The sequence below is a fragment of the Pseudomonas sp. Xaverov 259 genome (assembly GCF_019352915.1).
Classification (GTDB): domain Bacteria; phylum Pseudomonadota; class Gammaproteobacteria; order Pseudomonadales; family Pseudomonadaceae; genus Aquipseudomonas.
The window spans coordinates 41,988-98,361 of sequence record NZ_JAAAFV010000051.1 but is presented as its reverse complement, the minus strand read 5'-3'; the positions used below and the strand labels follow the sequence as shown (position 1 = coordinate 98,361).

51 protein-coding genes and 1 riboswitch (1 of these 52 running past the window's edge) are annotated in these 56,374 nt (G+C 59.6%); of the genes, 31 read left to right on the top strand and 20 right to left on the bottom strand.

Translation table 11 applies throughout. The features are described from left to right. From aqpZ to K0H48_RS22010, 5 genes are all read right to left on the bottom strand, one after another. A protein-coding gene (gene aqpZ, locus K0H48_RS22030; RefSeq protein ID WP_017134844.1) for an aquaporin Z crosses the window boundary here: on the bottom strand, positions 1 to 636 show its 5' portion. The gene continues 66 nt to the left of window position 1, outside the view; only the first 636 of its 702 coding nucleotides appear in the window; it begins with the start codon at positions 634 to 636; its stop codon lies beyond the left edge, outside the window. Positions 637 to 928: 292 nt separating this feature from the next. Further along, a complete protein-coding gene (locus tag K0H48_RS22025) occupies positions 929 to 2,761 on the bottom strand; it encodes an ABC transporter ATP-binding protein (protein WP_219269133.1) in 1,833 nt (610 codons plus the stop codon). Between the two features lie 82 nt (positions 2,762 to 2,843). Continuing rightward, the gene (locus K0H48_RS22020; protein WP_016979352.1) at positions 2,844 to 3,407 is read right to left on the bottom strand and encodes a peptidylprolyl isomerase A; all 564 of its coding nucleotides are present in this window, start codon (positions 3,405 to 3,407) and stop codon (positions 2,844 to 2,846) included. 3 nt (positions 3,408 to 3,410) lie between these two features. Further along, positions 3,411 to 4,214, bottom strand: a complete 804-nt coding sequence (locus K0H48_RS22015; RefSeq protein WP_219269132.1) for an alpha/beta fold hydrolase — start codon at positions 4,212 to 4,214, stop codon at positions 3,411 to 3,413. Between the two features lie 14 nt (positions 4,215 to 4,228). After that, the gene (locus K0H48_RS22010; RefSeq protein WP_065929812.1) at positions 4,229 to 5,152 is read right to left on the bottom strand and encodes a LysR family transcriptional regulator; all 924 of its coding nucleotides are present in this window, start codon (positions 5,150 to 5,152) and stop codon (positions 4,229 to 4,231) included. A 49-nt stretch (positions 5,153 to 5,201) separates the two neighbouring features. Here K0H48_RS22010 and K0H48_RS22005 point away from each other — a divergent pair, with 49 nt between their 5' ends. From K0H48_RS22005 to K0H48_RS21985, 5 genes are all read left to right on the top strand, one after another. Next, positions 5,202 to 5,516, top strand: a complete 315-nt coding sequence (locus K0H48_RS22005) for a 3-phosphoglycerate kinase (RefSeq protein ID WP_219269130.1) — start codon at positions 5,202 to 5,204, stop codon at positions 5,514 to 5,516. A gap of 151 nt (positions 5,517 to 5,667) precedes the next feature. Beyond that, complete coding sequence (locus tag K0H48_RS22000; RefSeq protein ID WP_017134849.1) at positions 5,668 to 6,267, top strand: FMN-dependent NADH-azoreductase; 600 nt, start codon at positions 5,668 to 5,670, stop codon at positions 6,265 to 6,267. Between the two features lie 203 nt (positions 6,268 to 6,470). Further along, positions 6,471 to 7,334 (top strand): carboxylate/amino acid/amine transporter, encoded by an 864-nt coding sequence (locus tag K0H48_RS21995; protein WP_219269129.1) that lies wholly within the window; start codon positions 6,471 to 6,473, stop codon positions 7,332 to 7,334. A gap of 255 nt (positions 7,335 to 7,589) precedes the next feature. After that, the gene (locus tag K0H48_RS21990) at positions 7,590 to 8,855 is read left to right on the top strand and encodes a hypothetical protein (protein WP_219269128.1); all 1,266 of its coding nucleotides are present in this window, start codon (positions 7,590 to 7,592) and stop codon (positions 8,853 to 8,855) included. Continuing rightward, positions 8,806 to 10,098, top strand: a complete 1,293-nt coding sequence (locus K0H48_RS21985; protein WP_219269127.1) for a hypothetical protein — start codon at positions 8,806 to 8,808, stop codon at positions 10,096 to 10,098. Before K0H48_RS21990 ends, K0H48_RS21985 begins: the two co-directional genes overlap by 50 nt. A 67-nt stretch (positions 10,099 to 10,165) precedes the next feature. On the opposite strand, the gene K0H48_RS21980 is transcribed toward K0H48_RS21985, so the two are convergent. Further along, positions 10,166 to 11,464: a mechanosensitive ion channel family protein gene (locus K0H48_RS21980; protein WP_219269126.1), complete on the bottom strand. Its 1,299-nt coding sequence runs from the start codon at positions 11,462 to 11,464 to the stop codon at positions 10,166 to 10,168. Between the two features lie 193 nt (positions 11,465 to 11,657). Here K0H48_RS21980 and K0H48_RS21975 point away from each other — a divergent pair, with 193 nt between their 5' ends. Continuing rightward, positions 11,658 to 13,004 carry a DEAD/DEAH box helicase gene (locus K0H48_RS21975; protein WP_219269125.1) on the top strand — a complete coding sequence of 449 codons (1,347 nt, stop codon included), beginning with the start codon at positions 11,658 to 11,660 and terminating at the stop codon, positions 13,002 to 13,004. 114 nt (positions 13,005 to 13,118) lie between these two features. On the opposite strand, the gene K0H48_RS21970 is transcribed toward K0H48_RS21975, so the two are convergent. Further along, positions 13,119 to 13,394 (bottom strand): hypothetical protein, encoded by a 276-nt coding sequence (locus K0H48_RS21970; protein ID WP_219269124.1) that lies wholly within the window; start codon positions 13,392 to 13,394, stop codon positions 13,119 to 13,121. A gap of 155 nt (positions 13,395 to 13,549) precedes the next feature. Between K0H48_RS21970 and K0H48_RS21965 the strand changes: the two genes are divergently transcribed. After that, positions 13,550 to 13,939, top strand: coding sequence for a hypothetical protein (locus K0H48_RS21965; RefSeq protein ID WP_017134854.1), 390 nt, complete (start codon positions 13,550 to 13,552; stop codon positions 13,937 to 13,939). Positions 13,940 to 14,053: 114 nt separating this feature from the next. On the opposite strand, the gene K0H48_RS21960 is transcribed toward K0H48_RS21965, so the two are convergent. The 3 genes from K0H48_RS21960 to K0H48_RS21950 all read right to left on the bottom strand — a co-directional run bounded on the left by K0H48_RS21960 (position 14,054) and on the right by K0H48_RS21950 (position 16,096). Then, entirely contained in the window at positions 14,054 to 14,920 is an 867-nt protein-coding gene (locus K0H48_RS21960; protein ID WP_219269123.1) for a DUF6279 family lipoprotein, read from the bottom strand. A gap of 66 nt (positions 14,921 to 14,986) precedes the next feature. Continuing rightward, complete coding sequence (locus K0H48_RS21955) at positions 14,987 to 15,709, bottom strand: TorF family putative porin (RefSeq protein ID WP_219269122.1); 723 nt, start codon at positions 15,707 to 15,709, stop codon at positions 14,987 to 14,989. A 207-nt stretch (positions 15,710 to 15,916) separates the two neighbouring features. Next, on the bottom strand, positions 15,917 to 16,096 hold the full coding sequence (locus K0H48_RS21950; protein ID WP_003193095.1) for a hypothetical protein: 180 nt from the start codon (positions 16,094 to 16,096) through the stop codon (positions 15,917 to 15,919). 324 nt (positions 16,097 to 16,420) lie between these two features. Between K0H48_RS21950 and K0H48_RS21945 the strand changes: the two genes are divergently transcribed. From K0H48_RS21945 to K0H48_RS21935, 3 genes are all read left to right on the top strand, one after another. Then, a complete protein-coding gene (locus K0H48_RS21945; RefSeq protein WP_017845295.1) occupies positions 16,421 to 17,257 on the top strand; it encodes a S1 RNA-binding domain-containing protein in 837 nt (278 codons plus the stop codon). A 52-nt stretch (positions 17,258 to 17,309) separates the two neighbouring features. Further along, positions 17,310 to 17,708: a DUF2177 family protein gene (locus K0H48_RS21940; protein WP_219269121.1), complete on the top strand. Its 399-nt coding sequence runs from the start codon at positions 17,310 to 17,312 to the stop codon at positions 17,706 to 17,708. Between the two features lie 198 nt (positions 17,709 to 17,906). Beyond that, a complete protein-coding gene (locus K0H48_RS21935) occupies positions 17,907 to 19,349 on the top strand; it encodes an NCS1 family nucleobase:cation symporter-1 (RefSeq protein WP_219269120.1) in 1,443 nt (480 codons plus the stop codon). Here the strand turns inward: K0H48_RS21935 and K0H48_RS21930 are convergent. Beyond that, positions 19,261 to 20,460 (bottom strand): MFS transporter, encoded by a 1,200-nt coding sequence (locus K0H48_RS21930; protein WP_219269119.1) that lies wholly within the window; start codon positions 20,458 to 20,460, stop codon positions 19,261 to 19,263. The genes K0H48_RS21935 and K0H48_RS21930 overlap by 89 nt on opposite strands. A 104-nt stretch (positions 20,461 to 20,564) precedes the next feature. Here K0H48_RS21930 and K0H48_RS21925 point away from each other — a divergent pair, with 104 nt between their 5' ends. Together K0H48_RS21925 and K0H48_RS30865 are read left to right on the top strand one after the other, a co-directional pair. Beyond that, positions 20,565 to 21,458, top strand: a complete 894-nt coding sequence (locus tag K0H48_RS21925; RefSeq protein ID WP_138814438.1) for a LysR family transcriptional regulator — start codon at positions 20,565 to 20,567, stop codon at positions 21,456 to 21,458. A 142-nt stretch (positions 21,459 to 21,600) separates the two neighbouring features. Then, a complete protein-coding gene (locus K0H48_RS30865) occupies positions 21,601 to 21,723 on the top strand; it encodes a PA1414 family protein (RefSeq protein WP_017134862.1) in 123 nt (40 codons plus the stop codon). 196 nt (positions 21,724 to 21,919) lie between these two features. On the opposite strand, the gene K0H48_RS21920 is transcribed toward K0H48_RS30865, so the two are convergent. The 4 genes from K0H48_RS21920 to speB are packed head-to-tail and all read right to left on the bottom strand — an operon-like array spanning position 21,920 to position 26,240. After that, positions 21,920 to 23,302: a sodium:solute symporter gene (locus K0H48_RS21920; protein ID WP_219269118.1), complete on the bottom strand. Its 1,383-nt coding sequence runs from the start codon at positions 23,300 to 23,302 to the stop codon at positions 21,920 to 21,922. Between the two features lie 35 nt (positions 23,303 to 23,337). After that, positions 23,338 to 24,849: a cytosine permease gene (locus K0H48_RS21915; protein WP_219269117.1), complete on the bottom strand. Its 1,512-nt coding sequence runs from the start codon at positions 24,847 to 24,849 to the stop codon at positions 23,338 to 23,340. Positions 24,850 to 24,870: 21 nt separating this feature from the next. After that, a complete protein-coding gene (locus K0H48_RS21910) occupies positions 24,871 to 25,290 on the bottom strand; it encodes a nuclear transport factor 2 family protein (protein WP_219269116.1) in 420 nt (139 codons plus the stop codon). Next, positions 25,290 to 26,240, bottom strand: coding sequence for an agmatinase (gene speB / locus K0H48_RS21905; protein ID WP_056861477.1), 951 nt, complete (start codon positions 26,238 to 26,240; stop codon positions 25,290 to 25,292). Before speB ends, K0H48_RS21910 begins: the two co-directional genes overlap by 1 nt. Before the next feature lie 280 nt (positions 26,241 to 26,520). On the opposite strand from speB, the gene K0H48_RS21900 reads away from it, so the two are divergent. From K0H48_RS21900 to K0H48_RS21865, 8 genes are all read left to right on the top strand, one after another. Continuing rightward, positions 26,521 to 27,414 (top strand): LysR family transcriptional regulator, encoded by an 894-nt coding sequence (locus K0H48_RS21900; protein WP_017134867.1) that lies wholly within the window; start codon positions 26,521 to 26,523, stop codon positions 27,412 to 27,414. A 6-nt stretch (positions 27,415 to 27,420) separates the two neighbouring features. Continuing rightward, positions 27,421 to 28,020: a tRNA-uridine aminocarboxypropyltransferase gene (locus K0H48_RS21895; protein ID WP_219269115.1), complete on the top strand. Its 600-nt coding sequence runs from the start codon at positions 27,421 to 27,423 to the stop codon at positions 28,018 to 28,020. A 164-nt stretch (positions 28,021 to 28,184) separates the two neighbouring features. Then, on the top strand, positions 28,185 to 34,025 hold the full coding sequence (locus tag K0H48_RS21890) for an NEL-type E3 ubiquitin ligase domain-containing protein (RefSeq protein ID WP_257627086.1): 5,841 nt from the start codon (positions 28,185 to 28,187) through the stop codon (positions 34,023 to 34,025). A gap of 105 nt (positions 34,026 to 34,130) precedes the next feature. Further along, positions 34,131 to 35,033: a cysteine synthase CysM gene (gene cysM / locus K0H48_RS21885; protein WP_017134870.1), complete on the top strand. Its 903-nt coding sequence runs from the start codon at positions 34,131 to 34,133 to the stop codon at positions 35,031 to 35,033. Further along, a complete protein-coding gene (rlmD, locus tag K0H48_RS21880) occupies positions 35,033 to 36,385 on the top strand; it encodes a 23S rRNA (uracil(1939)-C(5))-methyltransferase RlmD (RefSeq protein ID WP_219269113.1) in 1,353 nt (450 codons plus the stop codon). The genes cysM and rlmD overlap by 1 nt, the downstream gene beginning before the upstream one ends. A 152-nt stretch (positions 36,386 to 36,537) precedes the next feature. After that, positions 36,538 to 38,781 carry a GTP diphosphokinase gene (gene relA / locus K0H48_RS21875; RefSeq protein WP_017134872.1) on the top strand — a complete coding sequence of 748 codons (2,244 nt, stop codon included), beginning with the start codon at positions 36,538 to 36,540 and terminating at the stop codon, positions 38,779 to 38,781. Continuing rightward, the gene (gene mazG / locus K0H48_RS21870; RefSeq protein WP_138815367.1) at positions 38,781 to 39,614 is read left to right on the top strand and encodes a nucleoside triphosphate pyrophosphohydrolase; all 834 of its coding nucleotides are present in this window, start codon (positions 38,781 to 38,783) and stop codon (positions 39,612 to 39,614) included. Before relA ends, mazG begins: the two co-directional genes overlap by 1 nt. Positions 39,615 to 39,639: 25 nt before the next feature. Then, positions 39,640 to 40,185 carry a DUF2058 domain-containing protein gene (locus K0H48_RS21865; protein WP_017134874.1) on the top strand — a complete coding sequence of 182 codons (546 nt, stop codon included), beginning with the start codon at positions 39,640 to 39,642 and terminating at the stop codon, positions 40,183 to 40,185. A gap of 169 nt (positions 40,186 to 40,354) precedes the next feature. Here the strand turns inward: K0H48_RS21865 and K0H48_RS21860 are convergent, their stop codons facing one another. The 4 genes from K0H48_RS21860 to purM all read right to left on the bottom strand — a co-directional run bounded on the left by K0H48_RS21860 (position 40,355) and on the right by purM (position 43,350). Further along, entirely contained in the window at positions 40,355 to 40,543 is a 189-nt protein-coding gene (locus K0H48_RS21860; RefSeq protein WP_219269112.1) for a hypothetical protein, read from the bottom strand. 376 nt (positions 40,544 to 40,919) lie between these two features. After that, positions 40,920 to 41,633, bottom strand: a complete 714-nt coding sequence (locus tag K0H48_RS21855) for a DUF3108 domain-containing protein (protein ID WP_065929791.1) — start codon at positions 41,631 to 41,633, stop codon at positions 40,920 to 40,922. Between the two features lie 8 nt (positions 41,634 to 41,641). Continuing rightward, positions 41,642 to 42,292, bottom strand: a complete 651-nt coding sequence (purN, locus tag K0H48_RS21850) for a phosphoribosylglycinamide formyltransferase (RefSeq protein ID WP_219269111.1) — start codon at positions 42,290 to 42,292, stop codon at positions 41,642 to 41,644. Then, complete coding sequence (purM, locus tag K0H48_RS21845) at positions 42,292 to 43,350, bottom strand: phosphoribosylformylglycinamidine cyclo-ligase (protein ID WP_017134881.1); 1,059 nt, start codon at positions 43,348 to 43,350, stop codon at positions 42,292 to 42,294. Before purM ends, purN begins: the two co-directional genes overlap by 1 nt. A gap of 355 nt (positions 43,351 to 43,705) precedes the next feature. Between purM and K0H48_RS21840 the strand changes: the two genes are divergently transcribed. From K0H48_RS21840 to K0H48_RS21820, 5 genes are all read left to right on the top strand, one after another. Further along, on the top strand, positions 43,706 to 44,746 hold the full coding sequence (locus K0H48_RS21840; RefSeq protein WP_219269110.1) for a DUF2066 domain-containing protein: 1,041 nt from the start codon (positions 43,706 to 43,708) through the stop codon (positions 44,744 to 44,746). Positions 44,747 to 44,799: 53 nt separating this feature from the next. Next, positions 44,800 to 45,873 carry an AI-2E family transporter gene (locus tag K0H48_RS21835; protein WP_056861686.1) on the top strand — a complete coding sequence of 358 codons (1,074 nt, stop codon included), beginning with the start codon at positions 44,800 to 44,802 and terminating at the stop codon, positions 45,871 to 45,873. Between the two features lie 204 nt (positions 45,874 to 46,077). Next, a complete protein-coding gene (gene hda / locus K0H48_RS21830) occupies positions 46,078 to 46,782 on the top strand; it encodes a DnaA regulatory inactivator Hda (protein WP_017134884.1) in 705 nt (234 codons plus the stop codon). 213 nt (positions 46,783 to 46,995) lie between these two features. After that, positions 46,996 to 47,640 (top strand): C40 family peptidase, encoded by a 645-nt coding sequence (locus K0H48_RS21825; RefSeq protein ID WP_219269109.1) that lies wholly within the window; start codon positions 46,996 to 46,998, stop codon positions 47,638 to 47,640. A gap of 144 nt (positions 47,641 to 47,784) precedes the next feature. Further along, positions 47,785 to 48,324, top strand: coding sequence for a C40 family peptidase (locus K0H48_RS21820; RefSeq protein ID WP_056861462.1), 540 nt, complete (start codon positions 47,785 to 47,787; stop codon positions 48,322 to 48,324). Positions 48,325 to 48,461: 137 nt separating this feature from the next. On the opposite strand, the gene K0H48_RS21815 is transcribed toward K0H48_RS21820, so the two are convergent. Further along, on the bottom strand, positions 48,462 to 49,775 hold the full coding sequence (locus K0H48_RS21815) for a sorbosone dehydrogenase family protein (RefSeq protein ID WP_219269108.1): 1,314 nt from the start codon (positions 49,773 to 49,775) through the stop codon (positions 48,462 to 48,464). A 99-nt stretch (positions 49,776 to 49,874) separates the two neighbouring features. After that, positions 49,875 to 50,124: riboswitch (cobalamin riboswitch) on the top strand. A 78-nt stretch (positions 50,125 to 50,202) separates the two neighbouring features. Here K0H48_RS21815 and cobO point away from each other — a divergent pair. From cobO to K0H48_RS21785, 6 genes are read left to right on the top strand one after another with little or no spacing between them, the layout of a single operon-like run. Continuing rightward, entirely contained in the window at positions 50,203 to 50,814 is a 612-nt protein-coding gene (cobO, locus tag K0H48_RS21810) for a cob(I)yrinic acid a,c-diamide adenosyltransferase (protein ID WP_010208674.1), read from the top strand. Further along, the gene (locus K0H48_RS21805; RefSeq protein ID WP_219269107.1) at positions 50,811 to 52,193 is read left to right on the top strand and encodes a cobyrinate a,c-diamide synthase; all 1,383 of its coding nucleotides are present in this window, start codon (positions 50,811 to 50,813) and stop codon (positions 52,191 to 52,193) included. Before cobO ends, K0H48_RS21805 begins: the two co-directional genes overlap by 4 nt. Continuing rightward, positions 52,190 to 52,840, top strand: coding sequence for a 5,6-dimethylbenzimidazole synthase (gene bluB, locus K0H48_RS21800; protein ID WP_219269106.1), 651 nt, complete (start codon positions 52,190 to 52,192; stop codon positions 52,838 to 52,840). The genes K0H48_RS21805 and bluB overlap by 4 nt, the downstream gene beginning before the upstream one ends. Next, positions 52,837 to 53,745 carry an adenosylcobinamide-phosphate synthase CbiB gene (gene cbiB / locus K0H48_RS21795; protein WP_219269105.1) on the top strand — a complete coding sequence of 303 codons (909 nt, stop codon included), beginning with the start codon at positions 52,837 to 52,839 and terminating at the stop codon, positions 53,743 to 53,745. Before bluB ends, cbiB begins: the two co-directional genes overlap by 4 nt. Further along, complete coding sequence (cobD, locus tag K0H48_RS21790; RefSeq protein ID WP_219269104.1) at positions 53,738 to 54,727, top strand: threonine-phosphate decarboxylase CobD; 990 nt, start codon at positions 53,738 to 53,740, stop codon at positions 54,725 to 54,727. Before cbiB ends, cobD begins: the two co-directional genes overlap by 8 nt. Then, positions 54,724 to 56,175 carry a cobyric acid synthase gene (locus K0H48_RS21785; protein ID WP_219269103.1) on the top strand — a complete coding sequence of 484 codons (1,452 nt, stop codon included), beginning with the start codon at positions 54,724 to 54,726 and terminating at the stop codon, positions 56,173 to 56,175. The genes cobD and K0H48_RS21785 overlap by 4 nt, the downstream gene beginning before the upstream one ends. Positions 56,176 to 56,374 lie beyond the last annotated feature (199 nt).

The following is a 56,374-nucleotide window of genomic DNA, read 5'->3' as shown; positions in this document are numbered from 1 at the left end:
CGCCAGCCAGAACATCCACAACTGCTGGATCGCCCATCCGCCGACGATCAGTGCCGGGCCGGTACTGCGGGCCGGGTTGACCGAGGTGTTCGTTACAGGAATGGAGATCAAGTGGATCAAGGTCAAGGCCAGACCGATGGCGATGGGTGCAAGACCGGGCGGGGCACGACGGTCGGTAGCTCCGAGTATGATCAGCACGAACATCGCCGTCATCACCAGCTCACAGACAAACCCCGCAGCCATCGAGTAGCCACCCGGCGAATGCTCGCCGTAGCCGTTGGAGGCCAGGCCCGAAGCCAGTTCGAACCCCGGCTTGCCACTGGCAATGAAGTACAACAGCGCAGCGGCGACAGTAGCGCCGATAACCTGCGCGACGATGTAAGCCGGTAACTCCCTGGCCGGAAACCGCCCGCCCACGACCAGCCCCACTGACACTGCCGGGTTGAGGTGGCACCCGCTGATATGCCCGATGGCAAACGCCATGGTCAGCACCGTCAGCCCGAAGGCCAGGGCCACACCGAGGAACCCGATCCCGACGGCGGGAAATGCTGCGGCCAACACCGCACTCCCGCAACCGCCCAACACCAGCCAAAAAGTACCTAACCCCTCTGTGATTGAACGTTTGAACAAAGACATGCGACACGTCCTTGATAGATAGCTCTACCGAATCAGTAAATCAGTGATGCTCCCTGCAGATTTACTTCAGCGCCCTTCTGGGCACTGCACTGATTACAGCACGCTTTTGATACAAATCCAGGCCATAAAAAAGCGCCAGGGTCCCGTGGGTTGGGATGCCTAGCGCTGATCGAGTGTGGGAGCGGGCTTGCTCGCGAAGGCGGAGTGTCAGTCACCAGATAGGTTGGCTGATACACCGCGTTCGCGAGCAAGCCCGCTCCCACATTTTGATGTGTGTTTGTCCCGGCTATGGTCAGTCGATACCGACAAATCCTCCAGTCTGGTGCTGCCACAATCTGGCATACAAGCCACCATGGGCGAGCAATTCGGCATGGCTTCCGGTTTCGGCAATCTGGCCTTTCTCCAGCACCACCAGGCGGTCCATGCGCGCAATGGTCGACAAACGGTGCGCAATCGCGATCACGGTCTTGCCTTGCATCAGGGTTTCCAGGCTTTCCTGAATCGCCGCTTCCACTTCCGAATCCAGCGCCGACGTCGCTTCATCCATGATCAGGACAGGCGCGTCCTTGAGCAGTACTCGTGCAATGGCAATGCGCTGGCGTTGGCCGCCCGAGAGTTTCACCCCGCGCTCGCCCACGTGCGCATCCAGCCCTGTGCGCCCTTCGGCATCCGACAGCAGCGGGATGAACTCATCGGCGCGGGCTTTGTGGATGGCGGCGTTAAGCTCCTCATCGGTTGCATCCGGCTTGCCGTACAGCAAGTTGTCGCGGATCGAGCGGTGCAGCAGCGAGGTGTCCTGGGTGATCATGCCGATCTGTGCCCGCAAGGACTCCTGGGCCACTTCGGCGATGTTCTGGCCGTCGATCAGGATGTGCCCGCCTTGCAGGTCGTACAGGCGCAGCAGCAGGTTGACCAGGGTTGATTTGCCCGCGCCGGACGGGCCGATCAGGCCGATTTTCTCACCGGCCTTGATCTGAAGGTTCAAGCCGCCAATGATCCCGCTCTTTTTGCCATAGTGGAAATCCACCTGCTCGAAACGGACTTCGCCGTGGGGCACTTGCAGGCGCGGCGCGTTTTCGCGGTCGGTCACCGCCAGCGGCGCAGCGATGGTTTTCAGGCCGTCCTGCACCATGCCGATGTTTTCGAAAATACCGTTGACCACCCACATGATCCAACCGGACATGTTGACGATACGGATCACCAGGCCAGTGGCGAGGGCGATGGCGCCCACGGAAATCAGTGACTGCGTCCACAGCCACAAGGCCAGGCCGGTGGTGGTGACGATCAACAACCCGTTCAGGATCGCGATGGTCACGTCCATGCTGGTCAACACGCGCGCGGCCAACTGGGTTTTTTCGGTCTGCTCAATGATCGCTTCCTTGGCGTATTCCTGCTCATTTTGCGTATGGGCGAACAGCTTCAAGGTGGTGATGTTGGTGTAGCCGTCGACAATCCGGCCCATCAATTTGGAGCGTGCCTCGGAGGAAATCACCGAGCGTTCTTTTACACGGGGCACGAAGTAACGCAACGCCAGGCTGTAAAGAACGATCCAGGTAATCAGTGGGATCATCAGGCGCCAGTCCGCCTCGGCAAACAACACAAGGGCGCTGATGGCGTAGATCGACACGTGCCAGATGGCTTCCGCCGTCGCCACCGCCGAGTCGCGCAAGGAATTGCCGGTTTGCATGATGCGCTGGGCGATGCGCCCGGCGAAATCGTTCTGGAAAAAATTCAGGCTCTGCTTGAGTACGTAGCTGTGGTTCTGCCAGCGGATCAGGCTGGTCATGCCGGGGTTGATGGTCTGGTGCACCAGCAAGTCATGCAGGCCGTTGAATATCGGGCGCAGCAGCAGGGCCACCACGGCCATCCAGATCAGCTCGGCGCTGTGAATCTGGAAAAAGTTGGCGGGCGGCGTGCCTTGGGCCAAATCGATAATGCGGCTCAGGTAGCTGAACAACGCCACTTCGATCAGCGCGCCGATCAGGCCGACCACCAGCAAGGCGGCAAAGCTTGGCCACACCTGGCGCAGGTAGTAGAGGTAGAAGGGCAGGACTTTATCAGGAGGGGCGGCGCTGGGAGCGTCGCGGAAGATGTCGATCAGTTGTTCAAAGCGACGATAGAGCATTCAGTCTGACGCCCGCGCTGCGGGCTCTCCTTTCAAATGCGCACGCGGCGTTGTGGGCCACGTGCGGAGCTTGCTGCGGACCTCAGTCGATGCGTTTGGCCGACTTGATCACAACAGGGTCGATTGGCACGTTTTGCATGCCTTGCTTGGTAGTGGTTTGCGAGTTGACGATGACGTCGACGACGTCCATGCCCTTGACCACTTTGGCGAACACGGCATAACCCGCATCGCGGCCAGGGTCGAGGAAGGCATTGTCAGCCACGTTGATGAAGAATTGGCTGGTGGCCGAATTGGGATCGTTGGTGCGTGCCATCGACAAGGTGCCGCGCACGTTATGCAGGCCGTTGCTGGCTTCGTTCTTGATCGGTGCTTCGGTCGGCTTCTGCGACATCTGTGCGGTGAAACCGCCGCCCTGGACCATGAAGCCCGGGATCACGCGGTGGAAAATCGTGTTGGTGTAGAAGCCTTTGTCGACATAGGCCAGGAAGTTCTTGGTACTGATCGGCGCCTTGACCGGGTCCAGTTCGATTTCGATGTCGCCATTGGTGGTGGTGATCAGGACGTGAGGGGCCTTGGCAGGCTCAGCAGCCATCAGGTTGGCTGCGAACAATACGGAGCCGGCAAAGAAGGCGATTTTTTTCAGCATGGGTCAGTGATCCTGGGTAGTGGTTTCGACTGTCTTTAGAAAATCGAGCAAGGTAGCGTTAAAGACTTCGGGTTGATCCAAGGGCGTGGCATGGCGGGAATCTTTGATCACCACCAGCCGCGCATCGGGCAGCAGTTTTACATAGTTTTCTTTCTGCGCCACGGGGGTGTAGTCGTGGTCGGCGCTGATGACCAGCGTAGGACAGGTGATTCTGGAAAGTTGTTCCTGCACGCCCCAGCCGACAATCGCATCGAAGCTGGCGAGATAAGCACGTTTGTCGTTTTTTGCCCAGCGTTCGGCCATTTTGCGCCGCAGGTCGGCTTGCTCCGGTTTGGGGAACAGCCGATCGCCCAGCGCCTTGCCGATGGTGGCCAGGCTGAGCACGCGCGCCAGGCTCCAACGCTTGGCCCATTGCCAGTAATCATCGGCGCTGCGTACCTTGACCTCGGGCGCGCTGTTGACGATGCACAGGCTCTTGACCTGCGCGGGGTCGTCCACCGCCAGTTGGAACGCGATCATGCCGCCCATGGACAAACCCACCACATGGGCGGGCGGCAGGTTCAGGTGTTCGATCAACGCCATTAGATCGAAGGTAAAGCCCTGGATGCTGTAGCGCTCGCGGGGTTTGTCGGAGCGACCGTGACCGCGCACATCCACCACGATCAGGCGGTAATGCCGGGCCAGCACCGGAATCTGCAGCTCCCAATCCTGGCTGCTGGAGCCCAGGCCATGGATCAGGATCAGCGGGGCGCCGTGACCGTATTCCTCATAATGCAGGCTGCAGCCTTCGTGGTCGAACCAGGCCATGGGTGAACTCCGTTTCAGGCTTGCTGGGGGGCGGCGAAAGGGGCGTCCAGGGGAGCGGTGTCAAAGGTGCGCAACAAGTCGATAAGAATCTGCGTGGCCGGCCCAAGGGGTTTGTCTTTGTTCGAGTACAGGTAGAACGTCGGGTTGCGGCTGCCACCCTTTTCCAGTGGCAACTGCTTGAGCAGGCCATCCTTGAGTTCACGTTCGATCAGGTGCCGTGGCAGCCAGGCAAAGCCCAGGCCGCTGCTGACGAAGGTAGCGGCGGTGGGCAAGCTGCCGACGGTCCAGCGTTGCTCGGCACCGAGCCAGCCGACGTCGCGCGGCTGTTGGCGACCGGAGTCACGAATCACCACTTGCATCTGGCTTTCCAGGTCCTGGAAACTCAGCTCGCGGTTGAGGCGATGCAGTGAGTGGTCGGGGTGGGCCACGGCGATAAATTCCACGTCGCTCATTTCCGTGCCCAGGTAGCCCGGAATGATGAAACTGCTGATGGCCAGGTCAGCCATGCCATCTATCAACAGCTCTTCAACCCCCGACAGCACTTCTTCACGCAGGCGCACGCGGCAGCCACGGCTTTGCGGCATAAAGGCGGTGAGCGCACGCACCAGACGCGCATTCGGGTAGGCGGCATCCACCACCAGGCGTACTTCGGCTTCCCAGCCCTGTTCCATATGGTGGGCGAGGTCTTCCAGTTGGCTGGCGTTTTTGACCAGTTGCCGCGAGCGGCGCAATAGCACTTCACCGGCCTCGGTGAGCACTGCCTTGCGCCCGTCGATGCGCAGCAATGGCACGCCGAGCTGGTCTTGCATGCGGGCCACGGTGTAGCTCACCGAGGACTGCGAACGGTGCAGCGCTTCAGCCGCCTGGGCGAAGCCACCATGGTCGACCACGGCCTGCAGCGTGCGCCATTGATCAAGGGTAACGCGGGGCGCTTTCAAGATGAGCTCCTCTTGTCCTAAGCTGGCGGTCCTTATTGGAGACTGCCGAATGAGAAAATTCTGTTGTGTATTGCTGGCGCTGCTGCCGATGAGCGCGTTTGCCTATTCCACCGACGTCACTAAAAAGATCGAGGGCGTGAGCATTGACTACACGGCGTCCGACGTCGACAACGACATCAGTTCGATACAGCTCAATAACTACGGCACCAATGACGCGGTGTGCTCGGTAACCTTCACCAACGGCCCGGAATCGCCACGTCGACGAACGGTTAAGGTACCGGCAGGTAAAAGCACCAACACTACGGTCAAATTCACCCGCTCGATTATCAAGATGCGTATCGCCCTGGCGTGCGCCCCAAAATAAACCGGCAGCGGAGCATGCCCATAGCAATACTCCGCTTATAAACAAATTTATAGATGGGTTATAGCAGTTTTTTACGCTTTTTTATCGAATTGGCTCTGTTTAATCTCCACTCCATCGCCTTACAGCATTTACAGATGGAGCCTACATAGCCATGTCCAATGTTCTGATCATCGAAAGCAGCGCCCGCCAGCAGGATTCGATCTCCCGCCAGCTGACTCAACAGTTCATCAGCCAATGGCAGGCCGCCCACCCGGCGGATCAGATCACCGTGCGTGACGTGGCCCTCAACCCGGTCCCGCACCTGGACGCCAACCTGCTCGGCGGCTGGATGAAACCCGCCGACCAGCGCAGCCGCGTCGAACAGGCGTCCCTGGACCGCTCCAACGAATTGACCGACGAATTGCTCGCCGCCGATGTGCTGGTGATGGCCGCGCCGATGTACAACTTCGCCATTCCCAGCACCCTTAAAGCCTGGCTGGACCACGTGCTGCGCGCCGGTGTGACCTTCAAGTACACCGCCACCGGCCCGCAGGGTTTGCTCACCGGCAAGCGCGCCATTGTGTTGACCGCTCGCGGTGGTATCCACACCGGCGCCAGCTCCGATCACCAGGAACCGTACCTGCGCCAGGTCATGGCCTTTATCGGGATTCACGACGTTACGTTCATTCATGCCGAAGGCGTGAACCTGAGCGGTGACTTCCAGGAGAAGGGCATCAACCACGCCAAAGCGCTGCTGGCACAGGTCGCGTAACGTTTTAATCGTCACATAATCGCGTGGTGTTTATATCGCTCCACGCAAACCCTTCAAGTACGCGTATCGAACCTCCCTTTGCACTTGTTGCTCCTGAGTGCTCCTACCCGACTGCCGCTATAGCGAGGTCGGGTTTTTTTTGCCTTCAGTTTCAGTAAACGCCGAAAACCTTTAATGTCCCGCCCATTCAAAACGAGGCGCGCATGGGCTACTTACTGGTTGTTACCCTGATTCAGGCATTTTCCTTCAGCTTGATCGGCGAATACCTCGCCGGTCACGTCGACAGCTACTTCGCCGTGCTGGTGCGTGTGGTATTGGCCGGGCTGATCTTCATCCCGCTGACCCGCTGGCGTTCAGTGGCGCCACCCTTCATGCGCGGCATGTTGCTGATCGGTGCGCTGCAGTTCGGCGTGACGTATGTGTGCCTGTACTTGAGCTTTCGTGTGCTCACGGTGCCGGAAGTGCTGCTGTTCACCATCCTCACACCGTTGCACGTGACCCTGATTGAAGACGCACTTAACCGCCGCTTCAACCCGTGGGCATTGGTCGCCGCCTTGGTGGCCGTGGGCGGCGCAGCGGTGATTCGCTTTGACCAGATCACGCCGAACTTCCTGATGGGCTTTTTGCTGCTGCAACTGGCCAACTTCACCTACGCGGCCGGGCAGGTGATGTACAAGCACCTGGTGGCGCGTTATCCGAGTGATTTGCCGCACTACCGGCGCTTCGGCTACTTCTACCTGGGCGCCTTGATCGTGGTGCTGCCGGCATTCCTGCTGTTCGGCAAAACCAACTTTTTGCCCGAAGCGCCGCTGCAGTGGGGTGTGCTGGTATTCCTTGGGCTGGTCAGCACGGCGCTGGGCATGTACTGGTGGAACAAAGGCGCCTGCCTGGTCAACGGCGGTACATTGGCGGTGATGAACAACCTGCATGTGCCGGTGGGGTTGTTGCTCAACTTGTTGATCTGGAACCAGCATGAACCGCTGGGGCGCTTGGCGCTGGGAGGTTTGGTGATTTTGGGGGCGGTGTGGATCAGCCGGTTGGGGGCGAGGCGTCTTTCCTCTACATAGTCAACGCGCATCGTTGAGGTTTGGATAAGAGCGATCGTCGCTATACAAAGGACCCGCGATGATAGTGCGGGTCCTGCTAGATTGTTTCTGAAGTTTGACTACGCTCATGGAGTGTAGGGAAACCAATGGATCATGACTGTGAATTAGACATTAGAGTTGATGAGCTAGCTAAGTTTGTTGACCCATTAATGTTTTGCTTTTTCTCTGTGAGTCAGACCCTGAGGCCTTGTTCTTCTTGAATGCAGGGTGGTCATCATGGCTGAGAAAAAAATTCCACGCGGTCTGAGTTTTTTAATCGCAATAAAAATTAAAAATATGCTTTATGTCGCAGGTTGCGTGATGGCGGCCTTGCTGGCAAACGTAACGAAAGCGGACAGCTTTACTGATTTTTGCGCGCCGCCTCCTGACGAAAAAATAAGCAAAAAGTGGGCAGGCAAAGGCGGTTTTGAAGACGATAATAGGGTTAAAGAACTTGGCAGCCTGATGAGATATCGGGATGCCGGAAATACCTTGGCTTTACAGAGCAATAGTTATAATTTCAAAGGTGAGGATAACACTCAGGTGCTTATTCCGGATCCTGAAAGCAGCATTGTCTTGAACGGAAAGGCTGTGCCGTTTGTGATTCAGGAAAATAAGGTGGAAAGTTGTTCGCAAGCCATCTTGAAATTACAAACATTTCAACCGATAGCCAATGACAGGACTTACGCTTGTGCGTTATTGGGTTTTGATCGAAGTTGCCTTACGGCCTCCGCAAGCCAGCCCAATATTAGTGATTCACGCATACCCAAGCGTTCGTTGGTTGTCATGTCATTTTTTGGCAAAGCCTTTTGCACGGGGCTATTGCTCGATGAAAAAACGCTGCTCACCTCTCGGCATTGTTTTATTCGGCAGTCTAACGGCAACCTGCTGACAGCGTTTAATGCGAGTGAATGGTCGGGCCTGAATATTCAGACCTTGGACTTGATGCGCACGGTCACCTTGTCAAAAGAAACCATAGTAAACCTTAAATTGGCAACCGGCTTTGACATAGATAAAGACCCCGTGAAAATTTCTGTTGAAACCGCCAAGGCACCCTCGGCGCAGGGCTTGCCAAAAGTGCTTTTCAAGCCGGCGCAGGCCAAACAGTTGCTCTGGATAGCCGGGCCGTTCGCCCTGCTGGATCAAGCGGTCGCGATGCAAAAGGCTTATACCGAAACTGGCATTTCTGCGCCGCGAGTAACCTGGCAAGACTCAATCAGGTGGAGTAATTCAAATGCGGCTCAATGCACGGTCGCGGCGGTCAGCCAGTCGTGCATTTACCATACCTGTCAAACATCTGAAGGTTACAGCGGCAGTCCCATGATCTCCGCGGCGTATTCAACGCCTTCGGGAGGTAATGACGTCATTGAGGTGGTGGGCGTTCATTCTGGAACCCCTGGCGCGGCACAAAACGGAGGGTGGCCAGCGTGTGCGCTCTCTAGTGCCAATTTTGATGCATCTGATTATTCCGCTTACAACGTCGGTAAAAGTGGAGGTCTTTAAAATGATCAAACATATAATGGTTATCGTGCTGGGCGGACTGCTCGCAAGCTGTGGTTATTTTGATGTTAAGCCGCGCGAGTCTGAAGACGGGCCTGTTATTGCGCGGGCGTTTTTCAGCAATCAAGACTGCGTTGGTGCAAAGGGTGTAAGCGAGTCTCTACTGGGTGCTGCCGCAGTGACGTGGGGTATAACAAAAGCCAGCGAAATGGTGGTGGGTTATGTCACCGACGCCGTGGCGCAGGCGGCGAAGGCCGATAAGGAGACGGTGACGGTCACCGGGCAAAACACGGACTACTTGTTTAGCGTCCAAGGTGAAACGGTCAAAATGAGGGGCTGTCTCTATGTGGTTGTCGCGCCACGCGTAGCCAATGGAAAATTCTGCTCGCCCGCCGAAGGCGCGAAAGGTAACTGGTACAACTCAGCCTCTTGTACCAAAGCCTCGTCGGAGCTTGTGAGTAAATGGCAGGAGTGGAGCCTGGGAACGCCCACTTTTTATGCTGAAATATCTTTTCGCCAGCCAGAGGGTGGACCTGTTGTAGCGGTGATTCCTGAAGTCAGGAAGATTTATTACCCACAACCTATTTCCACCATGAAAGAAGACAAAGTCAAAGGCCTTTCAATTCTGGTGACTGCGTCCAAACCCACCAAATCCACACGAGCCAGCGGGGATACGGTTCTTGAAGTGTTTCTCGGCGGAGATGGTGTGACACCACGCACCGTGAGGACCAAACAGTCATTGCAAACCAGCGGTTTATGGGTGGTTGTTCCCACGGTTGAGGGTGGCGCGGGCAAAAGTTTCGCCGGGCCGGTCAATTTGACCGTGACTGTTGCGGAAACGCCGCATCCAACCGCCTGGCTGCAATCGGTCGCCAGTTATGTCGCGGCGAACAAGCAGAAGGCCATTGATCTGGCTGTTGCCAAGCTTGACCCGGCGGCTGTTGCGAAAGCTGAAACTGAAGAACTGGCAAACGCTTCCAAATACCGAAGCAACGCCGCCGACGTCTGCACGGCGTTATCCACGCAAATGGAAAAGTTGCAGCAAGCGCAGGTTCACTTCAAAACGGACCAGCACGCCTCTGCGGAAGCACGCCTACGAGCGGGTTATACGGTGGCATCCGAGTGTGAAAGCACCAGTAATGCCGCCAATGCGGCGGCCAGTGCATGGTCACTCGCAGAACGGGGTGGGCCAGTATGCGATAGAAGTAAGGCCCCGACTGAAGAGATAGCCGGGCTGTGCCGATAACATGAAATAGCTGAGGCGCGCGCCTCCAGGATGGGTGACAGCCATCCTGGATGACACGCAGATAGGGTCACATCGAGTGTTTTTCCAACGCTGGCAAATGACTGGCCCCCAACACTGCCGGCAACACGCCCGCACGTAGATCATTGCCACTCGGCTGCTGATACAGGCTCAAGCCGAACTCCGGCAGCACCGCCAGCAAATAATCGAAGATATCGCCCTGGATCCGCTCGTAATCCGCCCACGCCGTAGTGCGGGTGAAGCAGTAGATTTCCAGCGGCACGCCTTGGGCGGTGGTTTGCATCTGGCGCACCATGCAGGTCATGTTTGGCTGAATATCCGGGTGGCTTTTCAGGTACGCCAGGGCATAGGCGCGGAAGGTGCCGAGGTTGGTCATGCGGCGGCGGTTGGCTGACAGTTGCGCGCTATGGCCCTGGGCTTCGTTCCAGGCCTTGAGTTCGGCCTGCTTGCGGCTGATGTAGTCGGTGAGCAGGTGTACTTGGGTCATGCGCACTTCTTCGTCGTCGCGCAAAAAACGCACACCGCTGGCGTCGATATACAGGCTGCGTTTGATGCGGCGCCCGCCGGAGGCCTGCATGCCGCGCCAGTTCTTGAACGACTCCGACATCAGGCGCCAGGTCGGGATCGAGACGATGGTTTTGTCGAAGTTCTGCACCTTGACCGTGTGCAGGGTGATATCCACCACGTCACCATCGGCGCCGACCTGGGGCATCTCGATCCAGTCGCCGACCCGCAGCATGTCGTTACTGGTCAGCTGCACGCTGGCCACAAACGACAGCAGCGTGTCCTTGTACACCAACAAAATCACTGCCGACATGGCACCCAGGCCGGAGAGCAGCAACAGCGGCGAACGATCGATCAAGGTGGCGACGATGATGATCGCGGCGAACACGAACAGCACCATCTTCGCCAACTGCACATAGCCCTTGATCGAGCGCGTGCGCGCATGTTCGGTGCGTGCGTAGATATCCAGCAAGGCGTTGAGCAGGGCACTCACGGCCAGCGTCATGAACAGGATGGTGAACGCCAGCGCCACATTGCCGATAAACAGGGTGGCGGTCTTGCTCAGGTCGGGCACCAGGTACAGGCCGAACTGGATCACCAGAGAGGGCGTCATCTGCGCCAGGCGGTGGAAGACTTTGTTATGCCGCAGGTCATTGAGCCAGTGCAGCGCCGGTTGCCGGCCGAGCAGTTTGACGGCGTGGAGGATGAGGTAGCGCGCTACCCGTCCGACCAATAGGGCGACGACCAGCAATATCAGCAAACCCAGGCTGGAATGCAGCAGTGGGTGTTCATCGAGGGCGCCCCAAAGGTCTTGGACGTTGAGCCAGAGCTGTTTGATATCCATGGGTAAAACCGATTCTTCTGTAAGACAACACGGGCCGATTAGAGCATTTATGTGCAACAAAGTTGGTTTTGCGGACAAATCTGCTGACAAAAAAGCAGCTGATTAGCGCCGTTCGCGTAAAGAAACTCGGTTTGAGCGCCCGAAACCGTTACCCTATGCAGCTGATATTTTGTATTTCTTCGAGGTAGCACCCGTGTTTTCCCAATTCGCCCTGCACGAACGCCTGCTCAAAGCCGTGGCCGAGCTTAAATTTGTCGAGCCTACGCCTGTGCAAGCAGCGGCCATCCCGCTCGCGCTCCAAGGGCGTGACCTGCGGGTGACGGCGCAAACCGGCAGCGGTAAAACCGCCGCTTTCGTCCTGCCAGTGCTGAACCGCCTGATCGGCCCGGCCAAAGTCCGCGTGAGCATCAAGACCCTGATCCTGCTGCCGACCCGCGAACTGGCGCAGCAAACCTTGAAAGAAGTGGAGCGCTTTTCGCAGTTCACCTTCATCAAGTCCGGCATTATCACTGGCGGCGAAGACTTCAAGGTCCAGGCCGCCATGCTGCGCAAGGTGCCTGACATCCTGATCGGCACCCCAGGCCGGATGATCGAGCAACTCAACGCCGGCAACCTCGACCTCAAGGAAGTCGAAGTGCTGGTGCTCGACGAAGCCGACCGCATGCTCGACATGGGCTTTGCCGACGATGTGCAGCGTCTTGTGGCCGAGTGCGTCAACCGCCAGCAGACCATGCTGTTCTCCGCCACCACCGGCGGTTCGACCTTGCGTGAAATGGTCGCCAAGGTGCTGAACAACCCCGAGCACCTGCAGGTCAACAATGTCAGCGACCTGAACGCCACCACGCGTCAGCAGATCGTGATGGCCGACCACAACGTGCATAAAGAACAGATCTTGAACTGGCTGTTGGCCAACGAGACCTATCAGAAGGCCATCGTCTTCACCAACACCCGTGCCGCAGCCGACCGCATTTACGGTCGTCTGGTGGCGCAGGAATACAAGGCGTTCGTGCTGCACGGCGAGAAAGACCAGAAGGACCGCAAACTGGCGATCGACCGCCTCAAGGCTGGCGGCGTGAAGATCCTGGTCGCCACCGACGTTGCCGCGCGCGGCCTGGACGTGGATGGCCTGGATATGGTCATCAACTTCGACATGCCGCGCAGCGGCGACGAATACGTACACCGTATTGGCCGTACCGGGCGTGCTGGTAACGATGGCCTGGCGATCTCGCTGATCTGCCACGGTGACTGGAACCTGATGTCGAGTATCGAACGCTACCTCAAGCAGTCGTTCGAGCGCCGCACCATCAAGGAAGTCAAAGGCACCTACACCGGGCCGAAGAAGGTCAAGGCGTCGGGCAAGGCCGTTGGCGTGAAGAAGAAAAAGACCGACGCCAAGGGCGACAAGAAGAAAACTGGCGCCAAGTCGCCGACCAAGCGCAAAATCGCCAACCGGCCGAAGACCGACAACCTGTCGCTCGTCAGCAAGGACGGCATGGCGCCGCTCAAGCGCCGCAAGCCAGAAGCGCCAGCTGCCGAATAAGGCCGCTGATACAAAAAAACCGGACGCTGTCCGGTTTTTTTATGCCCTTAGTTGATCGTTCCTACGCTCTGCGTGGGAATGCCGCCAGGGGCGCTCCGCGTCCCGTTGTGGTGGTTAATTTTTCGCTTTGTCGGCCGCCTCTTCCAGCTCCTTGAGGCGCTGGTCGATCAGTTGGCACTTGTCCGGCAGATCCGCGCTGGCGGTCTCCAGGTTCATGTGTTGCAACTCATCGTTGATTTCCTTGGCCTTGGCCGGGTTTTGCTGGGTCAGCTTGGTCACTTCCTTGGCCAGCTGTTCGCGTTTGGCCGTGGCCTCTTCCGGCGTGCAGGCCCAGGCGGGCAGGGCGCTCAGCAGGGCGGCGGCGATGGTCAGGTTCATCAGGGTTTTCATGGTCGGACCTCCTTGGCAGTGATGTTCAGTTGAGGGGGCGAACGTCTGGAAAGTTCAGAGAAATGACGCTCGTCTATTCGGGTGAACGGCCAGAGCACGGTCGTGTCATTACCTCTAACGGGCCACTTTTTAATCTGCCCGCAGGAGGAATCAGGATGACGACTTACAACTGGGATCTGATCGAACGTCTGCTGCATGAAGTGCAGAATGGCGAAGGCAGCTTTGCGCCGCGCAAGTATGCCGAGCAGGAAGCGGCCGAGAAGGCCACGGCGGGCGAATCCACCGGTAACCTGGACGCGTTGAAAAAGACCGCTGCCGATTACGAAGCGCTATTGTTCAAACGCGGTTTCATTGAATCGCGCCCGGAAGAAGAGGGCGGCAATGGTGAGAACTTCATCCTCACGGCGCTGGGCGCGCAGTTGCTGGCCCTGATCGATAGCTCAATTCCGGGCAACGATCACCCGCGCCAAGTGCTGGACGAGCAGGCAGACGCGCTGGACCCTGCGACGTTTGCCGAGGTGGCTTCCAAGGCGCAGATTGCGTAATAAGGCACACCCCAGACCAAAATGTGGGAGCGGGCTTGCTCGCGAATGCAGTGTGTCAGTCAATAGATTCATCGACTGATTCACCGCATTCGCGAGCAAGCCCGCTCCCACATTTTATATCGAGGCGGCCTTGAGGCATTTGAGCGCTTTGAAGTCGCTGCGTACGCCATTGATCTTCTGAATCAGTTTCAGCCGCTGCTGTTGGGTGCTTTCGGCCATCAGGTCGATGATCAGGCCGCGTGCAGCGGCTTCGGTCTGTGCGTAGGCGGTGCGGTATTGCGGAGTCCACAGGCTTTCTCGATCCACCAGCAATTGCTGGATTTTCTGCGGGAAGTCAGCGCTGTGACGCTGCTGCAAGGCGTCGATAAATTGCGCCTGCCAATGCGCGCGATTACCGATCCATTCCTGATTCTGTTCGCCCAGCGCGATTGACCACGCCGTCACCCGGTTCTGCTGGCTGGCACTCAACGGCCCCATCCACGCATCCAGGCGTTTGCTCATGCGCTCGGCGCGCTCTTTGATCTGCTGAGCCAGTGGCGGTTTGAGGTATTCGTCCTGGCGCTTGCGCAGGTCTTTGGCCAGTGCATCATTCATGTCTTTGACTTGTTGATCATCCAGGCCCTGCAGCAACTGGATGGCTGACGGCGTGATCTCCCGCGCCACCTCGGCGATAGCCTGCTTGGCTTCGACAGTGCGCGCTTGTAGCGCCGCGTCGGTGATCTGGTTGTTGTCGACCATCTGTTGCAGGCGATCAAGCCAGTCCAGGTAACCCGGCAACTGAGTGGTGCAGTGCCAGGCCAGATGCTCCTTGAGGGTGTCGTTGAACCAGCTCTTCTGCCCGGCGTTCATGTCCAGATAGTCGTTGAGGGTCCAGGGGATGATCACATCAAGGTTGCGGTAGGCCAGGCCCACGCGATTGCAGCCGGCGAGCACCAGGCTCAAGGTCAGTACTACCGCTAGTAATTTGAGCCGACGCAGCATGGGCGTGTCCTTGCGCAGAGAGGGTTCATATATGTGAACCTGCGCGGGGCGCGACAGTTCAGCCCATCAATAAAACGACCGAGCGGCCTTCAAGGTCAACAGGCCGTCGCATTGCGAATTGTGTCCGGAATAGGCCGTGCAGTCGCCACCGCTGAGGCTGGAACCGCTGTAGATCAGGTCCAGGTCCACGCCTTTCCACGCTCGCGAGAACTGCACCGACCAGTCGCTGAAGCTGCTGATGGTGCCGCCGTCTACCGCCGCTGGCGTGCCGAGTTGGTGAGTGGTGTACTTCATGCTGACGCCGATGCCGAAAGGCTGCGTACCGCCGAGGTCGGCAAACAGCGTGCTGTCCTGGCGATCCGGGTCGTTGCTGAAGGACACGCCGAAGCGATTGCCCAGCAGGTTCAGGCCGCCGTAAAACTCCTGGCTGTCGAGAGGGCTGAGCTTGGGGTAGCTGTAGTGGATCATGCCCACTTCATAGCCCAGGGTCTGGTCGAAGGGGCGCTTGAAGCCCATGTAGGAGTCGACTTCGAGATTGTTGGCCGAAGACAGGCCCATATTGGGCGAAAATTGGCCGAAATACAGGCCGCTGTCGTGGCTCAGGTCCAAGCCGCCGTGGAAGGAATCGCTGCCCGGCGAGGTCGGCTTGACCAGACCCTGGGCCATGCTGCGGCTGGGTGTGGTGCCTAATTTGAGGTCGAAGTCACCCAGTTCACGCTGAAAAATCTGCGCGTGTGCGAGAGGGCTTGCCGTAAGGGCAGCGATGAGAAACAAGCAGGGCTTGAGCATGCTTCACTCCATGAAAAGCGAGGAGCAGTAACGAAAAAATCGGACAGATGCCCGTGCTAGACGGGTGCAAGCATACCGGCGAATGCCGGGCGGTGAGCCCCGTTCGTCGATTAGCGCATCAGGAGATGTAGCGGGAGGGTGTTTCAGACTCTAGTCCTGGCGCCTTGGAAGGCAAGACGCTTAGGAGCTAGATGCGATGCGCGGGGGTTACTTTTTGCCCAGGCTGATCTGCTTGGACGGGCCGAAAGTCTGGCCGCTCACGCCCTTGGCAATTTGCTGAATTTCGCCGCCGGACTTGAGGAAAGCAGCAATCTGGCTGTTGATCGATTCGCTGGTTTCAACGGCGGGAGCTGGCTTTGCTTTGCTGTTGGATGCTTTTACGCGCATGGCGGCCACTAACCTGTAGAAAATTAACTTGGCCAGGCATCGTACAGGAAATACTTGACAATTGCTCGGCAAATATCCTCTGAGAATAACCCTGGCCGCTGTAATTGGCCAAAGTCTGACCTTGAAATAAGCCGTTAACTTACTGTTTTAACTCGAAACCACAGGGTTTATGCGGCTGCTGGCCAGCGGCAAAACTCGATCGATTGATCAGACGAGCGGGGCGGTGCCATTACCAGGCCACGCCAGGCCGCGATTTTTCAGGCGCACGCGCGTGGCGGGCGCAACTCGGGTAGAATGCCGCCCACGTAACGAAGGTATCTGGAAATGGCTTTAGTCGGGCGCTACAACAGCTTGCAAGTGGTTAAACACACTAACTTTGGTTTGTACCTGGATGGTGCGCAAGATGGCGAAATCCTCTTGCCTAATCGGTATATCCCCAAAGATATTCCCAGTGAAGATGAAGACTGGCTTAACGTTTTCATTTATCTGGACAGCGATGACAAACTTATCGCGACGACTGAAAAGCCGAAAGTTCAAGTCGGCGAATTCGCCAGTTTGAAAGTCGTCGAAGTCAACAGCATCGGCGTCTTCCTCGACTGGGGTTTGCCAAAAGATCTGTTGCTGCCGTATTCGGAAGAAAAACGCCAGATGACCGCCGGTGAATACTGCGTGGTGCACGTCTACCTCGACAAGCACACCAAGCGCATCACCGCCACCGCGCGACTTGACCGGTACCTGGACAAGACGCCTGCCAACTACCAGGTGGGCCAGGAAGTCGACCTGCTGGTCGCCGAAGCCACCGACATGGGTTTCAAGGCGATCATCAACAACAAGCACTGGGGCCTGATCCACAAGAACGAAGTGTTCAAGTTCCTGCGCCCGGGCAAGGAAGAGAAAGGCTTTATCAAAGAGATCCGCGCCGATGGCAACATCAGCCTGAGCCTGCAGCCGGTCGGCCAGGAAGCGGCCTCCAGCCTGAACTCGAAGATCCTCGCCAAGTTGCGTGAAAACAACGGCAGCTTGCCGGTCAGCGACAAGAGCGACCCGGCGGTGATCAGCAATTTGTTCGGTGTCAGCAAAGGCAACTTCAAGAAGGCCATTGGTGCGCTCTACAAGCAGGGCCAGATTGTAATTCACGCCGATCGCATTGAACTAAGCTGATCGCGTTTTGCTCTTCTGTAGGTGCCGCTCGGCGCCTACAGAGGCTGCAACCATGACCCGCAAAACTCTCTTCGCCTACCTCGGCACCTTGCTCGCGTTTCTGGTGCTTGACGGCCTCTGGCTCGGCGTCCTCATGGGCCCCACCTACAAAGCCCTGCTCGGCTCGCTGATGCTTGATCAGCCGCGCCTGTTGCCCGCCGTGCTGTTTTATCTGCTGTATGCCATTGGTTGCCTGGTGTTCGTGGTCTTGCCCAGCGGCAGTTGGCAACGTGCGGCGCGCCTTGGCGCTTTGCTCGGCCTGGTGGCCTACGGCACCTATGACCTGAGCAACTGGGCCACGCTGAACGGCTGGTCAGCCGGGCTGGCGCTGATGGACATGGCCTGGGGCACCGTCCTGACGGCCATCTGTTGCAGTGTCGGTTATCTGTGTGCACATCGGGTGCAGCATTGATTGTGTACAGGATTGACGTGCACCGTTGCTGAGCATAACCCCGGCCAATAAACCCTCATAAATCTCTTTGGAACACCGTTTCAAAGGGATTGTGTGCCATTGGCACACATTCTGCTGAATGCCTCGTATACAAACCAGGTCGCCTCCCGTATGCACACCGTTACGGCAGCGCAGGCCGGTATTTCGAGGAGCCAAGCGATGTCCGAACAATTGCCCAAGGGCTACAGCCCGCGCCTGTACAACCAGGACCTCGGGCCGCTGCCGCAGAAATGGACCTGGTACAACATTTTCGCCTTCTGGATGAGCGACGTGCACAGCGTTGGCGGCTATGTATTCGCCGCCAGCCTGTTCGCCCTTGGGCTGGCCAGTTGGCAGGTGTTGATCGCCTTGCTCGCCGGCATTTGCATCGTGCAGTTGATCGCCAACTTGGTGGCCAAGCCGAGCCAGCAAGCGGCAGTGCCATACCCGGTCATCTGCCGGCTGGCATTTGGCGTGTTTGGGGCGAATATTCCGGCGGTGATTCGCGGTTTGATCGCCGTGGCCTGGTACGGCATTCAGACGTACTTGGCGTCGAGTGCCTTGATTATCGTGGTGCTGCGCTTTTTCCCACAGATGGCGGTGTATGCAGAGCCGCACTTTGCAGGCCTGTCCTACTTGGGCTGGTTTGGCTTCCTGAGCTTATGGACATTGCAGGCAGCCGTATTCTGGGCGGGCATGGAGTCCATCCGCCGCTTTATTGATTGGGCGGGGCCGGTGGTCTATGCGGTGATGTTTGCTCTGGCTGGCTGGATCGTGTGGAAGGCGGGTTGGGCGAATATCAGTTTCACACTGGCGGAAAAATCCTTGTCAGGCTGGCAGGCGTTTGGCCAAGTGATTGTGGCGACGGCGCTGGTAGTGTCGTACTTCTCCGGGCCTACGCTCAATTTCGGTGATTTCAGCCGCTACTGCCGCAGCATGCACGACGTGCGACGCGGCAATTTCTGGGGGTTGCCGGTTAACTTCCTGGCGTTCTCGCTGGTGACTGTCGTCATCGTGTCGGGCACCCTGCCGGTGTTTGGCGAAATGTTGCATGACCCGATCGCCACCGTTTCGCGCATCGACAACAGCATGGCCGTACTGCTCGGCGCCTTTGCCTTCGTGACCGCCACAATCGGCATCAACATTGTCGCCAACTTCGTGTCACCGGCGTTTGATTTCGCCAACGTCGCGCCGAGCAAAATCAGTTGGCGCGCCGGTGGCATGATCGCGGCCGTGGCCTCGATCTTTATCACGCCGTGGAACCTGTTCAACAACCCGTTGATGATCCACTACACCCTGGATATCCTCGCCGCGTTTATCGGGCCGTTGTTCGGGATTTTGATTGTGGATTTCTACCTGATCAAAAAACAGAAAATCGACGTGGATGCGCTGTTCGACGACAGCCCGAGCGGGCGTTATTACTACGACGGCGGCGTGAACTGGACGGCGGTCAAAGCCTTGGTGCCGGCGACGCTGGTGGGCGTCGCGATCACCTTCACGCCCGCCTTGCAGGGCATGGCCAACTTCGCCTGGTTTACCGGGTGCTTCCTGGGAGGGCTGTTTTTCCTGGTGCTGGCGCGGCGCGAACAGGTTCGTGCGCCAACGTCGCTGGTTGCCGGTTGACCAACACCGCGCCCGCCAACACCAAACCGCAGCCGGCGATCACCAACGCCGGTTGCAGGCCGCCGCTCAAGTGGCTGCTCACCGACGCCAGCAATGGGCCGCACAATTGGCCAATAGCAAAGCTGGCAGTGAGCAGCCCGGTGCTGCGCTGGTAGCCGTGGGGCGCCACCTCGCGCAAACGCGCCATCACCAGTTGCATGCACGCCAGAAACGGCGCACCACACAGCAACACCCCCAGCGCCAGGCCCCAACCATTGCCCAGCAGGCAGGCGAATACCCCGGCCGCTTGCAGCCATAACGTCGTCATCAACCAACGGCGGGTGGTGTTCGGGTCCTTGCGACGCAGGCTCGCCACCACCACGCCCAGCGCCGCCGCCAGGCCAAAGCACGGCCAGAACAGGTCGGCTTGCCACGCGCCTTTGAATTGCGCGCTGGCCATCTGCGACAAGAAGGTCGCAGGGATGATGTAGCCCAGGCCGTACAAGAAGTAGATCCAGCACAGGTGGGCAATACTGCCGTTACTGCCTGCGCTGGTGGCATGGGCCACCGTCACGGTCGGTTTCGGTAAAAAGGGCAGGATGGCCAGCAACATCACCAATGCCACCACGCCATAGACCAGCCACAAGGTCGCAGAGTCTTCGCCCAACAGATTGGAACCCAGTGCCAGCAACCCGGTCAGCAGAATTCCCAGGCCCGGCCCGGCAAATACCAATGCCCCCAAGCGTGGCCGCCCGGCGGCAATTGCCAGTGGTTGGCTCAAACTGGTGATCATCACCAGCGCCCAGGCGCTCGCCACGCCGGTGCCAAAGCGCAGCAGCAAATGCGGCCAGAACCCATGCGCCCAATATGACCCCAGGGTCAGCAGCACGCACAGCCACAGCCCTCCATATAAACGCGCTTTTATGTGGTGATGGCTGCGGGCAAAGATCGAATCCACCGCGCCGACGAAATAGCCCAGGTAGTTGGCGGCGGCAATCAGGCCGGCGCCGGTCAGGTCAATCTGCCCCTCGCTGAGCAAATGCGGCATCTGCGGGGTGAGGGCGAAGCGGCCAATGCCCATGGCCATCATCAGGGCAATAAAGCTGGCGGTTAAACGAATCAGCGGTGACATGTTCAGGTTTCCTACGGGGAAGCGAATGACCTCTAGGCTAAAGCCGATTGACTTTCTGTAAAAATGAATAATAGTGAGTAACTTGTTCAGTTTTGGAGAAAGGTATGGAGTTCAGTCAATTGCGGATTTTCCAGGCCGTGGCGGAAGAGGGCTCCATCACCCGCGCGGCTGAGCGCCTGCATCGAGTGCCATCGAACCTTTCGACACGGCTCAAGCAGATGGAGGAGCAACTTGGCGTCGAGTTGTTTGTGCGCGAACGCCAGCGCTTGCAGCTTTCTCCTGCGGGCAAAGTGCTGCTGGACTACAGCACCCGTCTGCTGGCGCTGCATGATGAAGCTCACGGTGCGGTGCAGGGTGGGCAACCGGCGGGCGATTTCGTGCTGGGCAGCATGTACAGCACGGCCGCCGTGCATTTGCCCAAACTGTTGGCGCGCTATCACAAGGCCTATCCGATGGTGAACCTCCAGGTGCAATCGGCGCCCAGCGGCGAGTTGTTGGAAGGCTTAATCACCGGGCGTCTGGATGCGGCCTTGGTGGATGGCCCTATCACCATCGCGTCGCTGGACGGCGTGCCGCTGTGCGAAGAGCGCCTGGTGATTATTTGCGAAGCGGATCACCCGCCCGTGCGTGGCCCCCAGGATGTCGCCGGCCGCTCGGTATTTACCTTCCGACGCAGCTGCGCCTACCGCGCGCGGCTGGAAACCTGGTTTTCCCACGAGCGCGTGGCCATGGGGCGCGCCATTGAGATTGAGTCTTACCAAGGCATGCTCGCCTGCGTGATCGCCGGTTCCGGCGTGGCGTTGATGTCCGAATCGATGCTCGACAGCCTGCCTGGCAAGGACAGCGTGTCCGTTCATCCGTTGACCGGGCCTTTTGCCACTGCCACCACCTGGTTGATGTGGCGCAAGGGCATGCTCGGCGCTAACCTCAATGCATGGATCGATCTGCAACAAGAGGGCAAGGCCGATTTCCTGCAAGACACGCGCGCGATTGCTTGAACGATCCGTCAGGATTCGGATCAATCCTGTAATAGTTCGTTGTGGTTTCGTTCAAGCATTACCTAGGACTTAGGGCTACTATCACTGTAGGAAAAGGCGACAGAACTCCCGCCTAGCCGCATTACCCTCAAAGGGGGCAACCATGAAAGAGAAAATTCAAAACTGGCTCCACGACCTCGGCGTTGCGCTGGGCCTGATTGAACCACCGCTGCAGCCTATTCCGATTCGCACAGATGACGAGCAGCGTCGTCCGCGTCGCCGCTAAGCTCTGGTCGCAGCAGGTTTTATAATGTGGGAGCGGGCTTGCCCGCGATTGCGGTGTATCAGTCTATAAAAAGTTGACTGACACACTGCTATCGCGGGCAAGCCCGCTCCCACAGTTGTTTTGTGCAAGGTAAAAAAACGGGCGCGACATCCGACGTCGCGCCCGCTGAAGAAACCGCTTTAAATCCCGTTACCTGTCAAATGGCCCTGGCCACCGATGCCTCTGGTCGGCGCGACAACAAGCTCACCACTACAAAACTCACCAGCCCGACCGCCAGGCTGTAGTAGATCGGTGTGTTTGCGTCCAAGCCGTCCTTGAACATGAACACCAGCGCCGTCACAAAGCCCAGCGTCATGGAGGCAATGGCGCCGGAGGTGGTGGCGCGCTTCCAGAAAATCGCGCCCATCAGCGGGATCAGCATGCCGCCCACCAGCAGGTTGTAGGCCAGGGTCAGGGCGCTGATCACGTCGTTGACCACCAGCGCGATACCCAGCACGGCGATACCGGTGAGCATCGTAAACAGACGGTTGATGTTCAGGCTCGATTGTTTGCCGCCGCGCAGGCGTGGCAACAGGTCTTCAGTTAAAACAGTGGAAGCGGCGAGCAAGCCGGCGCTGGCGGTGGACATCATCGCGGCCAGTGCGGCGGCGATCACCAGGCCGCGAATACCATCGGGCAGCGAGGCTTTGACGATGGCGGCGAAGGCGTTGTTGACGTTGTCCAGGTTCGGCAGCAGCACATGCGCGGCCATGCCGATCAGGGCACAGGCCAGGCCGTAGAGGATGCAGTAGAAACCGGCGAACGTGCCTGCGTACTGGGCGACCTTTTCGTCGCGGGCGGTGAACACGCGTTGCCAGATGTCCTGGCCAATCAGGATGCCGAAGAAGTAGATCATGAAGTAGGTGATGATCGTGTCCCAGCCGATTTCGGTGAAGCTGAAATTCGACGCCGGCAGCTTGGCCACCAGTTGATCCCAGCCGCCGACGCGGTACAGGCAGATCGGCAGCAGGATAAACATCAGGCCGACGGTCTTGATCACGAATTGCACGATGTCGGTAAGGGTCAGCGACCACATGCCACCAATGGTCGAATACACCACCACCACGCCACCGCCGAGCAGCACCGACACCCAGAACGGCAGGCCGAACAGCACTTGTAGCACGGTGCCGATAGCCAGGATCGAGGTCACGCCGATCATCAGCGCGTAGGCCAGCATGATCACCGCACTCGCTTGGCGGGCCATGGGGTTGTAGCGTTTTTCCAGCACCTGGGTGACGGTGAAAATCTTCAGTTTGAGCAGCGGCTTGGCCAGGAACAGGTTCAGCGCGATGATCCCCGCGCCCAGCGCGGCGCACAGCCAAAAGCCGGAAATGCCGTGCACATAACCCAGGCGCACGGTGCCGACGGTGGATGCACCGCCCAATACCGTAGCGGCCATGGTGCCCATGTACAGCGACGGGCCCAGGTTACGACCGGCCACCAAATAGTCTTCGTGGGTCTTGGCGCGGCGCATGCCGTAATAGCCGAGCACGAGCATGCCGGCGGCGTAGATGAGTACGACGAATAAATCCAAAGCCATGACGGCGGTTCTCCGTTTTTCTTTTTTGTGGGCGATCAGGCGGCTTGTTGCAGCGCCGGGTTAGCGTGCGAATCCGTGCGCCGGCTGCGAGGGTCGGCCGGCCCATAGACAGTGGCCGGTTCCGGGAACATGCGAAGCAAGGTCAGGTACACCACCGACGCCAGCCCCAGCGTCACCGGCAGGCTGATATCGATGCCATCGGCGAGGTTGCCCAGCGGCCCGACAAACTGCCCCGGCAGGTTGACGAAGCACAGGCCCACCAGCGCGCTCGGGATCCAGGCGCCCAGGCCGCGCCAGTTCCAGCCGTGGCTGAACCAGTAGCGCCCGCCGGTCTCGCCACGGGTGAACACCTGCAAGTCATCCGGGCAGTAGAAGCCGCGGCGCACGATCAGGCCGATGATCATCATCACCATCCATGGCGTGGTGCAGGTGATGATCAGCACGGCGAAGGTCGACACGCTTTGCACCAGGTTGGCGGCGAAACGTCCGATAAAGATGAAGGCAATCGACATCACCCCGATCAGCAACGTGGCCTTGACTCGTGACAGCAAGCGCGGGAACACGCTGGACATGTCCAGCCCGGTGCCATACAGCGAGGTGGTGCCGGTGGACATGCCGCCGATCACCGCGATCAGGCACACCGGCAGGAAGAACCAGCTCGGTGATACGGCCAGCAAACCGCCGACATAGTTGTTGGCCGCGATGTAGTCCGGCGCCTTGATCGCCACGATGGTCGCGGTGGCGAGGCCGAACAGGAACGGGATCAAGGTGGCGATCTGCGCCAGCACCACCGCCAGCATGATGCGCATTTTCGGCGTTTCGCGCGGGATGTAGCGCGACCAGTCACCCAGGAACGCGCCGAAGGAAATCGGGTTGCTCATGGCCACCAGTGCCGAGCCGATGAAGGCAGCCCAGAAGCCAGCCTGGCCCATGGCGACGGTGCCGGCGAAGTGGCTGTCGAACGCTGGCGCGAATGCGAAGATGCCCAGCAGAAACAGCAGGCTCGCCGCCCACACCGCAATGCGGTTGACCCACAGCATGAAGCGAAAGCCGTAGATGCACACGGTCAGCACCAGCAGGGCAAACAAGCCATAGGCCAAGCCCAGGGTCAGGTCGGTTTCCGGCAGGCCAATCAGACGTTTCGCACCACCGACCAGCGCATCACCCGAACTCCACACCGACAGTGAGAAGAAGGCAATCGCCGTCAGCAGCGACAGAAACGAACCGACAATCCGCCCATGCACACCAAAGTGCGCACCCGAAGACACGGCGTTGTTGGTGCCATTGATCGGCCCGAACAGGCCCATCGGCGCCAGGATCAGCGCACCCACCAGCACGCCCAGCACAATCGCCCAGACACCGGCCTGGAAGGACAAGCCGAACAGCACCGGAAACGAGCCCAGCACGGCGGTGGCAAAGGTATTGGCACCGCCGAAGATCAGGCGAAACAGATCCTTGGGCCTGGCGCTACGTTCGTGGTCCGGGATCTGTTCGACCCCGTTGGTTTCTATTTTGCGAATACTGTTTTGGTTGTTTTTATTATTCATGATCAGCTCCGATCACATTGGCTAAGGGGGCGGCAGCCCTTCCGGCATAGCGGACAAATGTTCGTGACAGGCCAGCCACAGGCCTTGTTGTTCTAGGTGAGACGCTTGCCGTTTGAAGACAATGGTCTCGCGCTCCTGGCTAAAAAATTGCTCCCCGTTCATGCGCAGCTCGGTGGCCACGTCATGAATAAATATCGCCACGTCACCTTGCAGGCTGACAAAGGCATTGCTTGAGGTGCAGGACAGCACCTCAAACCCCTCGTCCGCACGCCAGCTGTCCCACAACGCCTGGTAGGCATCGCGGCTCAGCAGCGGCTGGGGGAGGGTGTAGAACACGAAGCTGGCATCGGCGGTGAATGCGCCAAAGTAAGCCTCGCGGTCATTCGCGGCGAAGGCCGCCACCAGCTCGGCGGCGGCTTTCAATACCTGCTGCGCGCTCATCAGCGATGCGCCACGCCGGGGAGTACGCAGAGCATCTCGTACAGCAGGTTGGCGCCGAGCAGCGAAGTGTTGCCGGTGGTGTCGTAAGGCGGCGAAACTTCTACCAGATCACAACCAACCAGGTCGAGGCCCTGGCAGCCACGGATGATCTCGATCGCCTGGATGGTGGTCAGCCCGCCGATTTCCGGGGTGCCGGTGCCAGGTGCCCAGGCCGGGTCGATGCCGTCGATATCAAAGCTCAGATACACCGGGCCGCCGCCGACTTTTTCGCGCACTTCGGCCATCAACGGCGCGAGGGAGTGGTGCCAGCATTCTTCGGCCTGGACCACACGGAAGCCTTGTTTGCGGCTCCAGTTGAAGTCTTCGGCGGTGTAGCCCTGGGCGCGCAGGCCAATCTGTACGACGCGGTCGCAATCGAGCAGGCCTTCTTCCACGGCGCGGCGGAAGGTGGTGCCGTGGGCGATTTTCTCGCCGAACATATGGTCGTTGACGTCAGCGTGGGCATCGATGTGCACCAGCCCGACCTTGCCGTGCTTTTTGTGGATAGCGCGCAGGATCGGCAGGGTGATGGTGTGGTCGCCGCCCAATGTCATCGGGATCACATCATGCTCAAGGATCTCGTCGTAGGCTTCTTCGATGATGCGCACGGCGTCGAGCAGGTTGAATGTGTTGATCGCCACGTCGCCGATGTCGGCAACCGACAGCGAGTCGAACGGTGCGGCGCCGGTGGCCATGTTGTATGGGCGGATCATCACCGATTCGGCGCGAATTTCACGCGGCCCGAAGCGGGTGCCGGCGCGCAGCGAGGTGCCGATATCCAGTGGCACGCCGACAAAAGCGGCGTCCAGGCCTTTGGCCGTTTGCAAGTGGGGAAGTCGCATCATGGTGGCGATGCCGGCGAAGCGCGGCATTTCGTTGCCGCCCAGTGGTTGGTGGAAAATCTTGTCCACGGGAGTGCCTCATCGTTGTTTTGTTTATTAGGGGCCGATTCTGCGAAAAGCCCGTGGCGGGAAGAATCGGCAGAGGCAAATACTTAGTTCAGATTTTTCTAAACTAATGGCTGAGGTAAACTCTGTGGCCCAGCAGGTCTTTCCTGCCGAACGCGGTTCAAAAATGTGGGAGCGGGCTTGCTCGCGAATGCGGTGGTTCAGTTAATACATCTGAGACTGATAAAGCGCATTCGCGAGCAAGCCCGCTCCCACAGGTTTTTGTGTGTCCTCTGGAGACCCTATGGCCAACGCCTTGCCCGACCTGAAACTCCTGCGCATCTTCGTCAGCGTCGTGCGCCACCAGGGGTTCGCCAATGCCCAGCACGAACTCAACCTGTCGACGTCGGCCATCAGCACCTACATGAGCCAACTCGAATCGGCCCTGGGTCTGGTGCTGTGCCATCGCGGCCGGGGCGGGTTCAGCCTCACCAGTAAAGGCGAACTGTTCCATCAGGAAACCTTGCGTCTTTTAGGTGAGCTGGAGGGTTTTGAGCAATATGCCGCTGCCCTGAAGGGCGAACTGCGCGGCACGCTTAAGCTTGGCGTGCTGGACTCCACCGTCAGCGACAAGGCTTTACCGTTCGCCGAAGTCATTGGTGCCTACAGCCTTGAACACCCGGCCGTGCACCTGCATCTGTCGGTGATGAGCCCTTACGAGCTGCAACTGGGCGTGCAGGACAATCGCCTGGACCTGGCCATCGGCGCCTTTTCCAACCGCATGAGCGGGCTGATCTACATGCCGCTCTACCGCGAACAGCACTGGTTGTATTGCAGCACCCGCCACCCGTTGTTCAACGAACGGCGTATCCCCGAACAAGTGATCACCCAGCAACGCATGGTCGGCCGAGGCTATTGGAGCCAGGCCGAACTGGCGCGCCATGGTTTCAAACACAGTGCGGCCACCGTGGAAAGTATGGAAGCCCAGTTGATCCTGGTGCTGTCCGGCGCCTATATCGGCTACCTGCCCGAGCACTACGCCCAGGCCTGGGCCGACAAGGGCGACTTGCGCGTTTTGTTGCCGGCAACCTTCGGCTACCAGGCGCCGTTTTCGATGATCATGCGCCGTGGTCGCAGCCGCGAACCGCTGATCCAGACTTTCCGCGATCTGCTTAAAGCGCAGCTCAACCAGGCCTGATAAACCATGTCCAGACCCCAATGCTCCCGCTGCCTCAGGCCCATTACTCACTGCCTATGCGCGCTGATCCCCAGCCTCGACAGCCGCACCCGCATCTTGCTGTTGCAGCACCCCAGTGAGGTCAACCACGCGCTCAATACCGCGCGGTTGGCGGCGTTGGGTTTGAACAATGCGCAGTTGGTGGTGGGCGAGGTGTTTGACGACCTGGCCACACTGTTGAGCCCGCCGGGTTATCAGGCGCGCCTGTTGTTTCCGGCGGACGACGCGCAGCCATTGCACGCCTATACGCCTGACGATCACGCCTTGTTGCTGGTGGTGCCCGACGGCACTTGGCGCAAGGCCCGCAAGTTGCTGCACCTCAACCCGCTGTTGGCCGCCTTGCCGCGCGTCACCCTGGCGGGCGATGGCGTGTCGCGTTATCGGTTGCGCAAGGCACCTGGTCCGGGCGCTTTGTCGACGGTTGAAGCCATCGTGCAAGCGTTGCAGGTACTCGAAGCCCCGGCTTCGTTCGACGCGTTGCTCAGGCCCTTCGACGCCTTGATCGAAGGTCAGATTGCGGCGATGGGGGAGGCGGTCTACCAGCGTAATCACGTAGATGCTACATAGCTACCGCTCAGCGTAAGTGCCGTTGGATAGGCTCGTCATTTATCACACCCCCTGAGTGAAAAATGACAGAGCCTGAAGTGACACCCCCCGCCCCAGATACGTTATCTGCGTATATCGAGGAGCAACAAGCTCTAGGGCCGTTGATGTCTGGCGCCGAGTGGTCCATGACGCGCGTGCTGATGCCTTTGCGCAAAACCCTCGAGCGCTTTTACGGCTGCCTCGATGTGCAACAGCAACAAGAATACGTCCGTTTGCAAAGGGCCTACGTCCAAGCGCAAACCATTTTCGAAGCCGCTATTGATCAACTCGGTGCCGACCTTGAAGCCACCTCGTTGTCGACGCTGACTGCAGCACTGAAAAAACTCGCTGGTAAAGAGGTCGATCCCAAGGTCGCCCGTATCCATACCCGTTACTTGAAACCGGCTGATACATCGACGCCAAACGACCCCGCCCTGAGGATTCCCCGCGCCGTGGATGACCGCGTAGACAGCACGGGGCTGTCCAGTGTCACGCTGTGGGAGGCTGCGTGCATGAACTACAGCGGTTTGTCGGGATGGGGTTTTCCGGGGCATGTCAGCCTTACGGAGGCCAGCTACCTGGATTCGAATGTCGGGATCAGCGCGGGGGATTTTATTGGCTTGGTGCGCGACCTCAATCTTGGCGCCGAATTACGCAAGCGCCTCGATAGCGCGCTGCAGGGCTCCACGCTATTGGGCGCGCAGGTAATGGCGCTGGCAACCGCAGAGCTTGAATTCGCGCTGATAGAGGCCTTGAGGACTACTGAAACAAGCCGTGTTGACCGCGAAAAGTACCAGGCGGTGGTGAGTGCGTTGTCAGGCGAGTCGCCTTGGGAGGTCACTCAGGAAGTGAAAATGTTCATTCCCCATGGCCCGGACAATACCAATGGGACCGAACGGTATGGCCTGCTTGGCGTCTACACGGACCTGCCAAAAGGCGACTACCTGAGCATTCCCTATGTGATTTTTTCCGTCAAAGGCTGCAAAGGTGCATTCAGCTATTTTCCCAACCGGCCTGGTGGTGCCTTCAGGCACTACGACAAATTTTCGGAGGCGGCCGAAGAGTTTTACGTCGGCTTCAAGGCGTTCCATGCGCGAAAGGAAATGAGGTGGTTGTATCAGTCCATGTCGTTGACAGACTACGCGCGCTTGAGCGCCAGGCCAGCGAAAGAGACCAAGCCGGAGGAGCTCAATGCATTTGCGCAGCTCTTATACCGGTTGTTCGGGCGTGCACGCGAGCTTACCCAGGTCAACAACATCGGCTACAAGCGCCAGAGCGTTAACGACGCACCTACCGTCAGCCTCTATCGTTTTTACATCGAGCGTTGCCGAGCCAACCTCAAGGTATTGGCGCATGAAACGCCGGGCACCATGGCCACCTTGCTTGAGTTTTTCCAGACGCTGTTCGGTGAAATCATCAGCCTGTTGTTGATCCCGGTGCCAGGGCCTTTGAAAGGTCTGGGGCGGTTAAGAGCGTTCGCCATGTTCGCTTCAATGGGGCAAACAGTTTTTCAGGGGCTGCAGAAGGATGAACGTGGAGACTTGGTGCAAACGGCGATGGATGTCGCTGACTTGCTCAGTAGCAGGTTCTTGCACACACGGTTGGCCCCGACGGTCAGGCGCCGACACCAGGCGCTGTACGACCGGCTGGCCCAGCAAAGCAAACCGCTGACGGCCGATGAGCGCAAGAGCCAGACTGACGGCCAACTGGTGGAAAAAATGATGGGCGCCACAGACGTACCCACGCAAACGTTGGCGCGGATCGTCAACCTCAGCAAGAGCTCGCGGGCCGACCTGGAGCAGGTCTGGGATGGAGCACCACCCTCGGCCTCGCTGGTCGAGGCGGTGCATCGGTTTAACGTTGACAAGCTGATCGACTGGGCAGCCGAGGGGGCCGACGCTAACCTCCCTGAGGCGGTCGGTGCCGTTGATATTCTCGCACCATTACTCACCCGGCATAAGGATTGGCCGAAGAACACATCCTTGAGCCTTCTAAACCCGCAAGGCGTGGAAGTGCGGCGCTATAGCAAACGTGCGGACCACAAGACCACGGATGTGGTCACGGTCGCCGTGTTGGAAAACGGCTTGTTCGCTTATTCAATGCCACGCCGGATCAGTGTTCATTTGCCTCAGGCTATCGTCGATTTGCTACCCGATGTTTTTTTATCGGGCAGGTCGACGTTGGTCGAGCAACTCGCTGACAGAGCCGCGACGTTGCGTATTGATCTGTTTGAGGCGCTTACGGCGTACGCCAATACCAGTCGCTCCATGGCCACGGGCGCACCTGCGTCAGTGCTTCGATTACTGCCTGATAGCGTTGCCAGCGATACCCCGCCGCACGCCGTGATTGAGCAGTTACACACATTGCACCCCAGATTGAGCCGGGCACGGTTGTTGGAAGTACTACGCCGACATCCGTTGTCGGAACATGAGCAGACACAGCTCCTGCAATCGCAACTGCAACAACCCAAAGCGCTGGACACCGCGCTGCGTTCTGCCCGTCAGATGGCGCGCGCAGATGTCATGGTAGACGGCATACTCCATCCTCGGCGCTTCAGTCAGAAAACTCAGAATTGGGCCACTGAGTTTGCCGCCAGTGCACTGCGCGACCTGACCGGCCAGGTACTGATCATCAGCCCTGAAGCGCAAGCGGTACCTTATGTTTCGCGAGGACCGCTGGACAAAACCATTGTCGTGACCGACCACGGGCGCGGACAGTTCTCACTGTTTGACACTCAAAGCCTCACAAGGTCGACCGAACCCCAAGACTTATACCAAACGGTCGTGAGTCAGATCTCTGAAGACGACCTGCTACGGTTGGGGTGGGACGCGCAGGACGCCGCCTCTCAGTTCCGTCACACGGTCGCCAGAACCCTGCTCTACAACCGTACGCCCGATGGCAGGTTTTATCCGTCACGCCGTGAGATCGGGCGATACGCCAGCGTTGTCGAGACGTCAAATATTGTGCCCGAGCCTGACGCGCTCGGCCTCTACAGCCAGGGTACCGATCGCTACCTGTTTATCGAGGGAGAGTATTACAAGGTCGTCCAGGAGCAAGAGCTTGAGCCCTGGCGTATTCAACACCCGTCCCTGGAGCAGGCCTATGCACCCGTGTTGACCCACAATGGTGCCGGCGCCTGGCGCCACGAATGGGAAAACCCGCTGAGCTGGGACGGGCAGAAACCGTTTCAGCGTCTCGGGCCTTGGGTGCGTAAATTAACGCCGGATGCCATTGTGCAGATCCAGCAGATCAGCGGGGTGACGCCGGCTATCCTGCGCCGGGTGCATGTACGTAACGAGCGCCCCCCTGCGATCCTGCGGGAGACGGTTGAGCGTTTCACGATTCATCAGCGGGTCAAATCCGGCGTGGAAATCGGGCGGGACTTTTACGATGAACTGCTCGGTGAGATCGGGCCTGAGGCTGCCGACGCATTGGTCGGCACGACGGGGGCGTCTCGTACCGATCAAATCACGGTGCTCGAGACAAAGTTGAGCATCGACAAACCACAGATGGAGCGGCTGTTTTTCAAGGCCCTGTGTCATAAGAGCGAGCCATCGTCCGACCCTTTGGCTCGGGTGCTGCAGCGTGATTTTCCCAGCCTGACCGCAGCCATCGCCGAGGACCTGGTGAGCCAGGCTACACCTGCCGAACGCAGCAGCCTGGAGTCTGCCCGTGTGCCTTTGACGCTGACACCGATGGTACGTTGGTGGTTGCATTATTTGCGCAAAGTGAGGGCTTTGGAGGGCGTGCATCTGCCCGCTGCGGGCAATCAAGACAGCGCGAAATTAATCTTGCATACCGTGTCGGGCATCGAGGGATGGCCGAAGAATCTACGCGTGCAGGTGTCGGAAAGAGGGCGCCTGATTGACAGCATTGGCCCCGCTGACGCGCCACTCAAGCGCGTGCTGGAGGTGATGGACGGTCAATATCAGGCGTACGTCCCTCAAAGTAATGGCGAGCGTCAACCGATCGGCAGCGTCGGTGGGTTTCTGTCGGTTCTGCTCGGTGCACTGCCGGTTACTGAACGCCAGGCGTTAGGCTATACCCATGCATCCGGCGTTGAAGAGCTGACGCAAAATATTGCGCTGCGTCTGGACATCACGCAGTTGGGTATTGAAAAACTACTTGGCATAGAGCCGCTCCCCTGGTTCAACCCGCCACGACGATTGAGTGACGGACGCATTGGGTATCCGCTGAGCGGCGACGGTGGGGCAGGTGATGTAAACCCCGGACAATTGGCGTTGTTACGGAAATTGTATCCGACCAAAACCGACGCGCAGGCCAGTGAGATTCTGCGCAACGGAGGCGACCGCTTCGAGGATCGGCAGGACTTGATCAATGGCCTTTTCAGCGAGCGAGATACCTTGAATGCCAGGCTTGATCGGTGGTGCTTGCTGGCGAACCCTGTGAAGCTCAAGACACGCCTTGAAGCCTCCGAGCGAATTCGACGATGTTGGAGTAAGCAGGACTCTAATCGTGGAGTGCCCAGTGAGCTCAACCTTGACGACCTGGCGCTGGATGATCTCCCTCAGCTTGAAGCGAGCTTCTTTCATGTCGAGTTGCTGAGCTTCAGGAACAATCAATTACAAGCGCTACCCTCAGATTTCCTGTGGCGTTTTCCGTTGGTTCGCGTTCTTTCTGCTGAAAACAATCTTTTGGTTCATTTCCCGGAAGGGTTGACAGAGTTTAAACACCTGAGGCGGCTGAATTTGTCGAACAATCGCATTCGGCCGAATTTGCAGGATGAATTGCTGTTGACATCCTTGAAGCGCCTGACCAGCCTGGATCTCTCCTTTAATCCTCTCGGGCAAGGCAGACAGCTGGACTTAGATAAACTGAAGGGGCTGAAAGAGCTCAGGCTCAGAAGCACACGTATCAAGCTGTTGCCCAAGGGGGCGGTGACCCTGCGGGCGCTTCGAGTGTTTGATTTGCGCGATAATTTAATCAATACACTGACCGAAACACAGCTGGGCACGGGGCTCAACGTGCATATTGCGATGGATTTGCAGGGTAACGAGCTTTCTGGGGCCACATTGGACCTACTGCGCGAATACCTCCAAAGGCCGGGTTTCCAGAATGTTCATAGCGGCGTGCTGGATGGCAGTCTTTCGCTTTTAGTTTCCGTTGACCCTTGGTTGGCGTTGATTGCGGCAGACCAACGTGTAAGCCAACGGGCGCTTTGGGATCTGCTGGCCGCACAGCAAACCGCAGAGAACTTTTTCGGATTGTTGGGGCTGTTGGCTTCTTATCCGCCGTTGTTCTCTGCAACGTATCGGGGGGTGCGCGAGGACATTACCGGTAGAGTCTGGCGATTGATTGACAGCGCAACCCATGACACACAGATCCAACGGGTCTTGTGTGAAGATCCATTCAGGTACCTGCGAGGGCAATCGGATGGTTGGTTGTTGTGTCTTAATGATCTGGAACTTTCAGTGTTGCCATTGCAAATGCTGGCGCCTGGCAGTCAAGCCTCGGCTGCGGACTTTTTGAACTGCTACCGAGCACGTCGCCGGATCGAGTCTATTGAATATTGGGTTCGGCTTGATTATCCATTGCACTCAAGTGCCGAACAAAGTACCTACCTGCTCAAATGCCGGATTGCCTTGGCGAAGGCGTTGGATCTGCCTGCGCCGCTCACGACGAGCCTGTCTCCATCCTCCCTGAACATCGACCCCCAGTCGTTAAATACATATCGCAATCGCATTATCAAAGAGGATACCGAAATCAACTGGCCTGAGCGGCTCAAGGAAGAGGAGCATTGGGTGGCGTTTTTGAGGCGCGAATACCCCTCGGAGTTCGACTCGGCTCTCAGTCAATTCAGCCAGGACCTCGAGCAGGCGCTTGATCGCTCCCAGCGTGGCGAAATGAGCGAAAACGCATTCATCATCGAGAGTGCCAGGATTGGTGAGGCAATGCTCACGGCACGGGCGAACCTCGTTCTCCAATTGACTGAGCAGGCGTGGACGGGCTTTGCCGGTAGCACGTAATGGCGTTTATATCTTAGTAGAATAAGAACCACACTTTGCGTGATATGGCCCGCCGGCCTTTCCCGGTATGATGTTCGCCCCCGCAGTCTGGATTGCGAATACGCCATGACCTTGCAGTACCCTACAATCGCCGATTGCGTCGGCAACACGCCCCTGGTCCGCTTGCAACGCATGGCGGGTGAAACCAGCAATACCCTGTTGCTCAAGCTCGAAGGCAACAACCCGGCCGGTTCCGTCAAGGACCGCCCGGCGTTGTCGATGATCACCCGCGCCGAGTTGCGCGGGCAGATCAAGCCAGGCGACACCCTGATCGAAGCCACCTCGGGTAACACCGGCATCGCCCTGGCCATGGCCGCGGCGATCAAGGGTTACAAGATGGTGTTGATCATGCCTGACAACGGCAGTGCCGAGCGCAAGGCGGCGATGACCGCTTATGGCGCCCAGCTCATTCTGGTCACCCAGGAAGAAGGCATGGAAGGCGCGCGTGACCTTGCCGAGCGCATGGCCGCCGAAGGCCGTGGCGTGGTGCTCGACCAGTTCGCCAATGGTGATAACCCTGAGGCGCACTACACCAGCACCGGCCCGGAAATCTGGCGCCAGACCCAGGGCAGCATCACCCATTTCGTCAGCTCCATGGGCACCACCGGCACCATCATGGGTAACTCGCGCTACCTCAAGGAGCAGAACCCGGCGATCCAGATCGTCGGCCTGCAACCGATGGAGGGCGCGGCCATTCCGGGTATCCGTCGTTGGCCTGAAGAGTACCTGCCCAAGATCTACAACGCGACGCGCGTGGACCGCATCATCGATATGGCCCAGCGCGAAGCCGAAGACACCACCCGCCGTCTGGCGCGTGAAGAAGGCATCTTCTGTGGCGTGTCCTCCGGTGGCGCCGTGGCCGGTATGTTGCGTCTGTCCAAAGAAGTTGAAAACGCGGTGATCGTCGCGATCATCTGTGACCGAGGCGACCGTTACCTGTCGACCGGCATCTTCGACGAACCCAACTGATGGCCAAGCACGAGAGAGGTCTGCGCTTCCAACCGACGGGCGGCAGTCGCGCCCCGCAGATTCCAGTGGGCAAGAAACAACGCCTGACCATCGAGCGCCTGGCCAACGATGGCCGGGGCATTGTGTTTTTTGAAGGCCGCACCTGGTTCGTCAATGGCGCGCTGGCCGGCGAAGAAGTCGAAGCACGGGTGCTGGGCGCCCACGGCAAAATCGTCGAGGCGCGTACCGAGCGTGTGTTCAAGGCCAGCGAACTGCGTCGCCCGGCACCGTGCGCGCACTTCGGCCGCTGCGGCGGTTGCAGCGTGCAGCACCTGCCCCATGACGAACAACTTGCCCTGAAACAGCGCATGCTCGCCGAGCAACTGTCCCGCGTGGCCGGTGTCGAACCGCAAGAGTGGGCTGCACCGTTGAGTGGGCCGGAATTCGGCTACCGCCGCCGCGCCCGTGTGGCGGTGCGCTGGGATGCCAAGGCCAAACAGCTTGACGTGGGTTTTCGCGCCGTGGCCAGCCAGGACATCGTCGCCATTGATGATTGCCCGGTGCTGGTACAGGCCTTGCAACCGATCATGCAGCGCTTGCCGAACATGCTGCGCCGCCTGAGCAAGCCACAGGCGTTGGGGCATGTGGAGTTGTTCAGTGGTTCGTCAATTGCCGTGTTGCTGCGGCATATGGCACCGCTGTCCGAAGCGGACCTGCAGGTATTGAAAGAATTTTGCACCTTCCATGACGCCCAATTGTGGCTGCATGGTGAGGGCCAGCCGGAGTCGGTAGAGCCGGGTCAGGCGCTTGGTTTTAGACTGGCGGCGTGGGATCTGGAACTGGCTTACCGTCCGGGAGATTTTGTCCAGGTCAACGCCGGCGTCAACGATGCGATGGTCGCCCAGGCCCTGGAGTGGCTGGCGCCAGAGCCCGAAGCACGGGTGTTGGATCTGTTTTGCGGGCTGGGCAACTTTGCTCTGCCACTGGCCAAGCAGGTGCGCGAAGTGGTGGCGGTAGAGGGTGTGCAGACCATGGTCGAGCGCGCGGCGCAGAACGCCGTCAGCAACGATTTGCATAATGTGCAGTTTTTTCAGGCCGATCTGTCCCAGCCTTTGACCGACGCAGAATGGGCCAAACAGGGCTTTTCTGCGGTACTCTTGGACCCACCCCGTGACGGTGCCCTGGAGGTTGTGCGCAAGCTCGCCACCCTGGGGGCCAAGCGTCTGGTGTATGTGTCCTGCAACCCGGCCACGCTGGCGCGGGACACGGTTGAGTTGGTCAAGCAAGGCTACCGGCTAAAACGTGCCGGGATCCTCGACATGTTTCCGCAGACAGCGCATGTCGAGGCCATGGCGTTATTTGAAGCGGGCTAGGATGCCCGTTTAATCCGACTGGCCTGTCGTCTCCTGGGCCGTGACCTGTCAGGGAGTGGTACCTAGCCTAATGGTTGCACCGCTAGGGTTACGCAGCAGGTCAGCGATGATTTTTGGCGCATCCAAGGTGCGTCGTAGGGAAGGTAAGCAAGATGGTACAGGTGAGAGCACACCAGCCGATCAACACCGACGGCAGTATCAATCTCGAGGCATGGCTGGATCATGCCGTCAGTGTCGACCCGGCACTGGACCGTGAAGCCTTGAAAGCAGCCTGCGAGTTCGCTCGTGAGTCTGAACAGCAAGACAATGCGGCCAAGAACCTGTGGGCCGAAGGCACTTCAAGCTTTCGCACCGGGTTGGAAATCGCCGAGATCCTCGCCGATCTCAAGCTGGACCAGGATTCGCTGATCGCCGCCGTGCTTTATCGTGGCGTGCGTGAAGGGCATATTCCGTTGCCGACGGTCAGCCAGCGTTTCGGCGCCGTGGTGGCTAAGCTGATCGACGGCGTGCTGCGCATGGCCGCCATCAGCGCCAGCCTCAGCCCGCGCCAGTCGATGGTGCTGGGCACCCAGGGCCAGGTCGAAAACCTGCGCAAAATGCTCGTGGCCATGGTCGATGACGTACGCGTCGCGCTGATCAAACTGGCCGAGCGCACCTGCGCGATCCGCGCGGTCAAGACCGCCGACGACGAAAAGCGCAACCGCGTGGCCCGCGAGGTGTTTGACATCTACGCGCCGCTGGCGCACCGCCTGGGCATCGGCCATATCAAGTGGGAGCTGGAGGATTTGTCCTTCCGCTACCTCGAGCCCGACCAATACAAACAGATTGCCACGCTGCTGCACGAGCGGCGGCTCGACCGTGAGCGCTTTATCACCGACGTGATGGGTCAGTTGCGTTCCGAGTTGCAGGCCACCGGCGTTGACGCCGACATCAGCGGCCGCGCCAAACACATCTATTCCATCTGGCGCAAAATGCAGCGCAAGGGCCTGGCCTTCAGCCAGATCTACGACGTGCGCGCCGTGCGCGTGCTGGTGCCGGAAATGCGCGACTGCTACACCGCGCTGGGCATTGTGCACACCTTGTGGCGGCACATTCCCAAGGAGTTCGACGACTACATCGCCAACCCCAAGGAAAACGGCTATCGCTCGCTGCACACCGCGGTGATCGGCCCCGAGGGCAAGGTGCTGGAAGTGCAGATCCGCACCCACGCCATGCACGAAGAAGCCGAGCTTGGGGTGTGTGCGCACTGGCGTTACAAGGGCACCGACGTCAAGGCCGGGTCCAATCAGTACGAAGAGAAAATCTCCTGGCTGCGCCAAGTGCTGGAATGGCATGAAGAGCTGGGCGATATCGGCGGCCTGGCCGAACAGCTGCGGGTGGATATCGAGCCCGACCGGGTCTATATCTTCACCCCCGACGGCCACGCCATCGACTTGCCCAAGGGCGCCACGCCTTTGGACTTCGCCTACCGCGTACACACCGAAATCGGCCACAACTGCCGGGGCGCCAAGATCAACGGGCGCATCGTGCCGCTCAACTACAGCCTGCAAACCGGTGAACAGGTCGAGATCATCACCAGCAAGCACGGCACGCCGAGCCGCGACTGGCTGAACCCGAACCTGGGCTACATCACCACGTCGCGGGCACGGGCGAAGATCGTCCACTGGTTCAAGTTGCAGGCGCGCGACCAGAACGTCGCCGCCGGCAAGACCTTGCTTGAGCGCGAATTGGCGCGCCTGGGCCTGCCGCAGGTGGACTTCGACAAGTTGGCCGAAAAAGCCAACATGAAGATCGCCGAAGACATGTTTGCCGCCCTCGGTGCCGGCGACCTGCGCCTGGCGCAATTGGTCAACTTGGCCCAGCAACTGGTCGAGCCGGAGCGCGGCAGCGAGCAGTTGGAACTGATCCCACGCAAAGCCACCGGCTACAAGCCTGGCAAGCGCGGCGATATCCAGATCCAGGGCGTGGGCAACCTGATGACGCAAATGGCCGGCTGCTGCCAGCCATTGCCGGGCGATGCCATCGTCGGCTACATCACCCAGGGGCGTGGCGTGAGCATTCACCGCCAGGATTGCGCCTCGGTGCTGCAACTGGGCGGGCGCGAGCCCGAGCGCATCATCCAGGTCAGCTGGGGCCCGGTGCCGGTGCTCACCTATCCGGTGGACATCATCATCCGCGCCTACGACCGTTCCGGTTTGCTGCGTGACGTGTCGCAAGTGCTGCTCAACGAGCGCATCAACGTGCTCGCGGTCAACACCCGCTCGAACAAAGAAGACAACACCGCGTTGATGTCGCTGACCATCGAGATCCCGGGGTTGGACGCGCTGGGGCGGTTGCTGGGGCGTATATCCCAGTTGCCGAACATCATCGAGACCCGGCGTAATCGCACGCCATGATGTATTCACTTGAAGACCTGCTGCACCTGATGAATCGCCTGCGTGACCCGCAATACGGGTGCCCGTGGGACATCAAGCAAACCTACGCGAGCATCGTGCCGCACACCCTCGAAGAAGCCTACGAAGTCGCCGACGCCATCGAGCGCGGTGACTTCGATCATCTGCAAGGCGAGCTGGGCGACCTGTTGTTTCAGGTGGTGTATTACAGCCAGCTTGCGCGGGAAGAAGGGCGCTTCGAGTTTGCTGGCGTGATCGACAGCATCACGCGCAAGCTGATTCGTCGCCATCCCCACGTGTTCCCCACTGGCGACCTGTATGCACCGCTGGATATTCCCCAGTTGAGCGAAGAACAGGTCAAGGAGCGCTGGGAGCAGATCAAGGCCGAGGAGCGTGCAGAAAAGTCCGACGCACCGGAGCAACTGTCCCTGCTTGATGATGTGCCCACGGCCTTGCCCGCATTATCCCGCGCCGCCAAATTGCAAAAGCGCGCCAGCCAGGTCGGCTTCGACTGGCCGTCTGCCTTGCCGGTGGTCGACAACGTGCGTGAAGAGCTCGATGAAGTGCTTGAAGCCATGGCCGATAACGATTCGGTGGCCATTGCCGATGAGGTCGGTGACCTGCTGTTTGCGGCGGTCAACCTGGCACGCCACCTCAAGGTCGACCCGGAAACCGCGCTGCGTGGCGCCAGCGCCAAGTTCGAACGACGTTTCCGATTTATCGAACAGGCATTGCGCGATACGCACAAACCCATAGAAGATTGCACCCTCGAAGAGTTGGACGCCCTGTGGGGCGAAGCCAAACGCCAGGAAAAGAATGTGTCCAGCTGCGGTTGAGCAGTTGCCTAAGTGAGTAAGCACCATGAGCCTTTCCCTTCGCGACCAGTTGCTCAAAGCAGGTCTGGTCAACCAAAAGCAGGCCAAGCAGGTCGGCAAAGACAAACAGAAGCAGCAGCGCCTGGTCCATAAAGGCCAGATCGAGGCCGATGACACCCAGGCGCGCCTGGCCGCCGAAGCGCACGCCGAGAAGGTCAAGCGCGACCAGGAGCTGAACCGCCAGCAACAGGAAAAAGCCGAGGCCAAGGCTCGCACGGCCCAGGTCAAGCAACTGATCGAGACCTCGCGCCTGCCCAAGCTGACCACCGAGGACTACTACAACTTCGTGGATGACAAGAAGGTCAAGCGCCTGTCGGTCAACACGTTGATGCGTAACAAGCTGAGCAACGGCTCCCTGGCGATTGTGCACCACGGCGGCGGCTACGAGGTGATCCCGCGCGAAGCGGCGCTGAAGATCCAGGAGCGCGCACCAGAGCGTATCGTGCAGCTCAATATCCTCACCGAAAGCCAGGTGCCGGATGAGGATGATCCATACGCCGCTTACCAGATCCCGGATGATCTGATGTGGTAAGGCCGTAAAACGAACTATGGTGAGCGGCTTGCCCTGTGGCGAGCGGGCTTGCCCCGCGTTGGGGTGCGAAGCGCCCCCCAAAAAACACAAACCCCGCTCAAAAGGCGGGGTTTGTGTTTATAGGCTCACCAACTGCGTGGGGCTGTTGAGCCTATTGGATTTCAGAGTTTCAGGAGCCTTCGACCTGACGTTTCATCTCAAGAGATTCGAGCTCGTTTTTATAATTGTGGGCTTCGTTCTCGTTGTGGAACATGCCGACCAGTTGGTCTTGTTGATGTACATCCCAGATGTGAATCCCATGGCCCAGTGCTTCGTGGGACATGTGTGCATCGTCGCGTTCAGTTACTTTTACAGTCATCTGCTTGCTCCAATCTCTGGTTGATCTGCGGCAAGTCGTCGCAGGCCTCTTTTATATGTTTTGTTAGCTTGCTAAGTAAACCGATTTTGCACGCAACTATTTATTGCAGGAAACGCAACAGTGCTGCAGGCCGCGTAAACCGTGACATTGCGTCGCAGGGTGCTGAGTTTTATGACAAAAGTTTCATGTTCGCGACCGGCTGGAGCCTTGTGTTGATCATTGAGCCGCCATCGCAGGCAAGCCAGCTCCCACATTTGAAATGCATTCACCTGTGGGAGCTGGCTTGCCTGCGATAGCGGTATTGGCTTCAACACAAAACCTCCAGGCGAAAAAAAGCCCCGCATTCAGCGAGGCTCTTTTTAATCACATCACGGTATCAGCTACCTTTGATAGCCTGACCATCAACAGTACCGTCCAACAGCATGATGTTGTATTCCTTGCCGTCGGTTTCCACCTGGCGCAAGGCTACCAAAATGCCGCCCAGGTCCTTGGCAAACCACATCTGGGTGATGCGCTTGCTTTGCGTCGGGTCACGTACACGTTCAACCTTGATCGCATCGATGGAGCCGACCTTGGTCTGGACCTTTTCCGGGCCGATCACGCGGAAGTCGTAGGTGTCGGTGTCGGTACCTTCAACGACGATGTAGCTCATGCTCTTCTTGCCGGCCGCCACGTCACGTTGCAGTGCCAACTGATAGGTCGACTTGTCGAGCATGCCGCTTTGCAGAGGGACATTGACCGGGTCTTTGTTTTCAAAGCCGGTGACTTTCTTGGCCGTCTGGTCGAAGTCCAGGTTGATCTTCTTCGACTTGCCCAGGCCGCCACGCTCGAAGCTGTAGCTCACGGGCTGCAGGGCATCTTTGTCGAGACGGATCACACTGGTCTCAGTGAGGCTGGCGATCATCATGGATGCCTTGAAATTCAAGGTCCATGAGCCATTGTCATTCTTGACCAGGCTGCGTTCGGCCGAACCGCTCATGGGTAACTGTTTCCAGTCGGCGGTGTAGCTGGCGGAGAAAGGGTGAAGGTCTGCTGCTTGCACGGCGGGCAAGGCGAACAGCGCAAAAGCGAAGAGCAGGGCGCGACGCATAAAATCTCCTAGGTTCGAATCAAGTGGCCGCTGGCCGCGAGTAACTGACCGTCCAATAATGCACCCTGTTCGCCGAGAATCAATCGTCCCTCGGCAAACCAGCGAACAGCCAGCGGGTAAATCCTGTGTTCCTGGGTGTGAACCCGTTGCGCAAGTGTCTGCGCCGAATCTGCAGACTCTACCGGAACCACTGCCTGTACGACCAGAGGCCCGCCATCGAGTTCCTCGGTGACAAAGTGCACGCTGCAGCCATGCTCCGTGTCGCCGGCCTCGAGGGCGCGTTGGTGCGTGTGTAACCCTTTGTATTTGGGCAGCAGGGACGGGTGGATATTGAGCAGGCGCCCTTGGTAGTGCCGCACGAAATCGGCGCTGAGGATGCGCATGAAGCCGGCAAGTACTACGAGCTTGGGGTTGAAGGCGTCGATCAGTTCGATCAAGGCGCTGTCGAAGGCCTCGCGACCTTCGAACGCCTTGTGATTCAGGGAACGGGTGTCGATACCCGCGTCCCTGGCGCGTTGCAGGCCGTAGGCGTCGCTGCGGTTGGAGATCACCGCAGCGATGCGCACCGGGCTGTCGCCGGTGCGCGTGCTGTCGATCAGGGCCTGCAAGTTACTGCCGGTGCCGGAGAGCAGCACCACGACATCACAGGTCTCAGGCATCAGTGAGCCTTGAGGTTCTTCAGTTCAACCTGGGCCGCGCCTTCCGGAGCGGTCGCGATCTGGCCGATAACCCAAGGCTGCTCGCCCGCTTCGCGCAGTACGTTCAGTGCGGTTTCAACGTGCTCTTGCGCCACGCAGATGACCATGCCCACGCCGCAGTTCAGCACGCGGTGCATTTCGGTTTCGTTGACGTTGCCTTGCGCTTGCAGCCAGTCGAACACGGCAGGACGGGTCCAGCTTGCCACGTCGACAATCGCCTGGGCGCCTTTTGGCAGCACGCGCGGGATGTTGTCCAGCAGGCCGCCACCGGTGATGTGGGCCATGGCTTTAACGGCGCCGGTGTCTTTGATCAGCTTGAGCAACGGCTTCACGTAGATACGGGTCGGGGCCATCAGCAGGTCGGTCAGCGGCTGGCCGTCGAGCTGGGTGTTCTCGATGTCGGCGCCGGACACTTCGATGATCTTGCGGATCAGCGAGTAGCCGTTGGAGTGCGGGCCGGACGATGGCAGGGCGAGCAGGGCGTCACCGGCAGCGACTTTGGAACCGTCGATGATCTCGGCTTTTTCTACAACACCGACGCAGAAACCGGCCAGGTCGTAGTCTTCGCCTTCGTACATGCCTGGCATTTCAGCGGTTTCGCCACCGACCAGGGAGCAACCCGACAGTTCGCAGCCGGCACCGATACCGGTGACCACTTGTGCAGCGGTGTCTACGTTCAGCTTGCCGGTGGCGTAGTAGTCGAGGAAGAACAGCGGCTCTGCGCCACACACCACCAGGTCGTTGACGCACATGGCAACCAGGTCGATACCGATGGTGTCGTGCTTGTTCAGGTTCAGCGCCAGACGCAGCTTGGTGCCCACGCCGTCGGTGCCGGACACCAGTACAGGCTGCTTGTAGCCGGCCGGGATTTCGCAGAGGGCGCCAAAACCGCCCAGGCCGCCCATGACTTCGGGGCGCGCAGTGCGCTTGGCGACGCTCTTGATGCGTTCGACCAATGCTTCACCGGCGTCGATGTCTACACCGGCGTCCTTGTAGCTCAGGGAGGGTTGCTTGCTCATGATCCAGGCCTTTAGGGGGGATTTCTGGGTAACGACCGAGCCGGCAGGCGCTTTTGGTAAAAGGCCCAGCCGCTGACGGTCTGCGAAGGCGCGCGATTTTATCAGGCTTGAGGGGCAGCGGCCATCCTCGGGCCGACGGGCAGGGCCATATAGCTTAAAAAAGCCGGTTAAAAAAATGCTAATCGAGCCAGTAATGGCGTGTATTAAGGTATAGCCTTTAACCCGCTATCGTTATGACAGTACAAAAACTGCCATGACCCTGTGAATGTTTTACCGGCTGCTGTGGTCACAGCCTTGCCAAGCCGAGTTCACGCGGTCTGTTCCAGCCGCTAAATTTGTCGTTCGGGAATCTTCCATGCGTCTGTGTAATTTCTTCTTTGTAGGCTGCTTGTCGTTGGTCAGCCTGGCGAGTCATGCCGAAACCCTCAATGGCCTTTATCAAGTACTTGAACCGGTTGCCAGCCAGTCGCCCCAAGAGCGTGACCAGGCCACCCAGCGCGCCGTGCAAACCCTGGTGATCCGCCTGACCGGCGATGCCAAGGCTGCCGATGGCCCAGGCCTGGCGGCGATCCGCAAAGACCCGCAGCAAATAATCAGCCAATACGGCTACGACGCCGGCCCGCCGGAAAGCCTGCAGGTGGACTTCGACCCTGTGAGCACCGACCGCGCCCTGCGTGAAGCGGGCCTGTCGATTTGGGGCAGCAATCGGCCGTCGATCCTCGGCTGGTGGCTCAACGATTCCACTGACGGCAGCAGCCTGGTCGGTGATGGCCAGGCGATAGCCGGTGCATTGCGCCGTGCCGCGCAACACCGTGGCTTGCCGTTGCGCTTGCCCTTGGGTGACCTGGATGAGCAAGTCGTCGCCACAGCACCGAATCTGGAAAGTGCCGACGCCACGCCACTGCGTGCCGCTTCCGAGCGTTATGGCGCCGACGCCTTGTTGGCCGTGCACGCGCGCCAGGAAGGCAACCAGTGGCAGGCCAAATGGCGCCTGTGGCTGGGTGACAAAAGCGAGCAGGGCAGCGCCCAGGGCGCTGACACTGGCGCGGTGGCCGATGCCGTAATGCTGGCGGTCAGCCAAAAACTGGCACCGCGCTTTGCCGTCAAGCCAGGCGTCAGTACCGAACAATTGCTCGAAGTGCAGGGCATGAATCTGGAGCGCTATGCCGCTTTGGGCCATCTGCTCGAACCCTTCGGCGCTCAACCGCAGTGGGTGGATGGCAATCGCATTGTGTATCGGGTCAACGGCAGTGCCGATCAGTTGCGCACGCAGTTGAGCCTGGCCAAGTTGCAGGAAGTGCCTGCGGGCGAAGCGCCGGTTCAACCGCCGGTAACCGAAGGTACGCAGCCGCCGGCTGCTCCGGAGCCTCAGGCGCAGTTACGTTTTCGTTGGTAGGTGATCTTCCTTCTATATAGATAGAAGGAAGCAAATGATAGATGGAGTGGTTTATGGCGGATACGCGTCGTTGGGTGTGGCTTGGTGGGGTTGTCCTGCTGTGCGTTTTTGTGTTCTTGCTGCATTCGATCCTGACGCCGTTCCTGGTCGCGTTGCTGCTCGCTTATCTGTTCGATCCCGTCGTGGATCGCCTGGAGAAAGCCGGTTTGTCGCGAACCTTGGGCGTGGTTGCGGTATTTGCACTGTTCACGCTGATTATCACCGCCTTGGTGCTGGTGTTGGTGCCGATGCTGGCCAAGCAACTGTTTCGCCTCTATGAGCTGGCGCCGCAAATGCTCGACTGGTTGCAGCACACGGCCATGCCGTGGGCCCAGGCCAAGCTGGGGCTGGCGGATGGCTTCTGGAAGTTCGACAAGGTCAAGGCTGCGATCAGTGAGCATATGGGCCAGACCACCGATATTGTCGGTGTGGTGCTCAGCCAGGCCACGGCTTCCAGCCTTGCGTTGATCGGCTGGCTGACCAACCTGGTGCTGATCCCGGTGGTGGCGTTCTACCTGCTGCGTGACTGGGACATCATGATGGCCAAGATCCGCAGCCTGCTGCCACGCAATAACGAAGAGCGCATCGTTTCCCTGGCGCAAGAGTGCCACGAGGTGCTCGGCGCGTTCGTGCGCGGCCAGTTGCTGGTGATGCTGGCGCTGGGGATCATCTATGCCGCTGGCCTGATGGCGATTGGTCTGGAACTGGGGCTGTTGATCGGTTTGATCGCAGGCTTGGCCGCCATCGTGCCGTACATGGGCTTTGTGATCGGTATCGGCGCGGCGCTGGTGGCCGGGCTGTTCCAGTTTGGTGGCGACCTGTACCCGATGCTCGGGATCGTGGCGGTATTCATGGTTGGCCAGGCCCTGGAAGGCATGGTGCTGACGCCACTGTTGGTGGGAGACCGGATTGGCTTGCACCCGGTGGCGGTGATCTTCGCGATCCTGGCGGGCGGTGAGCTGTTCGGTTTTACCGGCATCTTGCTGGCGCTGCCGGTGGCGGCGGTGATCATGGTGTTAGTGCGTCACGTGCATGATCTGTATAAGGATTCGGATGCGTATACCGGGGTTGAAGACCCGGATCTGTAACCGTTTCGCAACAAACCCGGCCTAAGCCGGGTTTGTTGTTTCTGGGGGCGGGGTGTCAAACAATTTGCGCAAATCGCCCCAAGTTAACGCAAACCTTTGATTTTGCTTGTGGTCTGCTGCATTGTGCGCCCGGCGTCACGGGTATAAACTTTGCAAACTTTACACAGAGGCCACTAACGGTTCGTTTGGAGCCGTTCAGTCAGCATGAAACCGATTCAGCTGCCCTTGGGTGTGCGTCTGCGTGACGACGCCACCTTTATCAATTACTACCCAGGCGCCAATGCCGCTGCACTCGGCTATGTCGAGCGGCTCTGCGAAGCCGACGCCGGGTGGACTGAAAGCCTGATCTATCTGTGGGGCAAACACGGCGTGGGGCGTACCCACCTGTTGCAGGCCGCGTGCCTGCGCTTCGAGCAGATGGGCGAGCCGGCGGTTTATTTACCGCTGGCTGAGCTGATGGACCGTGGCATCGGCATCTTCGACCACCTTGAGCAATACGAACTGGTGTGCCTGGATGACCTGCAGGCCATCGCCGGCAAGGCCGATTGGGAAGAGGCGCTGTTTCACCTGTTCAACCGCCTGCGTGACAGCGGCCGGCGCTTGTTGATTGCCGCGTCCACCTCGCCGCGTGAGCTGCCGGTGAAGCTGGCTGACCTCAAGTCACGCCTCACTTTGGCGCTGATCTTCCAGATGCGCCCACTCTCCGACGAAGACAAACTGCGTGCCCTGCAACTGCGTGCATCGCGTCGCGGCCTGCACCTCACCGACGAAGTCGGGCACTTTATCCTCACCCGTGGCACCCGCAGCATGAGCGCGTTGTTCGACTTGCTCGAACAGCTGGATCAGGCCTCCTTGCAGGCTCAGCGCAAGCTGACTATTCCGTTCCTTAAGGAAACCCTCGGCTGGTAGCCAACCCTTGTCCAGTGGGGGTCTCGGCAACTTACAGGCGCCAGAAAACCTGCGTTTGGGCCGTTTTGGCCACGCAACAGGCATGAATAGGGTGTTAAGGGCTTAGATGTCATAGTCCAAACAAGAAGTCACATAGATCACGATTGAATTTGCAAATCGATGTGATAGAGGGCATAGTCTCGACTTCTTTACACATCAGCCACGGTCGTGCCCATGCTAAATCGCTTCGCACCCCTCGTGCCTCTCGCACTCGTTACCCTGTTGTTTGGTTGCGCCACCCACACTCAAAACGTGGCTGAGCAGCAAAAACCACAGGTTCAAAATCAGGCAAAGTTCGTTGCAGCCCAGTCTTCTACTGTCTATGAAGAAGCTCTTTATAAAGAAGAGCAGGCTACTGAGAAAGAACTGGCCGCCTTCGCCGGCAGCAAGCCTTACCAGCTCCCGGTTCTGGCCGACAGCATCCTCGAACGCGGCATGTCCCTGATCGGTACCCGTTACCGTTTCGGCGGTACCTCTGAAGCCGGTTTCGACTGCAGCGGTTTTATCGGCTACCTGTTCCGTGAAGAAGCCGGCATGAATTTGCCACGCTCGACACGCGAAATGATCAACGTGGATGCACCGTTGGTCGCACGCAACAACCTCAAGCCCGGTGATCTGCTTTTCTTTAGTACGGCAGGCCGTGGTCGTGTCAGCCATGCCGGTATCTACTTGGGCGATAACCAGTTTATCCACTCCAGCAGCCGTCGCAGTGGCGGTGTTCGAGTCGACAACCTGGGTGACAGCTACTGGAGCAAAACCTTCATCGAAGCCAAGCGCGCACTCGCCATGGCCCCGACTACGGTTACCGCTAGTAAGTAAAGTTAAAGTGATACTTGAAGTTTGACGTGTAAGCGCTAGAATCCCTGGACATTGTTGTAATCCGTTCGCGCGAGCTTTGCTTGCGCGTTCTGGTTTTCAGCGTTCGGCAGCGAAAGCCGCATCCAGATCAGGATTGTTCTGCCCATGTCGACCTCAGCCCGCCTCATTCTGCTGGTATGTGCCGCGCTCCTCAGCGCCTGCGCAAGCCGTCCACCGCCGCCTGCGCCTGTCGCGGTCAAGCCAAAGCCGGTGTTCAACTATTCCACGCAAAATTTCTCGCCGGCTGCTGAAGACGTGCTCTTCCGTGCGCTGGGCCTGGTCGGCACGCCTTATCGCTGGGGCGGCAATACGCCAGACTCCGGGTTTGATTGCAGTGGCCTGATCGGCTTTGTGTACCGTGACGCCGCCGGCATCAGCCTGCCGCGCACCACCCGCGAACTGATCGTGATGCGCGCTCAGGATGTGAGTGAAAACAACCTGCAAACCGGCGACCTGATCTTCTTCGCCACCGGCGGTGGCTCGCGAGTCAGCCACGCAGGTATCTACGTGGGTGAAGGGCGGTTCGTACACGCGCCGCAAACCGGCGGTACGGTGAAGTTGGACACCTTGTCCAAGGCCTATTGGCAGAATGCCTACCTGAGCGCCAAGCGCGTGTTGCCGGCAAGCCTGGCGCGTAATCCATAGGCTGCACAGGTCTAATTGTGGGAGCTGGCTGTGTGGGAGCTGGCTTGCCTGCGATTCAGGCGACTCGGTCTATCAGTTAAACCGAGGCGATACCATCGCAGGCAAGCCAGCTCCCACATGAGCCCCATACAAGGCAGTTACTTAACCGCCGACACCCGCCACACCTTATTCCCCACATCGTCGGCCACCAGCAAATCCCCTTGCTGATCAATCACCACGCCCACCGGCCGGCCCATGGCTTTCTCGTCTTTATTGAGGAACCCTGTGAGCACATCCACCGGCTGCCCTTTGGGTTGCCCGCCCTCGAACGGCACGAAGATCACCTTGTAGCCACTGTGCGGTTTACGGTTCCACGAACCATGCTGGCCAATAAATGCGCCGTTGCTGAATTGCGCCGGGAGTTTGCTGCCCTCGGCAAACGTCAGCCCCAGTGACGCGGTGTGCGGCCCAACGGCATAGTCCGGGGCGATGGCCTTGGCGACCAGGTCGAGGTTTTGCGGTGAGACACGCACGTCTACATGTTGGCCGTAGTAGCTGAAGGGCCAGCCATAAAACGCGCCATCCTTGACCGAGGTGATGTAGTCCGGCACCAGGTCGCTGCCAATCTCATCGCGCTCGTTGACCGCCGTCCACAGCTTGCCGCTCTGCGGTTCCCAGGCCATGCCATTGGGGTTGCGCAGGCCGGAAGCGAAAATCCGGTGCTCGCCCGTGGCGCGGTCGACCTCCCAGATCGCCGCGCGGCCTTGTTCCGCTTCCAGGCCGTTTTCACCGACGTTGCTGTTGGAGCCGACACTCACATACAGCTTGCTGCCGTCCTTGCTGGCCACCACGTTTTTGGTCCAGTGGTGATTGATGCTGCCGCCCGGCAGGTCGACCACCTTGGTGCCGGCTGCCTTGATCGCGGTTTCACCCGGCTGATAAGGGAAGCGCAGCAGCTTGTCCGAGTCGGCGACGTACAGGTCGTTACCCACCAGCGTCATGCCAAACGGCGAGTTGAGGTTCTCCAGAAACACTGTGCGCGTTTCGGCCACACCATCATGGTCGGCATCGCGCAGCAGGGTGATGCGGTTCGGGCTTGGCACGCCCGCGCCAGCGCGGCCCATGACTTTCTCCATCACCCAGCCACGAATGCCGGTGGCGTCATCCGGCTTGGGTGGCGAATTGGTTTCGGCGACCAGCACATCACCATTAGGCAACACGTAGAGCCAGCGCGGGTGATCCAGGCCTTCGGCAAACGCCGCCACTTGAGTGCCGGCGGCGGGTGTCGGTTTGGCGCCTTCCGGCCAGCCGATCGCCGGGGCGATGTTGACGGTGGGGATCAGGGTTTTGTTTGGCTCCGGCAACTTGGGCGATGGCCCGGTGCCGTCCGAGACCTGCAGGGTAGAGCTTTCACCGCAGGCGGCGAGGGTGCCGGCGAGCATGATCAGTAGGGCGAGTCTGGTTTTGTGCATGGTTTTCTCCTTAATACCTGTAAAGGTAGAGAAGCGCGGCAGTCGGATGGTTCAAGTGCAAGGCCAGCTTTAATTGACGCTCCACCCCCAACCCACTAACCTTCGCCGCTTGTTCCAGGTGCTCTGTGGTGCATGTGCCGACAGAGTGAAACAGGGAAGCCGGTGAGTGAGCGCGCTTGTACACAGCGCAGCCGCAATTCCGGCGCTGCCCCCGCAACGGTAAATGAGTGAAAACGGTGCTTTTTGCCACTGTATCCACGTGATATGGGAAGGCGCACCGTTGGCCTGCTCGCACTACGCAGAGCGCCACTCATGAGCCCGGAGACCGGCCTGGATCATCCAACAGCATCACGGTGGGCGATGCTTGGCTGTCTGTTTTTTCTTTTTCCTGCCCGCCGTTTTTGTCCAGCCCCAACGGAGAGCTGCCATGACTGATTCCCCCGACCGCGACGAACGCCACCTGGCGCGCATGCTGCGCAAAAAAGCCGTGATCGACGAGCGTATCGCCAATTCCCCCAACGAATGCGGCCTGCTGCTGGTGCTGACCGGTAACGGCAAAGGCAAAAGCAGCTCGGCGTTCGGCATGCTCGCCCGCGCCATGGGCCACGGCATGCAGTGCGGCGTGGTGCAGTTCATCAAGGGGCGCAACAGCACCGGCGAGGAACTGTTCTTCCGGCGCTTCCCCGAGCAAGTGCGCTTCCATGTGATGGGCGAAGGCTTCACCTGGGAAACCCAAGACCGCCAGCGCGACATCGCCGCCGCCGAAGCTGCCTGGGCGGTTTCCCGCGAATTGCTGCAAGACCCGTCCATCGGCCTGGTGGTGCTGGACGAGCTGAACATCGCCCTCAAGCACGGCTACCTCGATCTGGACCAGGTTCTCAGCGACCTGCAGGCCCGTCCTCCGATGCAGCACGTAGTGGTCACCGGCCGTGGCGCCAAGCCTGAACTGATCGAAATGGGCGACACCGTCACCGAGATGGGCATGCTCAAACACGCGTTCCAGGCCGGTATCAAGGCACAGAAGGGCGTCGAACTTTGAATCAGCCCCGTCATTGCCCAGCCGTTTTGATCGCCGCTCCGGCGTCCGGCCAGGGCAAAACCACCGTCACCGCCGCGCTCGCCCGCTTGCACCGCAACCTGGGGCGCAAGGTGCGCGTGTTCAAATGCGGGCCGGACTTTCTCGACCCGATGATCCACGAGCGCGCCAGCGGTGCGCCGGTGTATCAGTTGGACATGTGGATGGTGGGCGAGCAGGAAAGCCGCCGCTTGCTGTGGGAAGCGGCGGGCGAAGCTGACCTTATTCTCATCGAAGGCGTAATGGGGCTGTTTGACGGCACACCGTCGAGCGCCGACCTGGCGCGGCACTTTGGCGTGCCTGTGCTCGGGGTCATCGATGGAACCGCCATGGCCCAAACCTTCGGCGCCCTGGCCTTGGGCCTGGCGCGCTACCAGCCGGACTTACCGTTCGCCGGCGTGCTGGCCAATCGCGTCGGCACCTTGCGTCATGCGCAACTGCTCGAAGGCAGCCTCACTGAAGGCCTGCGCTGGTACGGCGCGTTGTCCCGCGAAACGGGGATTGAATTACCGAGTCGTCACCTGGGCCTGGTGCAAGCCAGCGAACTCAATGACCTCGATGCGCGCCTGGATGCCGCAGCCCAGGCACTGGGCAGCAGTTGCGAAGTGGCATTGCCGCCACCGGTGACGTTCGCCGCACCGCAGCTGATTGAAGCTGAGCCACTGTTGGCCGGAGTGCGCATCGCGGTGGCCCGTGATGAAGCCTTCGCCTTTACCTACGGCGCCAGTCTTGACCTGCTGCGGGCAATGGGCGCAGAGCTGAAGTTTTTCTCGCCGATCCACGATCGCCAATTGCCCGACGCCGACAGCCTCTACCTGCCCGGCGGTTACCCCGAATTGCATCACCAGGCACTGTCCGAAAACACTCCGATGCTTGAGGCTATCCGCGCCCATCATGCGGCTGGCAAGCCGCTGCTGGCTGAATGTGGCGGCATGCTCTACCTGCTGGATTCGCTCACCGATGTGAATGGCACCCGTGCCGAACTGGTCGGCCTGCTGCAAGGCGATGCGGTGATGCAAAAGAAACTCGCCGCCCTGGCCCTGCAAAGTGTCGAGTTGCCCGAAGGCGTGCTGCGTGGCCATACCTATCATCATTCCCTGACCAGCACCGAATGGCAGCCGATTGCCCGTGGCCTGAGCCCCAATGGCGGGCGCGGGGCGGAAGCGGTGTATCGGCAGGGGCGGATGACGGCTTCTTATGTGCACTTTTATTTTCCGTCGAATCCGACGGCGGTGGCCGCACTCTTTGCGCCTGTCATGAGCAACGCCTTCGCGAGCAAGTCCGCTCCCACAGGAGAATGCATTCCAAATGTGGGAGCGGGCTTGCTCGCGAAGAGGCCATGACTGACAACCAATACCCCCAAGCCGACCGCGACGCCGTCTACCGCGCCATCGCCGAACGCCGCGACATGCGCCACTTCACCGGCGGCACGGTCGCGCCCGAATTGCTGCACCGCCTGCTCCAGGCCGCTCACCAGGCGCCCAGTGTGGGCCTGATGCAGCCCTGGCGGTTTATCCGCATCAGCGACCGTCAACTGCGTGGGAAAATCCAGCAATTGGTGGAGGAAGAACGCGTGCGCACCGCCGAAGCCTTGGGCGAGCGCTCCGATGAGTTCATGAAGCTCAAGGTCGAAGGTATCCACGACTGCGCCGAAGTCTTGGTGGCCGCACTGATGGACGACCGCGAGCGCCACATCTTTGGTCGGCGCACCTTGCCGGAGATGGACATGGCGTCGTTGTCCTGCGCGATCCAGAACCTCTGGCTGGCCGCCCGTGTCGAGGGCATCGGCATGGGCTGGGTCTCGCTGTTCGAGCCACAAGCGCTGGCCGACCTGCTGGGCCTGCCGCCCGGCGCCAAACCCCTGGCCGTGTTGTGCCTGGGCCCGGTGGCCGAGTTCTACCCGGCACCGATGTTGCAACTCGAAGGCTGGACCGAACCGCGGCCGCTGAGTGACATGCTGTATGAAAATGTGTGGGGAGTGAGTCAATGAGTGTGGCCTTGCTGTGTGTCGCTGCGGTGGCGCTGGATGCGCTGCTGGGCGAACCCAGGCGCTGGCATCCGCTGGTGGCGTTCGGCAATTTCGCCGGGCGCATCGAGCAACGTTTCAACACCGGTGGCCGAGGCTGGCGCAGCCACGGTGTGACCGCATGGTTTATCGCCGTGGTGCCGCTGACGCTGTTGGCCACCGCGTTGTCATGGGCGCCCTATATTGGCTGGGGCCTGGAAATTCTGGCGCTGTACCTGGCGCTCGGCATGCGCAGCCTGGGTGAGCATGTGATCCCGGTTGCGCAGGCGTTGCGCAGCGGTGATCTGGATGAAGCACGCAAGCGTGTGAGTTATCTGGTCAGCCGCCAGACCAGCGAGCTGGACAGCACCGAAGTCGCCCGCGCCGCCACCGAGTCAGTGTTGGAGAACGGCAGCGACGCGGTATTTGCCGCGTTGTTCTGGTTTGTGGTCGCCGGCGTGCCGGGCGTGGTGCTGTACCGCCTGAGCAATACGCTCGACGCCATGTGGGGCTATCGCAACGAACGCTTCGAGCGCTTCGGCTGGGCAGCGGCCAAGATCGACGATGTACTCAACTATATTCCTGCACGGCTGGTGGCGCTGACCTACGCCGTGCTGGGCAAAACTCGCTTGGCGCTCACCTGCTGGCGCACCCAAGGCCCGACCTGGGACAGTCCCAACGCGGGCCCGGTGATGGCGGCCGGTGCTGGCGCCTTGGGCGTCGAACTGGGCGGCGCGGCGATTTATCACGGCGAGCTGCATCAACGTCCGCAACTGGGCGAAGGCCCAGCCGCCGATGCCGACGCCATCGACCGTGGCTGGCAACTGGTGCAACGCGGCGTATGGTTATGGCTGTTGATCCTCTGCGCGGGGGCGCAATTGTATGCTTGAGCACGGTGGGCGCCTGCGTAAGGCGGTGATTGAGTACGGAATTGCCGAGGCCGATTGGCTCGATCTGTCCAGCGGCCTCGCGCCCTGGCCCTGGCCGATCCCCGAGATCCCGCTGCGGGCCTGGGCGCGTTTGCCGGAAACCGACGACGGCCTGGAAAAGGCCGCCTGCGACTATTACGGCGCCGCCCACCTGCTGCCGGTGCCAGGCTCCCAGGCGGCGATCCAGCTGCTGCCGCGCCTACGCCGTTCGGGCAAGGTTGGTGTGTTATCGCCCTGTTACGCCGAGCACGCCGAAGCCTGGCGCCGCGCCGGCTATGTGGTGCGCGAAGTTCAAGAGCAGGAAGTCGACTTCTTTCTCGACAGCCTCGACGTGCTGGTGGTGGTCAACCCCAACAACCCCACCGGCCTGAGCCTGAGCCCGCAACGCCTGCTGGATTGGCACGCGCGGCTGGCCCAGCGCGGCGGCTGGCTGGTGGTGGACGAGGCGTTTATGGACGTTACTCCGCAACTGAGCCTGGCCAGCCACACCCACCATGTCGGCCTGATTGTATTGCGCTCGTTCGGCAAGTTCTTCGGCCTTGCCGGTGTGCGCCTGGGCTTCGTGCTGGCCGAGCGCAGGTTGCTGCGGTTGTTGGCCGAACAGGTTGGTCCGTGGGCCGTCAGTGGGCCGACGCGCGTGCTCGGCCAAGTGTGCCTGCGTGATACCGCCGGGCAGGTTCGCCAGCGTGAGCGCTGTATCGAAGCGGGCCGGCGCCTGTTTGACCTGCTCGAACGCCATGGCTTTCAACCCCACGGCGGCTGCGCGTTGTTCCAGTGGCTGATTACCCCACACGCCGAACGCATGCATGAATTCATGGCCCAGCGCGGCATCCTGCTGCGCCTGTTTGTCCACGACAGCAGCCTGCGCTTTGGCCTGCCCGATACCGAGGCGGATTGGCTGCGGCTCGACGAAGCCCTGGCCGTCTACAAGGAAGCAACATGAGTACGCTGATGGTGCAAGGCACCACCTCCGACGCCGGCAAAAGTACCCTGGTGACGGCACTGTGCCGTTGGCTGGTGCGCCAGGGCATCGCGGTGGCGCCGTTCAAACCGCAGAACATGGCGCTCAACAGTGCCGTGACGGCCGAAGGCGGCGAAATCGGCCGCGCCCAGGCGGTGCAAGCCCAGGCCGCCAACCTCGCGCCGCACACCGACATGAACCCGGTGCTGCTCAAGCCCAACAGTGACACTGGCTCCCAAGTCATCATCCATGGCCGCGCCGTGACCAGCATGAACGCCGTGGCCTATCACGACTACAAAGCCATCGCGATGCAGGCGGTGCTGGCCTCCCACACACGCCTGAGCGCGGCCTACCCGGTGGTGATGGTGGAAGGCGCGGGGTCGCCTGCAGAGATCAATCTGCGCGCCAACGACATCGCCAACATGGGCTTTGCTGAAGCGGTGGATTGCCCGGTGCTGCTGATTGCCGACATCAACCGCGGCGGCGTATTCGCCCATCTGGTCGGCACTCTGGAATTGCTTGCGCCGACCGAACAGGCGCGGGTCAAGGGCTTTATCATCAACCGTTTTCGCGGTGATATCGCCTTGCTGCAACCTGGCCTGGATTGGCTGGAAGCGCGTACCGGCAAGCCGGTGGTAGGCGTGCTGCCCTACGTGATGGACCTGCACCTGGAAGCCGAAGACGGCATCGACCAGCGCCAGATCGACAAGGCCGCCCAAGTGCTCAAGGTGGTGGTGCCGGTGTTGCCGCGTATCAGCAACCACACCGACTTTGACCCGCTGCGCCTGCATCCCCAGGTGGATTTGCAGTTTGTCGGGCCGGGCCAACCGATTCCGCCTGCCGACCTGATTATCCTGCCGGGCTCCAAGAGCGTGCGCAGTGACCTGGCGTATCTACGCGCCAATGGTTGGGACACAGCCGTGGCGCGGCACTTGCGTTATGGCGGCAAAGTGCTGGGGATTTGCGGCGGCTTGCAGATGCTCGGCGAGCAGGTGCATGACCCGCTCGGGCTGGAAGGGCCGGCTGGTTCCAGTGAAGGCTTGGGATTGCTGGCGTTCAGTACGACGCTGGAGGAGGAGAAGCAGCTGCGCAATGTGCGTGGGCGTTTGTTGCTGGAAGATGCCGAGGTCAGTGGCTATGAGATTCACGCGGGGGTGACTCGCGGTGAAGCGCTGGCAAACGCCGCCGTGCGGCTGGATGATGGCCGCAGTGACGGCGCCCAGAGTGCCGACGGGCAGATTCTCGGCACCTACCTGCACGGCCTGTTCGAAAGCCCCGCCGCGTGCAGCGCCTTGTTGCGCTGGGCTGGGTTGCAGGAAGTGCAGGAGGTGGATTACCACGCCTTGCGCGAGCGTGATATCGAGCGGTTGGCGGACCTGGTGGAGAACCACCTGGATACCGCGTTGTTGCGCAAGCTATGCGGGCTTTAACAGTGCACACACGATCCAACTGTGGGAGCTGGCTTGCCTGCGATAGCGGTTTGTCGGTGTACATATCCGTTAGCTGGGTAACGGCCACTTATGGTTCCGCTCTGACAGCGGGTAACTTTTGTAAAGACACAAAAGTAACCAAAAAGTCTTCGCCCCACCACTCGGCACCTCGCCTAGGCTCGGTGTGCCCAAACGCAGC

Excerpts from the sequence above, each read along its gene's own strand:
- K0H48_RS22005 (WP_219269130.1), top strand. The coding sequence starts at position 5,202 with ATGAGAAAATTCTGTTGTGTATTGCTGGCGCTGCTGCCGATGAGCGCG.
- K0H48_RS21980 (WP_219269126.1), bottom strand. The coding sequence starts at position 11,464 with ATGGATATCAAACAGCTCTGGCTCAACGTCCAAGACCTTTGGGGCGCC.
- K0H48_RS21910 (WP_219269116.1), bottom strand. The coding sequence starts at position 25,290 with ATGAGCGCGCAGCAGGTATTGAAAGCCGCCGCCGAGCTGGTGGCGGCC.
- K0H48_RS21945 (WP_017845295.1), top strand. The coding sequence starts at position 16,421 with ATGGCTTTAGTCGGGCGCTACAACAGCTTGCAAGTGGTTAAACACACT.
- purM (WP_017134881.1), bottom strand. The coding sequence starts at position 43,350 with ATGAGCAAGCAACCCTCCCTGAGCTACAAGGACGCCGGTGTAGACATC.
- cysM (WP_017134870.1), top strand. The coding sequence starts at position 34,131 with ATGACCTTGCAGTACCCTACAATCGCCGATTGCGTCGGCAACACGCCC.
- K0H48_RS22000 (WP_017134849.1), top strand. The coding sequence starts at position 5,668 with ATGTCCAATGTTCTGATCATCGAAAGCAGCGCCCGCCAGCAGGATTCG.
- K0H48_RS21930 (WP_219269119.1), bottom strand. The coding sequence starts at position 20,460 with ATGTCACCGCTGATTCGTTTAACCGCCAGCTTTATTGCCCTGATGATG.
- cbiB (WP_219269105.1), top strand. The coding sequence starts at position 52,837 with ATGAGTGTGGCCTTGCTGTGTGTCGCTGCGGTGGCGCTGGATGCGCTG.
- K0H48_RS21840 (WP_219269110.1), top strand. The coding sequence starts at position 43,706 with ATGCGTCTGTGTAATTTCTTCTTTGTAGGCTGCTTGTCGTTGGTCAGC.
- K0H48_RS21965 (WP_017134854.1), top strand. The coding sequence starts at position 13,550 with ATGACGACTTACAACTGGGATCTGATCGAACGTCTGCTGCATGAAGTG.
- hda (WP_017134884.1), top strand. The coding sequence starts at position 46,078 with ATGAAACCGATTCAGCTGCCCTTGGGTGTGCGTCTGCGTGACGACGCC.
- K0H48_RS21895 (WP_219269115.1), top strand. The coding sequence starts at position 27,421 with ATGTCCAGACCCCAATGCTCCCGCTGCCTCAGGCCCATTACTCACTGC.
- K0H48_RS21955 (WP_219269122.1), bottom strand. The coding sequence starts at position 15,709 with ATGCTCAAGCCCTGCTTGTTTCTCATCGCTGCCCTTACGGCAAGCCCT.
- K0H48_RS21860 (WP_219269112.1), bottom strand. The coding sequence starts at position 40,543 with ATGACTGTAAAAGTAACTGAACGCGACGATGCACACATGTCCCACGAA.
- K0H48_RS21925 (WP_138814438.1), top strand. The coding sequence starts at position 20,565 with ATGGAGTTCAGTCAATTGCGGATTTTCCAGGCCGTGGCGGAAGAGGGC.
- K0H48_RS21855 (WP_065929791.1), bottom strand. The coding sequence starts at position 41,633 with ATGCGTCGCGCCCTGCTCTTCGCTTTTGCGCTGTTCGCCTTGCCCGCC.
- K0H48_RS21815 (WP_219269108.1), bottom strand. The coding sequence starts at position 49,775 with ATGCACAAAACCAGACTCGCCCTACTGATCATGCTCGCCGGCACCCTC.
- K0H48_RS21920 (WP_219269118.1), bottom strand. The coding sequence starts at position 23,302 with ATGGCTTTGGATTTATTCGTCGTACTCATCTACGCCGCCGGCATGCTC.
- relA (WP_017134872.1), top strand. The coding sequence starts at position 36,538 with ATGGTACAGGTGAGAGCACACCAGCCGATCAACACCGACGGCAGTATC.
- K0H48_RS21865 (WP_017134874.1), top strand. The coding sequence starts at position 39,640 with ATGAGCCTTTCCCTTCGCGACCAGTTGCTCAAAGCAGGTCTGGTCAAC.
- K0H48_RS22015 (WP_219269132.1), bottom strand. The coding sequence starts at position 4,214 with ATGGCCTGGTTCGACCACGAAGGCTGCAGCCTGCATTATGAGGAATAC.
- bluB (WP_219269106.1), top strand. The coding sequence starts at position 52,190 with ATGACTGACAACCAATACCCCCAAGCCGACCGCGACGCCGTCTACCGC.
- K0H48_RS21785 (WP_219269103.1), top strand. The coding sequence starts at position 54,724 with ATGAGTACGCTGATGGTGCAAGGCACCACCTCCGACGCCGGCAAAAGT.
- rlmD (WP_219269113.1), top strand. The coding sequence starts at position 35,033 with ATGGCCAAGCACGAGAGAGGTCTGCGCTTCCAACCGACGGGCGGCAGT.
- K0H48_RS21940 (WP_219269121.1), top strand. The coding sequence starts at position 17,310 with ATGACCCGCAAAACTCTCTTCGCCTACCTCGGCACCTTGCTCGCGTTT.
- K0H48_RS21990 (WP_219269128.1), top strand. The coding sequence starts at position 7,590 with ATGGCTGAGAAAAAAATTCCACGCGGTCTGAGTTTTTTAATCGCAATA.
- K0H48_RS21995 (WP_219269129.1), top strand. The coding sequence starts at position 6,471 with ATGGGCTACTTACTGGTTGTTACCCTGATTCAGGCATTTTCCTTCAGC.
- K0H48_RS22020 (WP_016979352.1), bottom strand. The coding sequence starts at position 3,407 with ATGCTGAAAAAAATCGCCTTCTTTGCCGGCTCCGTATTGTTCGCAGCC.
- K0H48_RS21820 (WP_056861462.1), top strand. The coding sequence starts at position 47,785 with ATGTCGACCTCAGCCCGCCTCATTCTGCTGGTATGTGCCGCGCTCCTC.
- K0H48_RS21935 (WP_219269120.1), top strand. The coding sequence starts at position 17,907 with ATGTCCGAACAATTGCCCAAGGGCTACAGCCCGCGCCTGTACAACCAG.
- mazG (WP_138815367.1), top strand. The coding sequence starts at position 38,781 with ATGTATTCACTTGAAGACCTGCTGCACCTGATGAATCGCCTGCGTGAC.
- purN (WP_219269111.1), bottom strand. The coding sequence starts at position 42,292 with ATGCCTGAGACCTGTGATGTCGTGGTGCTGCTCTCCGGCACCGGCAGT.
- K0H48_RS30865 (WP_017134862.1), top strand. The coding sequence starts at position 21,601 with ATGAAAGAGAAAATTCAAAACTGGCTCCACGACCTCGGCGTTGCGCTG.
- K0H48_RS21950 (WP_003193095.1), bottom strand. The coding sequence starts at position 16,096 with ATGCGCGTAAAAGCATCCAACAGCAAAGCAAAGCCAGCTCCCGCCGTT.
- K0H48_RS21825 (WP_219269109.1), top strand. The coding sequence starts at position 46,996 with ATGCTAAATCGCTTCGCACCCCTCGTGCCTCTCGCACTCGTTACCCTG.
- K0H48_RS21985 (WP_219269127.1), top strand. The coding sequence starts at position 8,806 with ATGCATCTGATTATTCCGCTTACAACGTCGGTAAAAGTGGAGGTCTTT.
- cobO (WP_010208674.1), top strand. The coding sequence starts at position 50,203 with ATGACTGATTCCCCCGACCGCGACGAACGCCACCTGGCGCGCATGCTG.
- K0H48_RS21835 (WP_056861686.1), top strand. The coding sequence starts at position 44,800 with ATGGCGGATACGCGTCGTTGGGTGTGGCTTGGTGGGGTTGTCCTGCTG.
- K0H48_RS22025 (WP_219269133.1), bottom strand. The coding sequence starts at position 2,761 with ATGCTCTATCGTCGCTTTGAACAACTGATCGACATCTTCCGCGACGCT.
- cobD (WP_219269104.1), top strand. The coding sequence starts at position 53,738 with ATGCTTGAGCACGGTGGGCGCCTGCGTAAGGCGGTGATTGAGTACGGA.
- K0H48_RS21970 (WP_219269124.1), bottom strand. The coding sequence starts at position 13,394 with ATGAAAACCCTGATGAACCTGACCATCGCCGCCGCCCTGCTGAGCGCC.
- K0H48_RS21915 (WP_219269117.1), bottom strand. The coding sequence starts at position 24,849 with ATGAATAATAAAAACAACCAAAACAGTATTCGCAAAATAGAAACCAAC.
- K0H48_RS21900 (WP_017134867.1), top strand. The coding sequence starts at position 26,521 with ATGGCCAACGCCTTGCCCGACCTGAAACTCCTGCGCATCTTCGTCAGC.
- K0H48_RS21890 (WP_257627086.1), top strand. The coding sequence starts at position 28,185 with ATGACGCGCGTGCTGATGCCTTTGCGCAAAACCCTCGAGCGCTTTTAC.
- K0H48_RS21960 (WP_219269123.1), bottom strand. The coding sequence starts at position 14,920 with ATGCTGCGTCGGCTCAAATTACTAGCGGTAGTACTGACCTTGAGCCTG.